Annotated in this window: 52 protein-coding genes and 4 pseudogenes (1 of these 56 cut by a window edge); 8 read left to right on the top strand and 48 right to left on the bottom strand. The window is 44.4% G+C overall.

Annotation, left to right across the window (positions count from 1 at the left end; genetic code table 11):
• The gene (locus tag OIT45_RS07050; RefSeq protein ID WP_199404609.1) at nucleotides 1-186 is read right to left on the bottom strand and encodes a hypothetical protein; all 186 of its coding nucleotides are present in this window, start codon (nucleotides 184-186) and stop codon (nucleotides 1-3) included.
• A gap of 77 nt (nucleotides 187-263) precedes the next feature.
• Here OIT45_RS07050 and OIT45_RS07045 point away from each other — a divergent pair, with 77 nt between their 5' ends.
• The gene (locus OIT45_RS07045) at nucleotides 264-524 is read left to right on the top strand and encodes a transposase (RefSeq protein ID WP_199404344.1); all 261 of its coding nucleotides are present in this window, start codon (nucleotides 264-266) and stop codon (nucleotides 522-524) included.
• A gap of 2 nt (nucleotides 525-526) precedes the next feature.
• Nucleotides 527-1,354 carry an IS3 family transposase gene (locus OIT45_RS07040; RefSeq protein WP_264330042.1) on the top strand — a complete coding sequence of 276 codons (828 nt, stop codon included), beginning with the start codon at nucleotides 527-529 and terminating at the stop codon, nucleotides 1,352-1,354.
• 147 nt (nucleotides 1,355-1,501) lie between these two features.
• On the opposite strand, the gene OIT45_RS07035 is transcribed toward OIT45_RS07040, so the two are convergent.
• From OIT45_RS07035 to OIT45_RS07010, 6 genes are all read right to left on the bottom strand, one after another.
• Nucleotides 1,502-2,362 (bottom strand): helix-turn-helix domain-containing protein, encoded by an 861-nt coding sequence (locus tag OIT45_RS07035; protein ID WP_264330041.1) that lies wholly within the window; start codon nucleotides 2,360-2,362, stop codon nucleotides 1,502-1,504.
• Nucleotides 2,363-2,562: 200 nt separating this feature from the next.
• The gene (gene rpiA, locus OIT45_RS07030) at nucleotides 2,563-3,261 is read right to left on the bottom strand and encodes a ribose-5-phosphate isomerase RpiA (RefSeq protein ID WP_242458319.1); all 699 of its coding nucleotides are present in this window, start codon (nucleotides 3,259-3,261) and stop codon (nucleotides 2,563-2,565) included.
• Nucleotides 3,262-3,274: 13 nt separating this feature from the next.
• The gene (gene rbsK, locus OIT45_RS07025) at nucleotides 3,275-4,210 is read right to left on the bottom strand and encodes a ribokinase (RefSeq protein WP_199404983.1); all 936 of its coding nucleotides are present in this window, start codon (nucleotides 4,208-4,210) and stop codon (nucleotides 3,275-3,277) included.
• A gap of 207 nt (nucleotides 4,211-4,417) precedes the next feature.
• Nucleotides 4,418-5,419 (bottom strand): ribose utilization transcriptional repressor RbsR, encoded by a 1,002-nt coding sequence (gene rbsR / locus OIT45_RS07020; RefSeq protein ID WP_135520606.1) that lies wholly within the window; start codon nucleotides 5,417-5,419, stop codon nucleotides 4,418-4,420.
• A 344-nt stretch (nucleotides 5,420-5,763) separates the two neighbouring features.
• Entirely contained in the window at nucleotides 5,764-7,113 is a 1,350-nt protein-coding gene (locus tag OIT45_RS07015; protein ID WP_199404986.1) for an MFS transporter, read from the bottom strand.
• Between the two features lie 226 nt (nucleotides 7,114-7,339).
• Nucleotides 7,340-7,495 carry a hypothetical protein gene (locus OIT45_RS07010; protein WP_161691246.1) on the bottom strand — a complete coding sequence of 52 codons (156 nt, stop codon included), beginning with the start codon at nucleotides 7,493-7,495 and terminating at the stop codon, nucleotides 7,340-7,342.
• A 181-nt stretch (nucleotides 7,496-7,676) separates the two neighbouring features.
• Between OIT45_RS07010 and OIT45_RS07005 the strand changes: the two genes are divergently transcribed.
• A complete protein-coding gene (locus tag OIT45_RS07005) occupies nucleotides 7,677-7,937 on the top strand; it encodes a transposase (protein WP_199404344.1) in 261 nt (86 codons plus the stop codon).
• Between the two features lie 2 nt (nucleotides 7,938-7,939).
• A complete protein-coding gene (locus OIT45_RS07000; RefSeq protein WP_264329899.1) occupies nucleotides 7,940-8,767 on the top strand; it encodes an IS3 family transposase in 828 nt (275 codons plus the stop codon).
• Nucleotides 8,768-9,102: 335 nt separating this feature from the next.
• Here the strand turns inward: OIT45_RS07000 and OIT45_RS06995 are convergent, their stop codons facing one another.
• From OIT45_RS06995 to OIT45_RS06930, 14 genes and pseudogenes are all read right to left on the bottom strand, one after another.
• Nucleotides 9,103-10,041: an MFS transporter gene (locus OIT45_RS06995; protein ID WP_264339952.1), complete on the bottom strand. Its 939-nt coding sequence runs from the start codon at nucleotides 10,039-10,041 to the stop codon at nucleotides 9,103-9,105.
• Nucleotides 10,020-10,457, bottom strand: a complete 438-nt coding sequence (locus OIT45_RS06990; protein WP_264339951.1) for an MFS transporter — start codon at nucleotides 10,455-10,457, stop codon at nucleotides 10,020-10,022. The genes OIT45_RS06995 and OIT45_RS06990 overlap by 22 nt, the downstream gene beginning before the upstream one ends.
• Entirely contained in the window at nucleotides 10,454-11,407 is a 954-nt protein-coding gene (locus OIT45_RS06985; protein WP_199404636.1) for a Dyp-type peroxidase, read from the bottom strand. Before OIT45_RS06985 ends, OIT45_RS06990 begins: the two co-directional genes overlap by 4 nt.
• Before the next feature lie 309 nt (nucleotides 11,408-11,716).
• A complete protein-coding gene (locus tag OIT45_RS06980; RefSeq protein WP_071708035.1) occupies nucleotides 11,717-12,373 on the bottom strand; it encodes an amino acid ABC transporter permease in 657 nt (218 codons plus the stop codon).
• Between the two features lie 2 nt (nucleotides 12,374-12,375).
• A pseudogene (locus OIT45_RS06975) lies at nucleotides 12,376-12,987 on the bottom strand (amino acid ABC transporter permease); the annotation flags it as partial.
• A 28-nt stretch (nucleotides 12,988-13,015) separates the two neighbouring features.
• A complete protein-coding gene (locus OIT45_RS06970; RefSeq protein ID WP_003607839.1) occupies nucleotides 13,016-13,864 on the bottom strand; it encodes a transporter substrate-binding domain-containing protein in 849 nt (282 codons plus the stop codon).
• 13 nt (nucleotides 13,865-13,877) lie between these two features.
• On the bottom strand, nucleotides 13,878-14,612 hold the full coding sequence (locus tag OIT45_RS06965) for an amino acid ABC transporter ATP-binding protein (protein ID WP_135798444.1): 735 nt from the start codon (nucleotides 14,610-14,612) through the stop codon (nucleotides 13,878-13,880).
• A 161-nt stretch (nucleotides 14,613-14,773) separates the two neighbouring features.
• Nucleotides 14,774-15,577 (bottom strand): DUF6681 family protein, encoded by an 804-nt coding sequence (locus OIT45_RS06960; RefSeq protein ID WP_135798445.1) that lies wholly within the window; start codon nucleotides 15,575-15,577, stop codon nucleotides 14,774-14,776.
• Entirely contained in the window at nucleotides 15,577-16,005 is a 429-nt protein-coding gene (locus tag OIT45_RS06955; protein WP_199404635.1) for a hypothetical protein, read from the bottom strand. Before OIT45_RS06955 ends, OIT45_RS06960 begins: the two co-directional genes overlap by 1 nt.
• A 24-nt stretch (nucleotides 16,006-16,029) precedes the next feature.
• The gene (locus OIT45_RS06950) at nucleotides 16,030-16,590 is read right to left on the bottom strand and encodes an AAA family ATPase (RefSeq protein ID WP_135798447.1); all 561 of its coding nucleotides are present in this window, start codon (nucleotides 16,588-16,590) and stop codon (nucleotides 16,030-16,032) included.
• Nucleotides 16,591-16,677: 87 nt separating this feature from the next.
• Nucleotides 16,678-17,104 (bottom strand): annotated as a pseudogene (locus OIT45_RS06945) (biotin transporter BioY).
• Between the two features lie 101 nt (nucleotides 17,105-17,205).
• Entirely contained in the window at nucleotides 17,206-17,985 is a 780-nt protein-coding gene (locus OIT45_RS06940) for a biotin--[acetyl-CoA-carboxylase] ligase (RefSeq protein WP_199404634.1), read from the bottom strand.
• Nucleotides 17,986-18,087: 102 nt separating this feature from the next.
• The gene (locus tag OIT45_RS06935) at nucleotides 18,088-18,633 is read right to left on the bottom strand and encodes a flavodoxin domain-containing protein (protein WP_199404633.1); all 546 of its coding nucleotides are present in this window, start codon (nucleotides 18,631-18,633) and stop codon (nucleotides 18,088-18,090) included.
• Nucleotides 18,634-18,717: 84 nt separating this feature from the next.
• Complete coding sequence (locus tag OIT45_RS06930; RefSeq protein ID WP_135798451.1) at nucleotides 18,718-19,719, bottom strand: DUF1002 domain-containing protein; 1,002 nt, start codon at nucleotides 19,717-19,719, stop codon at nucleotides 18,718-18,720.
• Between the two features lie 215 nt (nucleotides 19,720-19,934).
• Here OIT45_RS06930 and OIT45_RS06925 point away from each other — a divergent pair, with 215 nt between their 5' ends.
• Entirely contained in the window at nucleotides 19,935-20,867 is a 933-nt protein-coding gene (locus OIT45_RS06925; RefSeq protein WP_199404632.1) for a hypothetical protein, read from the top strand.
• A gap of 50 nt (nucleotides 20,868-20,917) precedes the next feature.
• Here the strand turns inward: OIT45_RS06925 and pepV are convergent, their stop codons facing one another.
• Nucleotides 20,918-22,339, bottom strand: coding sequence for a dipeptidase PepV (gene pepV, locus OIT45_RS06920; RefSeq protein WP_135798453.1), 1,422 nt, complete (start codon nucleotides 22,337-22,339; stop codon nucleotides 20,918-20,920).
• A 241-nt stretch (nucleotides 22,340-22,580) separates the two neighbouring features.
• Between pepV and OIT45_RS06915 the strand changes: the two genes are divergently transcribed.
• Nucleotides 22,581-24,026 (top strand): MFS transporter, encoded by a 1,446-nt coding sequence (locus OIT45_RS06915; protein WP_264339950.1) that lies wholly within the window; start codon nucleotides 22,581-22,583, stop codon nucleotides 24,024-24,026.
• A gap of 77 nt (nucleotides 24,027-24,103) precedes the next feature.
• Here OIT45_RS06915 and OIT45_RS06910 read toward each other — a convergent pair whose 3' ends face one another.
• Complete coding sequence (locus OIT45_RS06910) at nucleotides 24,104-24,949, bottom strand: NAD(P)H-hydrate dehydratase (protein WP_135520635.1); 846 nt, start codon at nucleotides 24,947-24,949, stop codon at nucleotides 24,104-24,106.
• A gap of 146 nt (nucleotides 24,950-25,095) precedes the next feature.
• Between OIT45_RS06910 and OIT45_RS06905 the strand changes: the two genes are divergently transcribed.
• Nucleotides 25,096-26,154 carry an oxidoreductase gene (locus tag OIT45_RS06905; protein ID WP_199404630.1) on the top strand — a complete coding sequence of 353 codons (1,059 nt, stop codon included), beginning with the start codon at nucleotides 25,096-25,098 and terminating at the stop codon, nucleotides 26,152-26,154.
• A 1,165-nt stretch (nucleotides 26,155-27,319) separates the two neighbouring features.
• Here the strand turns inward: OIT45_RS06905 and OIT45_RS06900 are convergent.
• The 6 genes and pseudogenes from OIT45_RS06900 to alr all read right to left on the bottom strand — a co-directional run bounded on the left by OIT45_RS06900 (nucleotide 27,320) and on the right by alr (nucleotide 35,290).
• Nucleotides 27,320-28,249 carry an exopolyphosphatase gene (locus OIT45_RS06900; protein ID WP_135798456.1) on the bottom strand — a complete coding sequence of 310 codons (930 nt, stop codon included), beginning with the start codon at nucleotides 28,247-28,249 and terminating at the stop codon, nucleotides 27,320-27,322.
• A 20-nt stretch (nucleotides 28,250-28,269) separates the two neighbouring features.
• Nucleotides 28,270-29,290: pseudogene (gene trpS, locus OIT45_RS06895) on the bottom strand (tryptophan--tRNA ligase).
• 104 nt (nucleotides 29,291-29,394) lie between these two features.
• The gene (gene helD / locus OIT45_RS06890; RefSeq protein ID WP_199404629.1) at nucleotides 29,395-31,695 is read right to left on the bottom strand and encodes an RNA polymerase recycling motor HelD; all 2,301 of its coding nucleotides are present in this window, start codon (nucleotides 31,693-31,695) and stop codon (nucleotides 29,395-29,397) included.
• Between the two features lie 334 nt (nucleotides 31,696-32,029).
• The gene (locus OIT45_RS06885) at nucleotides 32,030-33,358 is read right to left on the bottom strand and encodes a dihydrolipoyl dehydrogenase family protein (RefSeq protein WP_199404628.1); all 1,329 of its coding nucleotides are present in this window, start codon (nucleotides 33,356-33,358) and stop codon (nucleotides 32,030-32,032) included.
• A gap of 74 nt (nucleotides 33,359-33,432) precedes the next feature.
• A complete protein-coding gene (locus tag OIT45_RS06880; RefSeq protein ID WP_135798458.1) occupies nucleotides 33,433-33,795 on the bottom strand; it encodes a type II toxin-antitoxin system PemK/MazF family toxin in 363 nt (120 codons plus the stop codon).
• Nucleotides 33,796-33,805: 10 nt separating this feature from the next.
• The gene (alr, locus tag OIT45_RS06875; RefSeq protein WP_199404627.1) at nucleotides 33,806-35,290 is read right to left on the bottom strand and encodes an alanine racemase; all 1,485 of its coding nucleotides are present in this window, start codon (nucleotides 35,288-35,290) and stop codon (nucleotides 33,806-33,808) included.
• A 222-nt stretch (nucleotides 35,291-35,512) separates the two neighbouring features.
• On the opposite strand from alr, the gene OIT45_RS06870 reads away from it, so the two are divergent.
• The gene (locus tag OIT45_RS06870; protein WP_264329956.1) at nucleotides 35,513-36,505 is read left to right on the top strand and encodes an IS30 family transposase; all 993 of its coding nucleotides are present in this window, start codon (nucleotides 35,513-35,515) and stop codon (nucleotides 36,503-36,505) included.
• 64 nt (nucleotides 36,506-36,569) lie between these two features.
• Here the strand turns inward: OIT45_RS06870 and OIT45_RS06865 are convergent.
• The 19 genes and pseudogenes from OIT45_RS06865 to yidA form a co-directional block, all read right to left on the bottom strand.
• Nucleotides 36,570-38,149 (bottom strand): annotated as a pseudogene (locus OIT45_RS06865) (DEAD/DEAH box helicase).
• Between the two features lie 179 nt (nucleotides 38,150-38,328).
• A complete protein-coding gene (locus OIT45_RS06860) occupies nucleotides 38,329-39,105 on the bottom strand; it encodes a class A sortase (RefSeq protein ID WP_264339948.1) in 777 nt (258 codons plus the stop codon).
• 4 nt (nucleotides 39,106-39,109) lie between these two features.
• Nucleotides 39,110-40,363, bottom strand: coding sequence for a DUF916 and DUF3324 domain-containing protein (locus OIT45_RS06855; protein ID WP_199404804.1), 1,254 nt, complete (start codon nucleotides 40,361-40,363; stop codon nucleotides 39,110-39,112).
• Between the two features lie 95 nt (nucleotides 40,364-40,458).
• Nucleotides 40,459-41,283, bottom strand: coding sequence for a WxL domain-containing protein (locus tag OIT45_RS06850; protein WP_199404803.1), 825 nt, complete (start codon nucleotides 41,281-41,283; stop codon nucleotides 40,459-40,461).
• Nucleotides 41,284-41,295: 12 nt separating this feature from the next.
• Complete coding sequence (locus OIT45_RS06845) at nucleotides 41,296-42,069, bottom strand: WxL domain-containing protein (RefSeq protein ID WP_199404802.1); 774 nt, start codon at nucleotides 42,067-42,069, stop codon at nucleotides 41,296-41,298.
• A 20-nt stretch (nucleotides 42,070-42,089) separates the two neighbouring features.
• A complete protein-coding gene (locus OIT45_RS06840) occupies nucleotides 42,090-42,842 on the bottom strand; it encodes a WxL domain-containing protein (protein WP_199404801.1) in 753 nt (250 codons plus the stop codon).
• A 51-nt stretch (nucleotides 42,843-42,893) separates the two neighbouring features.
• Entirely contained in the window at nucleotides 42,894-43,277 is a 384-nt protein-coding gene (locus OIT45_RS06835; RefSeq protein ID WP_135798466.1) for a hypothetical protein, read from the bottom strand.
• Between the two features lie 261 nt (nucleotides 43,278-43,538).
• Nucleotides 43,539-44,801, bottom strand: coding sequence for a UDP-N-acetylglucosamine 1-carboxyvinyltransferase (locus tag OIT45_RS06830; RefSeq protein WP_135798467.1), 1,263 nt, complete (start codon nucleotides 44,799-44,801; stop codon nucleotides 43,539-43,541).
• Between the two features lie 334 nt (nucleotides 44,802-45,135).
• A complete protein-coding gene (locus OIT45_RS06825; RefSeq protein ID WP_199404800.1) occupies nucleotides 45,136-47,136 on the bottom strand; it encodes a WxL domain-containing protein in 2,001 nt (666 codons plus the stop codon).
• A gap of 229 nt (nucleotides 47,137-47,365) precedes the next feature.
• Nucleotides 47,366-48,976: a CTP synthase gene (locus tag OIT45_RS06820; protein WP_135798469.1), complete on the bottom strand. Its 1,611-nt coding sequence runs from the start codon at nucleotides 48,974-48,976 to the stop codon at nucleotides 47,366-47,368.
• Nucleotides 48,977-49,151: 175 nt separating this feature from the next.
• Nucleotides 49,152-49,946, bottom strand: coding sequence for a nicotinamide riboside transporter PnuC (pnuC, locus tag OIT45_RS06815; protein ID WP_199404806.1), 795 nt, complete (start codon nucleotides 49,944-49,946; stop codon nucleotides 49,152-49,154).
• A 129-nt stretch (nucleotides 49,947-50,075) separates the two neighbouring features.
• A complete protein-coding gene (locus tag OIT45_RS06810) occupies nucleotides 50,076-51,566 on the bottom strand; it encodes a hypothetical protein (RefSeq protein ID WP_199404799.1) in 1,491 nt (496 codons plus the stop codon).
• Entirely contained in the window at nucleotides 51,547-52,455 is a 909-nt protein-coding gene (locus OIT45_RS06805) for a hypothetical protein (protein WP_199404798.1), read from the bottom strand. Before OIT45_RS06805 ends, OIT45_RS06810 begins: the two co-directional genes overlap by 20 nt.
• 138 nt (nucleotides 52,456-52,593) lie before the next feature.
• The gene (locus tag OIT45_RS06800; protein WP_264329956.1) at nucleotides 52,594-53,586 is read right to left on the bottom strand and encodes an IS30 family transposase; all 993 of its coding nucleotides are present in this window, start codon (nucleotides 53,584-53,586) and stop codon (nucleotides 52,594-52,596) included.
• A gap of 166 nt (nucleotides 53,587-53,752) precedes the next feature.
• Nucleotides 53,753-54,541: a hypothetical protein gene (locus OIT45_RS06795; protein ID WP_199404741.1), complete on the bottom strand. Its 789-nt coding sequence runs from the start codon at nucleotides 54,539-54,541 to the stop codon at nucleotides 53,753-53,755.
• A gap of 90 nt (nucleotides 54,542-54,631) precedes the next feature.
• Nucleotides 54,632-55,204, bottom strand: a complete 573-nt coding sequence (locus tag OIT45_RS06790; protein WP_199404742.1) for a hypothetical protein — start codon at nucleotides 55,202-55,204, stop codon at nucleotides 54,632-54,634.
• The gene (locus OIT45_RS06785) at nucleotides 55,191-56,600 is read right to left on the bottom strand and encodes a KxYKxGKxW signal peptide domain-containing protein (RefSeq protein WP_199404743.1); all 1,410 of its coding nucleotides are present in this window, start codon (nucleotides 56,598-56,600) and stop codon (nucleotides 55,191-55,193) included. Before OIT45_RS06785 ends, OIT45_RS06790 begins: the two co-directional genes overlap by 14 nt.
• A 218-nt stretch (nucleotides 56,601-56,818) precedes the next feature.
• Nucleotides 56,819-57,412 carry a DNA-directed RNA polymerase subunit delta gene (rpoE, locus tag OIT45_RS06780; RefSeq protein WP_264339946.1) on the bottom strand — a complete coding sequence of 198 codons (594 nt, stop codon included), beginning with the start codon at nucleotides 57,410-57,412 and terminating at the stop codon, nucleotides 56,819-56,821.
• Between the two features lie 84 nt (nucleotides 57,413-57,496).
• Nucleotides 57,497-57,671: the final stretch of a sugar-phosphatase gene (gene yidA / locus OIT45_RS06775; RefSeq protein ID WP_199404744.1), read on the bottom strand. 659 nt of this gene lie beyond the right edge of the window; only the last 175 of its 834 coding nucleotides appear in the window; the start codon falls outside the window, past its right edge; it ends in the stop codon at nucleotides 57,497-57,499.

Genomic DNA, 57,671 nt, shown 5'->3' with positions numbered 1-57,671 from the left:
TTATCCCCCGACTTCAATCCAATATAGCGTTAGCATAAACGATTGGAAAGAGTCGTCCATGAAAGCATTGAAGTAATCCCAGTTCTCCTTTGCTTGGAATAATTTGATTGACTCTTTGACGGCAGCATACTTGGCTTGCGCTAAATCAACTTTTTCGGCCATGATGAGTTGAATAATTTCAACCATTTGACGTGCTCTTATGATGAGATTCCGGACTAGTTTTTCTAGTTTGGTAAAATATCATCATAGGAGTATTTTTATTTATGGTTACACGTTATGAAGAGGACTTTAAAAAGTCCATCGTGGAGATGGTTAAAGCGGGCCGTCGGCCCGATGAATTATCCAAGGAATACGGTCCTTCAGCCGATTCAATTCGGAATTGGGTCAAAAAATATGCGCCTGTAGAAGTGAATGGCGAATCAATATCAGCTGATGAATTGAAGAAGTTGCGTAAGGAAAACGCAATTTTGAAAGAAGAGCTCGAAATTTTAAAACGTGCGGCGGTGTTGCTGGCAAAACATTAGTTTTGCGCGGTAGAAGTGTTGTTTTACCAATTATCCACAAAAATTTGGTACAGGGACACCGCATCACACGCGTTCTGAGTGCTTTGAAAATTCCAATGTCCACTTACTCTGACTGGATCCATTGGGAGCCGAGCGCACAAGAAATACAACACAACAAATTGAGAATTGCCGTCGAATCAATTTACACAGCCAATAAAGGCATTTATGGTTATCGACGAATTGCTAAAACCATGCGCGACTTATTCAAACTAGCAATCAGCGACCGCTTTGTATGGCAATTGATGAGTGAAGCTGGCTTGAAATCGCGTATGCAAAAGCGATATAACAAGCCTACAACAGTCAATGACAAAGATCAGATGCCGAATCTGATTATCAATCTGGATGACCTAAGCGGCGTAATTACAACTGACATTACGTATATCCAGTTGACCGATAAGACATGGGTTTACATGGCTAGTGCATATGATCCGGAAGACCGTAAGGTGCTGTCGTATCGAATTGCAGATACAATGACAGCTCAACTAGCAACCTCAGTAATCGTTAAGGCGCTAAGACGAGGTGGAAAACCACTGTATGTGCATAGCGATATGGGAAGCCAGTATACCAGCGAATTGTTTGAAAATACACTGGAGTCCATAGGTATTAGGCACTCTTACTCCCGTAAAGGGCACCCTTACGATAATGCCCGCATCGAAAGTTTTCACTCGTTACTCAAGCGGGAGCTGATCTACCAACATGATTTCGAGAGTATAGCTGATGTGCAAGCCGCTGTTGGATGGTACGTCAACTGGTATAACAACAATCGTATATCACTCCGTGATGCCGCCTAGACCAATTTCTAGATGACATAAACACGATTATACAAAGTTGCCTATACACCGGCGTTTACAAGCACTGACTTTGTGAAGTCCAAAAATCACTCTGATCAGTGCTTATTTGCTATACCCTCAGACTTGTGAAATTCAACAAAATCCAAACTAGACCACCGTAATTACAGAGTCTCCGGCAGACACAGGGAGAAAACACTTGGCCCCATTAAAAATGACCCGAAATCTGTACGAAATCAGGCCATTGTGAAAAATTTTCGAGGTACGATCTCTAACGGGATCGAAAAAGAGGTCCGTAGTATTGACATCAGAGCCACGCAAAAATAGGGTCATCCAATCATCCGCCTCAAAAGGTAGACTGAAGAAAGAATGCAATAAATCATGAACTTCTTGACTCTGTCCACGTTGGATACTAATTAACAATAGCTGGTACACCAAAAAGCTGATTACGTGTAGCACATCATGACGCGCTGCATCGTGTCGCTTCTTTAACTTTTGCGTCAAGAAGTGAATACTGGTCATTGCTTTGGGATAATAGGCCAAAATTTCATCATATGTAAAATAATTTAGATATAGCAAAAATGCTTTGAGTTCGGCCATTGTATAGTACTCTGATCGCCTTAAGACGTCGTTGAGTACTGGTTTAATGCGTTTTGCTTCTTCGCTGCTTAGCAGAACAGGTCGGAAATCATTTTTGTCTTGCAAATTAATCAAGCCTGATACGTCGCGCGTCCGTTGATATTCAGCAATCGCATTTATCACCGGGCTTGCCGTTGCATCTTCAGTTGATTTTGGTTCGATAAACAAACATAGCTCATCTAATCCAACATTAAGTGTGCGTAGCATCGCGTGCAACTTGTGCACAGTAATATCACCTTGCCCGTTCACAAACGTATAGTAGCGACTGCTAGAGATTCCGGCGTGCTTCAAAATATCACACACTGGAATGTGCTTCATATCAATCAGCCCACGAACAGCTGATGATATGGTTGTATCTACCTCTGTTTTCATACTTTCTTTTTCTCTCTTCATCTCAAAAAATCATAGCAAAAGCTAAAAATTCATTTCCCTTTGTACAATTACCAGAGTCATCTTTTTCATATCCCATTAAAGGCATACTAACATTTTGTACGTTACAACCTTTATTTTTTTTCGAATTAAATACGCCGTGGCTCTGGCATCATCTATTTTTAAAAAATTTAAAAATAACCCTAGTTCTTTGCTGCTTCTCGCTTCAATACTTGAATCTCATCCCCACCGACAATCACTTCGTCACAGACATTCAAGAACAAGCCGTGTTCAACAACACCAACTTGATTTGATAGCCACGTAGCGAGTTCTTCTGGGAATGGAATCGTCTCCAAATGCAAATCAATAATGTTATTACCGTTATCCGTCGTTAGTGGACGCCCATCTTCATCCAAACGCAAAATGGGATTCAAGTTGTGTTTCTTAAACAAACGGCATAGTTGTTGTTCACCGTATGACACCACCTCAACCGGCAATGGGAAGTGACCCAGCTCAGCGTGTTGCTTGCTGCCATCAACAATCCAAATGTTACGCTTTGAATTTTTGGCAACAACTTTCTCATATAGCAATGCGGCACCACCACCCTTGATACCATTCAATTGTGGATCGACGGCATCGGCACCATCAACAGTCAAATCAATATAATCAACAGCATCTACATCAGCCAATGAAATACCCAAGCAACGTGCTTGGTGCGCAGTACGATTTGAAGTCGTCACGCCGACAATATCAAGCCCTTCATTGGCAACGCGTTCACCAAGACGGTCAACGAAATAGCGAACCGTTGAACCAGTTCCCAACCCGACAACCATACCGTTTTCAACTAAACTTGCGGCGTATTCACCAGCAGCCTTTTTTTGTTGTTGAATCTTGTCTAACATGTCGTTCTCCCCCTTAGTCTTCATTGTGCAATGATCGAACAACTTCTGAGTGAGTTGGAATTGAACGAATGGCACCAGAACGTGAAACTGCAAGTGAAGATGCCTTACATGCATATTCAACTGCGTCTGCAACATTCGTCGCATCCAACTTCAATTGTGAAACAACCGCACCGATAAACGTGTCACCAGCAGCAGTCGTATCCACCGCCTTCACCTTAAAGATTGGACGAGTGTGAGGGTCCTTACCGTCAAGGTTGTAGTAAACACCATCTTCACCAAGCGTGATGATAGTTCCTTGCACTGACAATTCAGAAATCGCATCGCTAACTGCCAATAGGTCCTCATACTTTGTTGACGGCTCGCGTTCCAATAGAGCGGCTGCTTCAGTCTCATTAGGAACGATGATATCCGTGCATGCTAGGATTGCTGGATCAATGTCTTTGGCATTCATAACTGGTGCTGGATTCAAAACCGTCTTAACACCATACTTCTTAGCAAGGTAGAATCCCTTAGCAACAGCTTCTTGTGGGACCTCAAACTGTGCAACAACATAATCAGCATCCGCAATCAATGATTCAGACATCACCACATCATCAGCTGACAATTCAGCGTTAGCACCACCGTACACAAGAATCGTGTTGTGCCCGTCTTCTTCAAGCAAAATCGTAGCTGAACCAGTTGCTGTATCCTTCTCACGCAAACCAGAAACGTTAATCCCTTCTTCTTCTAGTAGGGCCTTGAATTGTTGACCAGCTGCGTCCTTACCGATCGCACCGATGAAGCTAACTTCTGCACCTTGGCGGGCGGCTGCAACTGCTTGGTTAGCACCCTTTCCTCCGAGGTTCATGCTGCGCTCATCAATTCGCAAGGTCTCTCCTTGGAGAGGCAAACGCTTAATATTTTGGATAATATCCAAGTTCAAACTACCAATTACGACAACCTTGTTCATTTCTTTCACCTTTTCCCTTATAAGTCATTTTTGAAATACGCATCTTGTAAATCGTTTTTGTAAATCGTTTTACAAAGAATAATATACACCCTTTTTGTGGAATGTAAACCTTTTCAACTCGGAATTTGGTGAATGAATCACAAACAAATCGCTTTCGTGCGCAAAAAAGCCCTAGAAGCGTGGACTCCTAGGGCTTTTGCTTAATTGTTATTTAGTTGGTGCTGGTGCCGTTGATTCACGTTGAATTAGACGAACATCCAAAATTTCTTCTTGCATTGGCAATGCCGGATCCTTAAGACGTGCCAGCACCATGTCCAATGCTAATTGCCCCATGCGCCAAACGGCCTGTGTGACAGTCGTTAGTGATGGGACCGTAAATTCTGCATAATCAGTATTGTCATAACCGATAACACTGATGTCTTCCGGAACGCGCACGCCACCATTCTTTAGACCGCGCAACAAACCAATTCCCATTTCATCATTCAAAGTAAAGGCCGCCGTGGCCCCTGATGCAGCGACTTTATTCGCAATCGCTAACCCACCATGCTTTGACAGTTTCGTCGCGATCTCAATAATTTCAACATCATCTTGTTCATCAATAATCGCTGTAAACCCAGAAATACGTTCCAACATATTTGTTGTCATCACGTCAGGGTGCAACAAAGCAATCTTTTTGTGGCCAAGTTCAACTAAGTGGCGCGCGACCACCTGACCACCGGTAAACTCATCTGTCTTAACGTGGTCCGAAATGTTGCTATCGTTAATTTGATCTAGCACAACGTACGGAATACCTTGTTTTTGCAAATAACGATCCACTTCTAAAGCATTTGGTAGCATTCGCGCAATCACCAACCCGTTTACCCCACGTTCCAACATCTTCAGCAACCCTTGTTCAATTTCATCGTCATCAACTGAAATGAAGACCAAGTCCGCGAGATTGTGGGCATGGTTTTGCATACTTTGCATTAAGTCTGAAAAGAATGGATTACGCAAACTTGGCACCATCACCCCAATCAATGGGTTACCGCCACCACGAAGGCTCTTGGCACTCTGATTTGGCACGTAGCCCAATTGACGAACTGCATCCATGACACGTTCGATTGTTTCCTCAGGAAAATGATCGTTTTTCTTATTAATAACTTGTGACACCGTCGTTGGTGAAACACCTGCCAACGCTGCTACGTCTTTAATTGATGCTTTTTTTGCCATGTCTATCCCCCTCGCGATATTACCCATGTACTCTCTAATACATATCTTTACAAACATTATACCTATTTCAACTAGTAAATGCATTTACTAAATTGAAAAAAAGTTGCATCAAAAAAGCTGAACAAACGGGGGATTCCATCTGCTCAGCTTTTTCGAGTTGTTCACATACTGACTTATACAAGTCATAAGGAGTTGTAGCGCCAACATTAGCTAACCTATCTCGTAACCATCGCTAACTAATGTTGCCATATTATGCTTTTGACATCTCTACAAACGCTATACTACCCTGCCTTGGTAATGTCATGTGAAATCATCCCGTCAAATGGATAATAAACCACCAATCATTATTGATTAATTTTCATTTCCATTGCCAAAATCTTATGCTCTTTAATCACCAAGTACACCAAAAGAACTAGTGCGAGTCCTGAAGCAACATAAATCGTTGTGGCTGATGCACCCCAACCGTACTTATTAACTAAATTACCAATCAAGGCCGTCGCGGCTGTTTCACCAAATACATATTGGAAGAAGCCCATAAATCCTGTTGATAGACCGAGTGCATAGTTAGGTACAGCTTCATTTACCATCAAACCAACCAGTGCTAATGGTGCATAAATCAAGCTTCCCATGATAAACAAAACTGCTACAATAACAGCCTTGTTATTGCTTGTAAAGTACGTTACCAAGCAAGCAATCATCGCAACAACACAAACTAGGCACACAAGTGAACGGCGGCCTTTTAGGAAATCAGAAATGGAACCAAAAATAATAACACCCGGCACAGCTGAAAGTTCAAAAATACCGACAAGCCACTTTGCCCAATCAATACTAAATCCCTTAGTAGGGAGATAACTTGGAATCCAACTCATAACACCGTAGCGAACAATATAGATTGACATCGATGTCAGCGTAACCGCCCATACAATCTTATTAGTTAAAATATCATGCAACAAAATTTGCCAAAACGACTTATCTGATAGTTCTTGACTTGTTGACTGACCATTTTCATCCAATTCAACGTGACCAGAGTATTCTGCCATGCTAGGCAATCCTTCAGTTTCTGGTCGTTCTGAGTTAATCAATAGCATCAACGTTGCAATAACCGCTGAAACAACAGATGCTGTCAAGAATACCGCTGGTAATGACCCGGAGAACAAAAAGGTCGCAATTTGAATACATGCGACACATGCAAATGCACCCGCATTGTGGGCTGATGCCCAAATTGCAAACATCGTACCACGGTGCTTTTTTGAGAACCACAAACTAATTTCACGTTGACAAGCTGGCGCACCGATTGCTTGCGTGACAGAAATCAACAACATGAGTCCCAAAATAATGTAAAAATTGTGCGTAAATGCTAGAAACGCATTAAATATGCCAGATAGATACAAACCGAAGGCCAAAAAACGTTTGGTATTTGACTTATCCGCTAAACCACCCATAAATAATTTAGAAATACCGTACCCGATTCCAAACGTCGACAAAATCAGTCCAATTTGACTCAAATTAAAGCCATAAGCTTTCATAACCGGTTGTTGTTCCGTAGTAAAGATCAATCGAATAATGTAGTACGCCATATACGTCACACAAGTTGCAAGTACAACTCCCACTTGCTTACGAACATATGTTGACTTAACTTTTTCCGCTGGTACTTTAGTACTTGCATCTGGTGATGCTTTTAAAAAAGAAAACATCATTTATTCCCCCAAAAAGATAATGATTAAAGGTCCCAATTCCCGTAAACCTATATACGTAACATACTACAAATGTTAACGCTTTCATTTTCATCATCTGTAAAAAAGAACAGTAACATTCTGACAAGCGAATTTTCAAACTATCCAAAATCGTTTTCAACCTAACTTCTTTTTAAAAAGCAGTAATTAAAAAGGTCGAATGCTTAAAAGCATTCGACCTTCTGTTTTACTTGGTTAACAAACCGCGCAATTCTAGCTCACGGTATAGTGAACGCGTCTTGCTGTTTTGCAAGCGGATCATTCCCTTATCACGTGCGATAAGGCGAATACCGTTTTCACGTAGTTGTTGCTTTGCCCAAGCCTTAGTACCTACAAGTGCCACAACCTCTCACCTCTTTTCCGATAACCTCATGGATTATGTTGGATGCATTTTTAATGGCTGTCATTAAGTGTGCACCTAACTGCATCACGACATGGCAGAATTCCTTTAAATGCTCTTATGATGAGATTCCGGACTAGTTTTTCTAGTTTGGTAAAATATCATCATAGGAGTATTTTTATTTATGGTTACACGTTATGAAGAGGACTTTAAAAAGTCCATCGTGGAGATGGTTAAAGCGGGCCGTCGGCCCGATGAATTATCCAAGGAATACGGTCCTTCAGCCGATTCAATTCGGAATTGGGTCAAAAAATATGCGCCTGTAGAAGTGAATGGCGAATCAATATCAGCTGATGAATTGAAGAAGTTGCGTAAGGAAAACGCAATTTTGAAAGAAGAGCTCGAAATTTTAAAACGTGCGGCGGTGTTGCTGGCAAAACATTAGTTTTGCGCGGTAGAAGTGTTGTTTTACCAATTATCCACAAAAATTTGGTACAGGGGCACCGCATCACACGCGTTCTGAGTGCTTTGAAAATTCCAATGTCCACTTACTCTGACTGGATCCATTGGGAGCCGAGCGCACAAGAAATACAACACAACAAATTGAGAATTGCCGTCGAATCAATTTACACAGCCAATAAAGGCATTTATGGTTATCGACGAATTGCTAAAACCATGCGCGACTTATTCAAACTAGCAATCAGCGACCGCTTTGTATGGCAATTGATGAGTGAAGCTGGCTTGAAATCGCGTATGCAAAAGCGATATAACAAGCCTACAACAGTCAATGACAAAGATCAGATGCCAAATCTCATTATCAATCTGGATGACCTAAGTGGCGTAATTACAACTGACATTACGTATATCCAGTTGACCGATAAGACATGGGTTTACATGGCTAGTGCATATGATCCGGAAGACCGTAAGGTGCTGTCGTATCGAATCGCAGATACGATGACAGCTCAACTAGCAACCTCAGTAATCGTTAAGGCGCTAAGACGAGGTGAAAAACCACTGTATGTGCATAGCGATATGGGAAGCCAGTATACCAGCGAATTGTTTGAAAATACACTGGAGTCCATAGGTATTAGGCACTCTTACTCCCGTAAAGGGCACCCTTACGATAATGCCCGCATCGAAAGTTTTCACTCGTTACTCAAGAGGGAGCTGATCTACCAACAGGATTTCGAGAGTATCGCTGATGTGCAAGCCGCTGTTGGATGGTACGTCAACTGGTATAACAACAATCGTATATCACTCCGTGATGCCGCCTAGACCAATTTCTAGATGACATAAACGCGATTATACAAATTTGCCTATACACCGGCGTTTACAAGCACTGACTTTGTGAAGTCCAAAAATCACTCTGACAAGTGCTTATTTGCTATACCCTCAGACTTGTGAAATTCAACAAAATCCAAACTAGACCACCGTAACTCCATAGCCTCCGGCAGGCACAGGGGCAAAACCCCTGGACCCCATTAAAAAATGACCCAAAATCTGTACGAAATCAGGTCATTTTGAAAAATTTTCCCTAGCGGGCTCTAAAAAGAGGTCCGGAGTCTTGACATCAGAGCCAAAATGGCGATTTAGTTATGCGGTACTTGCGACTATTTCGCTCCTTGGTATCTAGCAGTAATCCGCCAAACGGTCACAATCATCACCGTCATACCGATCCCAAAGACGATGTAGGCATCATGCAGCCCGCCAAATCCCGAAACGATGGTCGTGGCCACTAAGACACCGATAACCCCAGCAAATTGGCGAGCGGTGCTAATCATCGCTGAGCCGTGAGTAATGAGATAATCAGGCAATTGGTTATTCGCATAAGTCGTCGCCGGCAACATCATAAAGGCATTCCCAACTTCCCCAAACGCAGCGAAAATAACTGCCAATACGACGTTATGCATGCCAAACGTCAATGCCAATCCAGCATAACCAATAAAAATGCTAGCAGCCCCGATGCGCATGACGACCTTTAATCCCTTTTGATCAAGCAACTTTCCTGAACGACGGTTCATGACGGCCATCAACGCAGCTGGCGGTACCATCAACAAACCAGAAACCAATTTGCTAGTGTGAAGCACATTCTGATAATACAGTGGCATCAACACCGTCATGACAATCAAGGCGATATATGAAGCCCCCGTCAACAGCAATCCTAGTGTAAACCCTGGTTGCTTGAAAACTTTGAAATCTAGCATTGGTTGCGCCAAATTTCCTTGTCGATGTACAAAATACACACTCAACACTAGTCCAATCATCATCATCGCAATCATGCTGCTTGGTTTCGTAGTGTGCCCTAATGACTGAACACCAAAGAGTACCATCGCAAATCCAAACAAACCAATTAATGACGGTATATCCAAGTGCACCTCTTTCTTCACAATGACATTTTGTCCGACAAATATATTTATCAAAAATAGCAGTCCGATAATGAGTTCGAAGAAAACAAAGACACCCTGCCAATTGAACCATTGACTAATAATACCGGACACAATGGAGCCAGTTGCCAGGGCGGCGCCCATTACCAAGCCAACCATTCCCATGCTAGCACCACGATTTCTTCTGGTGTAATCAGCATGATGACACTTTGATAACTTGGGAACAAAAAACCGACCGCCGCGCCCTCAAGCACACGGCCCAAAATGACCCAACCAAAACTAGTCGCATTAATTGCAATAAATGTTCCCAGCAAAAACATGGCTTGAATACCAGCTAAGAACCATTTGAATGGCACCCGATTCAGCAGCCAAGGACTCAACGGCATCGTCACTGTCATAACCAACATAAATCCCGTTGTCAGCCACTGCACCATTGAAATTGGTACGCTAAAATGACTAGCCATCACTGGATAAATTGTGGTCATGGCTGATTGGCTAATTGAGAAAGAAAAACTGGTCAGCAATAGCATCCAAACAAACAACGTTCGTTCACGCTTACCTAATTGTTTTGTCTCGCTCATTCCGTCCACTCACCATCCGCAATATCACCCAATAGTTCACGTGATGGTACAAAGAATAGTTGTCCTGACATGAGCTGTGAGAACGTCAACAAATAATCAGACATCTCAACCATTTGCGTCAACATCGCTTTGGTAACTGACCAGTAACGTGAATAGCCGATAAAGTACGTTCCGGTCTTGTTCAAGGCAGGTTCTGAGAACGGCACATTCATACGAACGATTTGACGTTCTTCACCATCAATTTCGACCTTAGCACTCACATTGTGCGCATTGTGGAACTTTTCTTCGTCTTCCAATTCAAGGTCGTCATACTTGTGACGACCAATCGCCTTCTCTTGTACTTCAGTTTTCAGTTGTCCCCAGAAGTCCATATCGTGAAGCCACTTTTGTGCAAATGCATATGACCCATTCACGAATTCAGGATCCTCATCACCAACGACTGCAACTTCAGCAGAATCCGCTGCACTCGGCACTTCGGTTCCATCAATAAAACCAATAATGGCGCGACCCTCGAAGTTACGGAAGCCCTTGGTTTCATCGATAACCGTCGTGACATCATGTAGAACGGTCATGTATTGACGTACAACCTCATACACGATTGACATGTCATTCGCACGCACGTGGATGAAAATATCTCCTGCTGTACCTGGCATGCTGTATTCAGGTCCCTTAAGTCCCTTGAACTCTTCTAGTTCAGCTGGAACTGGCTTGTTTGGGAACAAGGTTTGCCAAGCAGTATAACTAAAACCGATAGCAACCTTCAAATTCCCGTCTGCTGCACGTACATTCATTGAACGGTTAATCGCTTGTGAACGATCAGCAAATTCCATGATGGCATCTTGTAGTTCTGCCAACGGCTTTGAGCGGTCCAATCCCAACACCACAAATTCAACGCTTTGACCAACGTCCTTCCAAACGTCTTGTGCCTTTGTATAATCCATTTCAGCCATGATAAGCCCTCCCAAAAGTATAATCGGGCGGTGTCTCAGTTCTATCAAATTAGCAAGTTGCTAAATAAGTGTCATAAAATAATCGGCCAACCATGAGTTGAAAGCTTATGACAATTATTTAACCGAGGCATCCGCCACACATACTATTATTGTCACACTTACAAGCGCTTAACACATAATTCCTTTATAAGGGAATGATTGCGTGAATGGTGATGATTATTTCGGTCGTCGCTTGTGCGCTAGCACAACACTAAGCACTAACTTACATACAAAAAAGCACTACCCTTCAACAAGGTAGTGCTTTTAAGGTTAAGCCGCCATACGACGATCTAGAATACGACCAATCTTTGAGATGACGTAGTTCAAAGCGAAGTACAGAACAGCTAGCGCAAAGAACATTGCAACAATCGCATTTGGTTCTTGCGCATAAATAATTTGTGCACGATATGTCACTTCAGGCAACATGATAATCGTTGCCAATGACGTGTCCTTAATCAATGACACGAATTGTGACACAATCGGTGGAATCATCTTCTTGTAGGCTTGTGGCAAAATGATATACCACAACGCTTGCTTGAAGCTCAATCCGTTTGAAAGCGCTCCTTCAAGTTGTCCCTTTGGTACGGCTACGATACCTGAACGAATAACTTCGGCCAACATTGCTGACTCGAAAATCGTCAAGGCAAAAATCGTAGACGTCATAACACCCAAGTGAATACCAACCTTTGGCAAAGCAAAGTACGTAAAGAAGATAATCAACAAAAGTGGCAAATTACGAATCAAATCAATAATAAAGCCAACAATCTTTGATAGATAAGGAATCTTCACGTAACGGATAACACCTAGGACTGAACCGATGATAAAACTCAAAATAACGGATACAACCGCTACTTCAATTGTTACCCATAGTCCCATCAGCAAGAAGCGGATGTTGATCCATGAGAAAGCTGACAAAAATTCACTCATGATTATCCCTCCTTACTCAACTTGGCTTCCAAGTAACGCATGTAGTAACTCATTGGCATCGTCAAAATAAGGTAGAAAATACCAACAATAATGAACGGACCAAATGTGTCGAACGTTTCTTGTGAAATCATGTTTGCTTGATACATCAAATCCATACCGGCAACGAAGGCCAATACTGATGAGTTCTTGATCAAGTTAATAAATTGGTTTCCAAGTGGTGGGATAACCAACTTAAAGGCCTGTGGCAAAACCACATAACGCATCCCTTGCCACCATGACAAACCGTTAGACATGGCACCTTCAAGTTGTCCCTTTGGCACAGCGTTGATACCAGCACGTACAGTTTCAGCGATAAACGCTGACGTATATAGCGTTAGTCCCAACGTTCCGGCTGCAAAACCGCTAATTTTAACGATATTTGCAATAACAACGTAGAAGAACATCGTGATAACCAACAATGGGATGTTTCGTACGACTTCAATATAGATACGACCGATGATATTTGCGACCTTGTTTGGAACCACTTCAAGCAAAGCAAAAATTGTTCCCAACACCAATGATCCAATCAATGCGAGCACTGAAGACACAATCGTCCAGCCGAATCCACTTAAGAAGTCGCTAGCGTGTGATTGAAATAAGAAATCATTCCTTAGCCAACTCCTTCCAGTTCATACCTTCAACGCCAGAGAACCACTTCTTGGCTAGCTTAGCGTATGTACCATCTTCCTTAATTTCGTCGATTGCCTTGTTGACCTTCTTAACCAACTTAGGGTTGTTCTTGTCCATAGCAACACCGTATGGCTCCTTCGTGAAAGGACCACCGACAACTTCCAATGACTTTGAACCAGCGGCCATTCCATATAGGATACCGTTGTCAGTCGTCAAAGCATCCCCTTGACCAGCCTTCAAAGCCGTCAAAGCAGTGGCATAGTCTGACAATGCGACCACCTTCGCCTTTGGTGCAAACTTCTTAACCGTTACAGCAGAAGTTGATCCAGCAACCGCCAAGATACGAGCGCCAGGCTTGTTCAAATCGTAGATGTTCTTGATACCACTATCTGACTTAACCAAAATTGATTGACCAGCGTTAAAGTATGGCTTTGAAAAATCAACCACCTTCGCACGGTCTGGCGTAATTGACATCGTCGCAATGATGGCATCAATATTACCGTTCAACAACATTGGAATACGGGTACCTGAAGTGATTTGCGTCAACTCAGTCTTGGCCTTTGGGTTCACACGCTTCGTGATTTCCTTAGCCATGTCCACGTCGAAGCCTTCAAGCTTTCCCGTCTTAATGTTCATCAACCCCATTAACTTAGTGTCACCCTTAACACCCCAAACCATCTTATCGGTCTTCTTAATGCGGTTGTAAGTTTCATTCTTTTTATCGCTAGCTTGAACTGTCGTTGTCACAACACTTCCAGCTAGTAGTGCGATGGCTGCGGTAGCAAGTACCGTACGCCATGTGCGCGTAAACTTGCGACTCATATTCCGCACCTCCCTAGTGGATGATTTGTGACAAGAATTGACGAGCGCGTGGTTCCTTAGGGTTCTCAAAGAACTCTTCAGTTGGAGAGTCTTCCAAGATTTCACCGTCAGCCATGAAAATAACACGGTCGGCCACTTGCTTAGCGAAGCCCATTTCGTGCGTCACAACCAACATCGTCATACTTGAATCAGCAGCGATTTCGCGCATAATCTTCAAAACATCGTTAACCATTTCGGGGTCCAATGCTGACGTTGGCTCGTCAAACAACAAGGCCTTTGGCTTCATTGCCAATGAACGGGCAATCGCGATACGTTGTTGTTGTCCACCTGACAACGTTGAAGGCATCTTCTCAGCCTTATCAGCCAAACCAACCTTCTCCAACAATTCCATTGCAATTTGCTTATTTTCGGCTTCATCGCGCTTCAATACCAAGCGTGGTGCCAACATAATGTTTTCTAGCACTGTCTTGTTAGCGTACAAATTAAAGTGTTGGAACACCATCCCCACGTTCTTACGCGTACGGTTCATGTCCGTCTTTGGGTTGGCCAAATCTTGACCGTTAACAATCAATTGTCCTTCTTGAACTGGTTCCAAACCATTCACGGTACGAATCAACGTTGACTTACCTGATCCTGAAGGACCAAGCAAAACAACAGTCTCACCAGCTTCAACTTTAAGGTTAATATCCTTCAAAGCATGGAAATCTCCATAGTACTTCTCGACGTCCTTAAATTCGATCATCGACATTTGGGTTGCCTCCTATTTGATAATTCTCTCAATTTAAATTATCTCTCTATAAATAAAAACCCGCCGCGATTACTCGGGACGGGTCGCTACTGTAATAATAGTCTGTAAGTTATGAAAGTGTCAAATTCTTTGTCAGCTTTGTTGACAACGTGTTCGTTTCTTCACAATTCCTTTGCCTTATAGGCTAATTCAATGCCCAAATGGTAGTCATCATGGCGTGTTTGTAGGTTTGCTCGGCCACGTACTTTTCCTTCACCACCGAGAATAACAGCTGATGCAACAAACAACTCATATGATTCCATTGCCAATGCTACTGGTTGCAAGCCAACCGTTTCGATGCGCGCCAATCGTTGCGCCAACATCTCGTTCAACCCACCGTAAATTGCCAAGCCACCACGTTCCTTTTCCAATCGGAAATAAGGTAGCGGTGTACCAGGATGGTTCGCATAAATGACATCGTGGTCAGCTGCCAGATAGGCCATTTGTTCATCTTCTGACAAGCCACCATAGTCTTGGGTCATTAGCCCGTTTGATTGGAGTTGCTCAGCAACCTTGGTCAACTCAGCTTGCATATCCGGATCCGTTACTGCACTAGCTGGCAAAACGTGTTGGCGACCATACAAACCATTCGCTGGTACAAACGGCGTTGCCTGGCGCTGCGTCTTATCCGCATCTGCCGGCTTACCCCCCAACAGCTTTTCAACTTGTGGTGACAAATCCCATTTGAAAGTCTTCTTTGTAAAATAGTAGACAACGTTCAAAAAGGCAAAATATGCAATCACGATAAAGGCCAACAATAGACCCAAGCCACGTAAATAAGCGGCATTCTTCAGGTGCATAATCGCCAGGTACAAAACGTAGAAATTACCCACTGACGCTAAAATTGTATACACTTGGCCTTTCCACTTCGTGTTCACATTAAAGAAACCAAGGTAATGATTCAATAAATCCAAGATGGTCAACATTAGTTTGTGCCTCCATTATCCGCCGGTGTTTGTACCGTTGTGGCTGAACTTGAAGAAACAGCACTTGAACTAACCGCTGATGACGATGACGCCACACTACTACTTTCGCTACGTGACGAACTAACTGCGCTCGATGAGACTTCACTTGATGAAGATTCGCTCACAGCCGCTGACTCTTCAGCCGCTTCAGAAGTTGAAACCTTCGCGCGACTCTCTGATGTGTCACTTGATGACTTTTCAGATGACGTACTGCTCTTTTTCTCTTGTGTCTCGCTAGATGCCGGCGTTGACACAACTGAAGACACTTGTTTGGGTGCCCCGTTAGACGTATTCGTTGAGACATTAACAATCGCGTTTGCCGCGCTTAATGCCAAAATAATTGAAACTAAAGCGACCGGTGTAATAAACGGTGGTGTGCGATATGCCATGAGTTCCTCCTTATATCGTCAAAACTATCCTTGAACAACTTCTTTTACGATGTCATCAATTGCCTGCTTGGTTGTCTGCCAATCATCATTAACAACAACCTTAGCAACGTTGGTTAATTCAGCTGGCAATTGTGTATCACGTTGATATTCATCACTAGCTAGGCGCGCCTTAACGGCAGCAACATCGTCCCCACGCTTTTCCAAACGCGTCAACAATTCTGATGACTCACTAACGGTTAAATAAATAACCACTGCTTCATCCGGCAATTCACGTGCATACGTGATTGCGCCAGCCGTATCAAGCACAATCGTGATAAACGGGTTCTTGGCCCATGCGCGTTCTAATCCTTCGTGAGATGATCCATATCGGTAGTGTGAGTATTCAACACTTTCTAGATAGTGGTTATCACCAAAACTGGCGTCATTTTCAAAGTAGTAATCTACTTGATCAACTTCGCCATCGCGCGGTGGGCGCGTTGTATGCGTAATCACCTTCGGCATCTCGTAGAACTCATTCAAATAATTGGCAACGGTGGTTTTTCCTGTGCCAGTGTTACCAGTTAATACAAATACTTTGCGCTTCATAATCCCAAAAATTCTCTCTGTTTTCTTAATAGACTTCATTATAAAACCCCGAGCTTAAGTTGGCTTAAGCTCAGGGCAAAATTATACTTATTCTTTACCACCAATTGGCAAACGCATCACGCGTCCAATGATTACCATCAAGATAACCACAATCACAACCTTCACGATTGTTGGAACAACAAATGCAATCAAGCCAGTTGCGACTGCCGTTTCTAATGACATCTTGGCCACAAAAGCCAACCACACCGTCCCAAAACCAAGTTGTAGAAAGGCCGCAATCAAATTCCAAAGAAGCATCGCTGGCCATGATCGGCTCAAGCTAGCGCCAAGGCCGATAACCAATGGGAACAGCAACATACCAATCAAGTAACCACCAGTTGGCCCGATGACGATGCCGACACCTGATGTCCAGCCGGCGAACCGGCATCCCAATCATCCCCAAAAGCAAGTAAACCACAACTGCTGAAAACGATACGCGAGTTGCTGCGATTGACGCAATCAACGGAATAATCATCGTTTGGACCGTCAAAGGTACGATACCAGTTGGAATTGATAAGGGTGCCAAAATAGCAATAATTGCAGCAAATACTGCTGCCAAAACGAGCTGGCGTGTTCTCATGAAATCACCCATCCTGTCATTGTTAGTTTCGTGATTTCCCCTGAGTAAAAGGTTTGGCGCTGACCATTAACGTCCACCACTAGACCACCATCTGCACTCACATCTTTAGCTACACCGGCAATCACCTGATTTCCCACCGCCATTTCAACCGGCTGTCCAATCACTAATGACCTTTGCCGGTATGTCGTCATGACTTGCAACGCATCTAATGAAAAATAGCGAACAAAATAATTTAATAACGTCGCTGCAAGTCGGTCTCGGTTCACCAGTTGATCGGTTAAAGCGCCAGCCTTCTGCGCAATGTCAGCTGGATAGTCAGCCGGATTGATATTTAGACCAATCCCAATGACCAAAAAGCCATCCTGACCAATTGTGCTTGGCACAGCTTCTACTAGAATGCCAGCCACCTTTCGCTGATTATAGTACAGGTCATTCACCCACTTAATGCCAACTTCCACGCCAATTTCTTGTGAAAGAGCTTCGGCTGCCGCAACCGCAATACCCGTTGTCACTTTACCAGGTGCCAACTTCTTCATATCAGCCCATGGCCAAATCAAAGTTAGGTATAGTCCGGTTGCTTGTGGTGAATAATATTGACGCCCGTGACGACCATAACCGGCCGTTTGTTCATCTGCTACCAGTGCCATTGGACCAATTACGTCTCCCGCTGTAATCAATCGCTTGGCTGCTGTGTTGGTTGAATCAATCGTTGTGAAAGTCTCCACCGACACGGGTTCTGGTGTCTGTAAATATGAAAGTATAGTGGTCTTGTCCACGTCTTCGTCCCCCCAAATTCTCCCCAGGATGTATCACCTCTTAATCATACCGTGGTGCACACTAAAACACCAGACGTCCCAAGTGGTTCGTCTGGCGTTAAGTTACTGTAATGAAATAGCTCGTTCGTGGCGACGGACTTCTGCCACAATTGGTGAGACAAGCGTTCGAAAGCGCTTTGGCAAATCAATCATGTGATTATCCACTTCTTCTAGTCCTTGAATATGCTTTTGATTGATTTCATGGTCGAATTTCTTAATAAACCAAACCATCATCTTGTGCCACCATTTTAACTTTTCAGGGTTAACAGCACCCTGTAACTGGTAGAAATGCACCCGTTGTTGCGCTGGATAATCAAAGTTTTGCATGCAAATGCTTCTAAAATAGTTCCGATCAATTGGGTGTAAACCAACCGAGAAAAAGATGATTTCGCACGCATTCAGATTAGGCAACTCACTATTAACCAGATTCGCAATTTTAATGCGTCCGTTAAAAATAGGCCCGCCAAAAATAATCGTGTCATACGTCGCCAAATCCAACGCACCGATTTCATCCAAACGATACTTGCTAATGCGCAACTCGTCTGCAATCCAGGCAGCATAAGTTGCGGTATGTCCATATTCAGTATCGTAAATTACAACCGCACTCATAGCTACCCCCTCCTGCATCTAATTTCCATTAGGATACAGGATGAAACTATGATTTCTATGCGCTACGTTTGACTAGTCTTAGAATTAATTGTTGAACAATCCCTTAAAGAAGTTAACCAATGGGTTCCAGATGTTCGTCACAAACCAGTTCGCCGCTTCTTTCACATCTTCAGAGTTTGCGAAATCCTTGGCCTTAGCCATGATATCACCCGCTGAATTTTCAAGTTTATTTGACAAGTCCTTAGCGTTATCAACAAAGGCCTTTGAGTCTGAAATTGGGGCGTTTGCCACGCCAACCAAAGCTTGACCCATTTGTTGTACCGCCGCTTCAGAAGTCTTACCAGCAATACCTTGCTTGTCCAAGTTGACGTTCAATTGGTTAATTGCAATGTTTACCGTAATGTTTGTACCGTCTTGCTTCTTCTCAGCCAATTCACCAGCCGTTGTTGTGACCGCTGACGTTAGCTTACCAGGATAGCTACTGTCATTAGCATTTTCATTAACCGCCGTTTGTGTTGCGCTCAACATATCATTGGCAGCGGTTGTGTTACTTTCATCCAAGTTAATACCATCAGTGGCCAACGCCTTGTACACACCAGCCAACGCAGCCTCACCAGAAACCTTTGAGTTAGCCGTCACCGTGATGATGACGTCATTCACACCGGCCATCGTTGCAGCCATTGCATATTGTTGTGAAGTTACTTGGGTAATATTGTTTTGTCCGTTATAGTCCTTGATATTAACCAATGTGCCAGTGCCAGGTTCGGCTGGTGCAATCGATACTGAACTAATCATGGCGCTATCTGCCACCCCTGAAATGTTCAAGTAGGTTGCCGCATCAGCTCCCGTTGTCGTTAGCTTCGTGTAGTTGTCCGTAACGCCTAGTGTTGATGCCAATGTAGATTGATCAGAGGCACCGGCACCGTAAACGACATATGACTTTGACAATGCACGATTTTGAACGTTCGTTGTACCAGCTGCCGAAACAACCGTCGTTGGCGTCACAAAAACAGTTGTTGTGACTGCTGTGGCACCAATCAATGATGTTGCCAATAAAATCGTCGTGATGACCTTACTCGTTTTCATGGTTAAATCTCCTCGAATATTATGTTACATAATTGTAACACAACCAACCTAAAACAAAACTTATCCTCGTCAATAAAGCCGTTTTGAATTGTGAACTTTTTTTGAACTTTTTATAGACAGACTGTGCGCTACGCACATTTTATACTAGGAAAGCGTTAGTATTATAAAGTAAGAAGAGCATGAATTATGAGATACGAGATAAGGGAGAATTGGTTATGAAACGTGGAAAGTCCGCCGTGCTACTAGTGGCGAGCGTTGGCACGATTTTTACCACTAGCACTGTTTTTGGTGATACAACAAGTACCGCTGTTTCGAGCGAACAAGCGTTGGTAGCCACTGAATCAAGTGATACCGCTGCAACAGCAGATACTGACGTGACACCGGTTGAACAAGTTACAATTGACAGTCCATCATCTGAACAAGCACCTGCTTCATCAGATGATTCCATTGTTACACACCCAATTGAAGTTGATGAGTCGACAACGGTAAACACAACGCGCCCCGCGCCGGTTGAACAACCAGCGGAAACAAATCAACCAACAACGACCACTGATCAATTTATCACTGACATTGATATGTCAAATGTGAGTGATAACACCTCATCATCGACACCAGGTTCAGCCGGTATTGTTGAAAATGTTGGGGATGCCACGACACCAGCTGAAGACGCCGCTAACAAAGTTGAAACTTCCGCTAGCGACACAAGCGTTTCCGCAGTTGCTGACTCAGTGCGCGTCGTAGCCCCTACCGCAACCGCGGAACATACGGCAACGCCCATTGCTGCTGCGCCTAAAGCAACCACGACAGCATCAACGGCAACAAGTGATTCAGTTATCAAAACAAGCATTCAAGTAGTGCCAGCAAGTAGCTCAACCCCTGTGCCTAACGAATCAGTTGCTACGCCATCAACCAACAGCGGCAACACTGTTACAACCCAGCCAAGTGGTGCGGTTAGCGTCATGAACAAAGTCGCCGTTAAAGCTGGTAATTTGGCTGATACATTATTACCAGAAGCAGCTTATACCGTTGCTTGGTCGCCAATTGCTTACGCTCTAGTGATTGTCAGTTTTGTTGCCTGGACGATTGCTTACTATACGATTCGTCGTCGTCAAAAGATGCGCGAATCACAAATTTTATTCAAGAACTAACATAAAAAGCACTCGCAAAAAATTTTGCGAGTGCTTTTGTTTTGCATTTATTAGTCTTCGACGTTAGCCAATTCGTACATTGATTGTGCAAAGATTGCCATTGCACGCGTCAAATCTGAAACTGGGTAGAATTCGTCTGCTTGGTGCATCGTGTCAGGTACACCTTCGAACATGGCACCAAAGGCAACACCACGCTTCAACAAACGACCGAACGTACCACCACCGATAACTTGCTCGCCGGCTGGCAAACCAGTTTGATCACGGTAAACTTGCAACAATGTCTTAACTAGTGGATCATCACCAGGAACATAGTGAGGCACTTGGGCGTGACCTTCTTGCTTAGCCGTTGCTTCAAAGCCCGCTGGCAATGAGGCAGCCACGTGTCCTTCGATTTCTTCAGCCGTCGTGTTTTGTGGGTAACGGAAGTTCGTGTTTACGAAACCATCTTCACCATCAGTAAAGCGTTGGATACCAACGTTCATTGACAAGTCGTGCATCAAATCATCGTGCGTCTTGGCACCAATCTTCTCAGCAACCGTGTCATCGTGCAATTGTGTTCCCAAGAACGTCAAGAATCCCTTAGCGTTGCCACCAAAGTCTTGGTCTTGCAAGAAGTTAGCCAAGTAAGTACCAGCGTTTTCACCAGTTTCAGGCATGGCACCGTGAACTTGCTTTCCATAGAAAGTAAATGTCACTTGGTTACCATCAACCTTAGCTTCACCCTTAACACGCTTTTCAGCAGCCAAGTAAGCATCCATGGCTGAAACCAAAGCAGCAGTATCTGCAGCTTCAACAACAGCAACAGCAGTTCCAGGCACCATGTTTGGACGTGAACCGGCTGAGAATGAAACCAACTTCAATGAACCACCTTGCGTACCAGCAAAGCGCGTTACGATTGAAACGTTACCCTTCTCACCGTTGATGATTGGGAATTCAGCGTCGGGAGAGAATCCCATCGTTGGCATACCGTAGTCCTCAAAGAACTCGTCCATACCAGTCCAGTCAGACTCTTCATCGATACCCATAACCAAAACCAACTTGCGCTTCAAGTCCAAGTTCAAGTCCTTGATCATCTTCATTGCGTAGTAAGCAGTGAATGAAGGTCCCTTGTCATCTGATGCACCACGGGCATACAAACGACCATCTTCAATTACTGGAGACCATGGATCCTTTGTCCAACCGTCACCAGCTGGCATAACGTCCAAGTGACCGATGATTGCAACGGTCTCTTCAGCGTCTTCAGGACCCAATTCTGCGTAGGCAACCAAGTTCTTGTAGTTACCCGTGCGGAATCCGTCACGCTTAGCAAATTCTTCGAACTTCAACAAAGCTTCCTTAGGACCAGGTCCCAAAGGTGCATCTTCCGTTGCAGCCTCGTCATCACGAACTGACTTAATTGCCAACATCTCCTTCAAGTCTGTCAACAATTCGTCTTCATACTTCAATGCTTCTGCACGCCATTGCGTTGTCATATCTCATTGACCTCCACTGTCATATTGGTTGTAATTATACGCCATTTTATAAAGAAATGCAGACTTTAATCAATATTATGCATGATGGCTAACCTTGTGTCAGTCATATTTTCTTCATGTTCAATGCGAATTGTGAACGCTTACAGAACGCTTTGTAAATTTCCGCTTTTTCGTATTTTCTAGTGATATTATGAACAAGCATTAAGCAATTACATTTTTAATACACAGGAGTTAGCTTTTCATGGATGCAAAAGTTCAAAAGGACGAATTTGCTAAGCTGACACTGATGGATCGAATCTCATATGGTTTGGGTGACTTCGCTCAAAACTTGGTTTTCGGTACTGTTGGTGGATTCTTGCTATTCTTCCTTACTACGGTTAACGGTATTTCAGCTGCGGCTGGTGCCACGATTTTCTTGGTTGTTCGTTGGATCAACGTTGTGTGGGATCCTTGGGTAGGTGCTACGGTCGACAAGTCTCATCCTAAGGGTGGAAAGTACTTGCCTTACCTACGTAACTTCGGTATTCCGCTAGTTATCTTGGCTGCCTGCTTGTTCTTGCCAGTTGGACAATGGTTCCCTGCATTTAAGGTACCATATGCCTTCTTGTCATACATGGCAACGGCCATGGTTTACTCATTCGTTAACATCCCATATGGTGCCTTGAACGCATCATTGACGCGTGATAACGATGAAATCGCAAAGTTGACGACGGTTCGTATGACGTTGGCTAACATCGCGAACTTGTTGGTTTACACTTGCTTCCCTATCTTCGTTCAATTGGCTACGTCAGTTGGTCGTGAGTCAAAGGATATCGGAATGTTTGGAATCCACATGAACTTGGGTGACTACTCATCAGCTCAATCAGCTGGTGCTTGGTTCAAGGTTTATGCCGTATACATGGTTATCGGATTCTTGGCTTTGATGGTTACTTACTCAAAGACGAAGGAACGCGTTTTGCCTGCTGAAGATGAGCCTGAAGTAAAGTACTCAGACTTGTTTGCTGAGTTGAAGCGTAACAAGCCTTTGCGAATCTTGGGATTGTTCTTCTTGGTTGGCTTTACGTTCATGTTCTTCGGAAACACTGTATGGCCATTCTTCTTGCAATACAACATCGGTCACTCAGAGTGGAATGGTTCAATTTCATTGATCGGTTCAATCCCTGGTATCTTCTTGGTCTTCTTGTGGCCTAAGATTTGTGCCAAGGTTGGTAAGAAGCAATTCTTCGCTTTGTTCTTGGCTATCTTCATGGTTGGTTCTGTTCTTTTGTGGGCATGGACTAAGAACCCTGACAACATCGCAATGGGTTACGCTGGTCGTTTCTTCCAACAATGGGGATTGACTTCAGCTACTGGATTCATGTGGTCATTGGTTCCTGAAGTTGTTACTTATGGTGAGTACACTTCAGGTAAGCGTGTTGCTGGTATCATCAATGCCATCATGGGATTGTTCTTCAAGATTGGTTTGGCCTTGGGTGGTATCATCCCTGGTTACATCAACGCTGCTACTGGATTTGACGGTACTAAGAAGATCCAATCAGCTGGTGCATTGATGGGATTGCAATGGTCAATGATTTGGTTGCCAATCATCATGGCTGTTCTTGCCATCTTGGTAATCATGAAGTACCCATTGACTGACGAAGAAGTTAACAAGATGAACCACGAAGTTGAGGCTCGTCACAAGAACTAATCTTCTTGGTTAACACTTAAGTTAGTTAATAAAAACGACGTGAATGTCAAAATTCACGTCGTTTTTTTGTGTCATTATTACAAGTTCGATTGAATGCGTGCCATGTAGTTTGGCAAGAAATCCGCAATAAACGATGGCTTCACCACATAACTGTGCCCTGCCATCTCCTCGGCGATTGCTGAATGTGCATAAACCGCCGCTTGTACAGCCTTAGTTGGGTTGGCTTTGAACTGCGCTGTGAAACCAGCAATTGTACCCGCTAGTACATCACCCATACCACCAGTTGCCTGGTAAGCACCGCCAATTTGCAATTGCTTTTGATCATCCTTGGTGTAGATAATCGTATGGTGTTGCTTAAGAACAAGCACATCAATGTTCAAAATTTGGCGTTGCACCTCATTTAATTGGTGTTCTGCTTGATAGTTCAGTTGCACACCACTCAGGCGCGCCCACTCCATTTGATGTGGCGTCACAATCGTGAACGTATCACGTGGGAACGTCATATTCTGTTCAGCCATGATGGTCAATGCTGAACCATCAACAATCAAGATTTGATTCTCAGTGACGGCTTGCAGGACTTGTTGCACCAATTGCACCGCAAACCCATCCGTCCCCATACCAGGTCCGAGTAGAATCACATCGTTGTTGGCAATCGCTGTCATCAAATCTGCGTTATTACGCCAGTCCACAAACATAGCTTCTGGTGTACGCGTGTGTAGCGGTGCCAAATTAATCAAATCCGTTGCAACTGTCGTTAGCCCAGCTCCGGCACCAACAACCGCACCGGCTGCCATTAAGATAGCACCGCCGTATTGGATATTACCCCCGATTAGCAAAACGCGACCAAAAGTCCCTTTGTGGCTGTCGTCAGGTCGACGCACAATGACCTCGTGCAATATTTCTGATTTCAATTCACTAATCATGCCGTTTCTCCAATTTTTGTAAGTGTTAATTCATTATAACGCGCAAAAACGCAAATTTGAAATTGTCTCGTTTCGTTCATAAAATCTCAGTTGTATTCTGACTATTATTCAGGAAAAATTGACGGTATACAGGGAGGAACGCAAATATGTTAAACATTGCCTACGTCGGATTTGGTAAAAGTACGAACCGCTACCATATTCCTTACTTAATGGAACGCCAAGACCGTTTCAAAATTAGTCGCGTCGTGACCCCAACCTTGGGTAAGCGCCCTGACGAACAAGCTACTTTGGAAGCAACCGGCACACAATTCTCAACAGATATTGCCGACATTTTAAATGACGATGCGCTCGACTTAGTGGTGGTAGTTACCCCCGCCCCTAGTCATTATGAAGTCGCTAAGCAATTGCTACTTGCTGGTAAAAACGTGCTTGTCGACAAGCCAATGGTCGAAACATTAGCCCAAGCCGAAGAACTTGTTACGCTTGCGCGTGAACGTCAACTCTTCTTTATGCCATTTCAGAACCGTCGTTTTGACAGTGACTTTCTGACAATCCAACACGTGCTTGATGCCGGTTATGTTGGCCGTCCGGTCGAACTGGAGTTGCACATGGATCGTTACCGTCCTAACGATGGGGTTAAGCTCGGATCACCTATTGACGGTTCATGGTATGGTCACGGTGTTCACTTGGCTGACCAAATTGTCGCCCTATTCGGTTCGCCTGATTGTGCAACATATGATTTACGTGCCACACGTGAACCCGGCGCAACCATTGATGATCAATTTGAAGTGAACATGTTTTATGGTGATACTTTCAAAGCCACGGTGCAAGCAACTGAACTAGCTACGGTTGCCTACCCCAAGTGGGTGTTGCATGGTACCAAGGGCACTTATATCAAACACAACATCGATCAGCAAGAATACGATTTGAAGACTGGTATTATGCCGGGGATGCCTGGGTTTGGGGATGATGCACCACAAGATTATGGTGTTGTCACTTACTACAATCAAAATGGCGACCGCATTGAAAAGGTCATTCCAACTATTCATGGTGACTATGGTCGCGTTTACGACGCTGTCTATGACACGCTGGTCAACGATGCCCCAAAGCTAGTCACGGATGAACAAATGCTGACAGTTATCGAGCTTTTAGCTGCCGGTTATACTGACGCAAAGCCCCACGTAGCAACGTTTAATCGCTACTAAAAATTCATCATACCTTTTTCAAGGGTTTATCCTTGTAAGCGGTTACATGTGGTGTTAATATAATGTTGTACCAAAGGAAAGGAAGGTAAAGGATTTGAAAGAAGCTCTTAATTCGACCTCTATCACGACTCTACCTACCAAATTCCATGCGGGCGTGTCACAGTAATGACGCAAGATAATTAACGTATTGTTTTACAAAGAGATAAACACCTAAGTCATGTATTGACATCTCTTGCGATCATTAGCATCGGTCACTTCGACAAAGTACGATAACCTTTTTAAGGCGTAAGCATGTACGGCGTTTCGAAGGCTGCTCCTGACACGGTCTGCTTTTCAAACAGATAGACATGGATGCGGTAGAGATAGAGACGGTGAGTTTGGTTGCGACCATACCCTAGCGACAGACGTTTAAAACTGCAGATTAAACCTCTAGGGTGGTCCATTCACAATTGAATACAGGGTGGCGGAGTAGCGTCTTCCTTGTTACGTGTCGCAAAGCGTAACGAAAGTTTACCGCGGGTCAACGTACCGGCGGTTTTTGTTTTGTCTATTGTCAGTTAGTTTGTGGAGTGTGTCGTCGCTATCGCGCCGAGTGCTTGGCCCCTTCTGAGGCACGCTAACACGTCCAGACCATGACCTGCAGGGAGCGGAGTCCACGCCGTTGGCGCGTACACCTTTACCTCCCGTGGCTCTAAGCGGGAAACCCGCTAAGAACCCACACCTGCGGGTCAAGGTCTGCACGTGTCTATACGCGTGGCGGGGCCAAGCACAGCAGCCAAGCAATACTCTATTGGCTTGATTTACATCCACCACAATACATCAGGTTGAACTGTTCACCCATTTATTTTCCGGTAGATGATTATCCTAGAAAAAATAGAACATCTTGGCTGCTGGCATGAGGACTGGGGACTATCGGAGCGTTCAAACTGGGGCAACATGCCGCATGGCCAGCGCTATTCAGATAAGCCCACACAGGACTAAAGGATTAGGGGGAATTATTTGCCCCGCTGAATGGCGTCTGCGCCATTCGGTTGCCCCAGTTTGAACTTTGCCGGAGATAGTCCCCAGCCCTCATGCCTCGACGCAACGCGTCGACACACACCACTAACCAAATAACACCAAATAAAAAACGACTAACCCGCAATCGAGTTAGTCGTTTATTTCTTTATAGTGTCATGCGGTACTCTTGCAAAAGTCCTTCGCGGACACCTGATGCTGAGAAGATTACCTTGTCAGCGCCAGTACGTGAAATCAACTCTACCAATGGCAACAAACCACTGATAATGATGTCCGCACGGTTGGCTTCTGCCCCCAACACTTCCGCACGTTCAGCGTGCGTCATATTGGCCATTTCATCAAACGTCTTCAAAACTGATTCCGTCGTCATCTCATAGCCATGGAAGTTTGAATCCGCTGGCAAGCCGTGACGCAATCGGTCAAGACGGGCCAATGAACGGTTCGCACCACCCAACAAAATGATTGGCAACGTCGTCGTGTCTTCCAACCATGGCAAGTGGTCATATTGGTCAGAAACGTACTGTGAGGCGCGCTCAATCAAACTTGGTTCAATCTTGCCTTCCCCATTCAAGTGGAACTTCTCTGACAAGTTAACCGCCCCGAATGGCAAGCTAATAAAGTTCGCGGCCATACGTTCTTCAATACCAACTAGCTCAACACTGGCACCGCCAGTATCAAGCAACCAGGCATCTGAAATATCCAAGGCTGAAACAGCCCCAAGATAGTCGTAATAAGCTTCTTGGTCACCCGTTAGCACACGGATTTCAACGTCGACGGCACGGTACACACGGTCCAAAAAGTCCGCTTGATTCGTTGCCTCACGTACAGCTGCGGTTGCAATACCAACAACTGAGACGCCTTCATATGCCATATAGTCATCACGGAACTCAATCAAAGCATCAACAACACGGGTCATTGCTGCTTCGGTTAGTTCACCTGCATTTTGATCCATCCCCTCAGCCAAACGCGTATCTAACTTACGACGCTTAAGCTCAACGAACGTGCCATCTGCTTGTAGTTCTTCAACAACCATTCGGGTTGAGTTTGACCCCAAGTCAATGACTGCCAAATAGCTCATAATTTATACCCCTCTAAGGATTAACCCCAGTATTGGATGCCCATTGCGTTACGGACTTCGTTCATCGTTTCTTGTGCCTTAGCGCGTGCCTTGTCAGAACCGTCGCGTAGCATTTGCAACACAGCGTCCTTATCTTCAGCATACTTAGCACGACGCTCGCGCATAGGTGCCAATTCAGCGTTCAACACTTCGAACAAGTACTTCTTGATCTTCATGTCACCCAAACCACCAGCTTGGTATTGTGCCTTCAACTCAGCAACCTTTTCAGTATCCTTATCAAAGATATCCAAGTACGTGAAGACCATGTTACCTTCAACGTGACCAGGATCTTCCACACGGATGTGCTCTGGGTCAGTGTACATTGACTTAACCTTCGTCCACAACGTATCTTCGTCGTCACTTAGGTAAATGGCGTTATTCAATGACTTTGACATCTTGGCATTACCGTCCAAACCAGGAATACGGCCTTGACCCTTTGGTGGGAACACACCTTGTGGCTCTACCAAAATACCTTCACCGTAGTAATTGTTAAACGTACGTACCAATTCACGTGTTTGCTCCAACATTGGCTCTTGATCATCACCAACTGGCACAACTTGTCCCTTGAACAAAGCGATATCAGCAGCTTGTGAAACTGGGTAGATGAAGAATCCAGCAGGAATACTCTCGCCGAATCCCTTTTGTTGAATCTCAGTCTTCACCGTTGGGTTGCGTTGCAAACGTGCAATTGAAACCAAGTTCAAGAAGTACTCTGTCAATTCTGACAATTCAGGCACAGCTGATTGTACGAAAATCGTTGACTTGCTTGGGTCAATACCAACAGCTAGGTAGTCCAACGCAACTTCCAACAATGAGTTGTGAAATCTTCTCAGGATCGCGCGCGTTATCAGTGAACGCTTGCTTGTCCGCAATCATAATAAATGGTTCGTAGTCGCCTGAATTTTGCATTGCGACACGGTTTTTCAAAGAACCAACGTAGTGACCAATGTGCAACTTTCCAGTTGGACGATCACCAGTTAGCAAAACTTGCTTTTCTGCCATGTTTTCCATCTCTTTCTATCAACGGTTCCCCGTCAAAACTAATTCGTCATTGTTCATTGTAAGAGTTTTTACACCCGATAACAAGCGCACAAACCACCTGTTTTCTAATCACCCAAAACACTAATATCCAATGTCTCTTGCACGTCACGAATCAAGCCAGAAACTGGCCCGACACTAATCAAAGTCAACGCGTGCATGGCGCGTGATGCCAAGGTGTACAACAAGCCAGTTGCTTCACTATCAGGATAATTCGTTTGTGATACATCGTATCCAATGACCGCATCAAATTCCAATCCCTTGGCCAAATAAATCGGCATCACAACAAAGTTTGATGTTCGTGTGCGATCACTGGCTTGGAGCAATTGGAACTTTTCAGGATACTTGCGCAACATGCGTGCAACGGCCTCAGCTTGATCCTGTGTTTTGGTCAAAATCGCCACTGTTCGGTGTTCGGCCTTCAGTTCATCAACTGCCTGCCAAATCACTTGTCCTTCCTCATCAGCCGTCGTGACAATCAACTTTGGCTTGCCACCTGGTCGGGTGAACGCCATGATGTTATCACCATCTGGTAACAACGCCTTGGCAAAATCCATGATTTCTTGTGTTGAGCGATAGGCTTTATTCAAGGTAATCAAATTAGGGTGCGTCGCCTTGAAGGCTTGGCTGTACTTGGCCAGTAAAGCAGCTGGTGTCTCAACGTCACGGAACAAGGCCTGTTCAGCATCCCCAAGCACCGTAAACTTGGCAGCTGGGAACGCATGCTTCAAGTACAGCAATTGGGCCATACTATAGTCTTGCATCTCATCAACGAAGACATAGAACATTGACTTATTCGTCCCACCGCCCGTAATCAAATCACGCAAGAATAGCATTGGGGCAGCATCTTCCAAATCAATACGGTGGTACTCCAACTCACGCAAGAAGCGGTCACGCTTGGCTAGCCACCATTCGGTATCCAATTCAGAGCGTTCTGCCATGTAGGCCAAAAAGTCGCCATATTGGTTATAAATATCAAAGAAATGCATGTTATACAATGCATCATCGACAACTTGGAATTCACGTTGCAACAATCGCTTTGCCGCAATGTTGATGGCGTCACCCATTTCCTCTTCTTCAGCAACCTGCTCAGCCAGCTCATCTCCCAGCAAATCACGATACTGTTGGTCGTCCAAGTTATTCAACTCTTCCAACACCCAGTCTTCGTTAACCAACTGATCAATGCGCCGTTCCAACCGCTCCATGAAGCGCTTTTGCGTCATTTGGATTCGTTCACGCACCGAGTAATTATCTGAAAATTCAGCAAACACACGCGTCATTGCTTCTTTGCCAAAGAACACTTCATCTTCAAAGTAGATATTATCAAAGCGTAGCGTCTCTGGCGTCAGTTGCTCAACAAAGGCCGTCAAATCATCAACAACTCGGGCGCTTTCAAGTTTTTCACGGACTCTCAGACTAGCCGCTGTCGTTTCACTCTGACCGATTTCATAACGTTCAAAAAGAGTTTGCACTTGCAATCCTTGTAGACGCGCGCTAAAGAATTCAGCCAGCGTCACTTGGCGCATGTTACGCTCACCCAATGATGGCAAAACATCGGCAATATAACTTGAGAACAAGCGGTTTGGTGAGAACAATACAATCTGGTCTGAATTCAATTCTTCACGTGCATGGAAGAGCAAGAACGCGATGCGTTGCAGAATTGCCGAGGTCTTACCAGATCCGGCGACACCTTGCACGACCAGCAAATCACTCGTCGTATCGCGAATAATTTGATTTTGTTCTTGTTGAATCGTCGCGACGATATTACGCATGGTCAGGTCGTTTTCTTGTCCCAAAGCATATTGCAACATTTCATCACCAACCGTTTCATTGGTATCAAACATGTTGACGATTTGCGCATCTTCAATCGTAAATTGACGTTTCTTTAGCAGTTCCGCTTCTTGTTCACCCATCGGCGTCGGATATGTCACGGCACCAAGTGTTCCGTTGTAGTAAATCCCACTAATCGGCGCACGCCAATCATAAACGAGGAAATCACCAATCTTATCCTGCACTGATGCCAAGCCGATATACAAGGTATCTTGATCGCCATCCTCATCAATATCAACGCGACCGAAATATGGACTAGGCCGTAGCATTGTCAGCGTATCGACCGTCTTTCGCATAATATTTTCTGTTTCAGTTACACGGGCCACGATGTTACGTTGCTGTTGAATTTCGGCATTGGTTTCCATCGCATCATCGACTTCGAAGGTGTTAATTGACGTATTGGCAATATAGTTTCCTTCAACGGCACGTGTTTCTGAGTGAGCTTGCGCATAGGCTTCCTTAGCACGTTCGAGTTGCCCGTCGATTTCGACAACCACTTTATCGAGCCGCTTTTGTTCAGCGGGTTGGTCTGCATGCATTTTTCGGCCCTCACTTTCGTATATCAATTCAACTATTATAACGCTTTTTCACCAGAAAACCGGCGCAAATGGAAAAAGCACCGGGTCTCTCCACCCGATGCTTTACAACCATTTCTCTTTCACCCTCCCAGCCACTTTACCTGCCAAGAGAGAGCCCAGCGTTGGTACGCTGTGGCGTTAAAAAGTTTCTCTACTAACTATTTAACATAATTTATTGTAAGTACTAAAAGTGAACGAATTCCCGCCTAATTGTGAAGAAATTGTGAATATCGCTTTTTAGTAAGCAAAAACGAGCAACCAGTTCAACACTGATTGCTCGTTAATTTGATTGCTATTAAGCGAAGAAGCCCATATCCGATGCGATTGATGGGTATGAGTACAAGTTGTGCTTAATTGCCCACTTGTCTTGCTTTTTGTTGATGGCTACCGTGAAGTAGTTCAACAACTCATCAGCTTCAGCACTCAATACCGTTGCACCGATGATAACACCCTTTTCGTTCAAGACAACCTTAGCCTTAGCAATTGGCTCCTTGTGGCGCCAGTATGCTAGCCAAGGCGTCATGTCGATTGAGTTAACCTTCATGCCCTTTGACTCAGCTTCAACAGCTGACATACCAACTTGACCCAACTTTGGTGAACCATACACCATCGTTGGAATAGCTGGGTATAAAATTTCTTCTGGCTCAGTACCCGTCAACAAACCAGCTACATAACGAGCCTCATAGGCTCCAGTTGGCGTCAACTTTGGCACTGGTGACTCTGCAACGTCACCAACCGCAAAGATGTTTGGGTTAGTAGTGCGCAAGTCAGCCATTACCTTAATACCGTTACCGGCAACTTCAACACCAGCAGCCTCAAGATTTAAATCTTCAGTGTTACCAGCGCGACCAGCAGCGATGAATGGCATATCACTTGTGACACGACGGCCATCCGCAGCAACGATATCAAAGCGACCATCCGCCGTTTCTTCAACGGCAGCTGTATCAAAGTTCCAGTGGAACGTGATACCCTTACTCTCCATTTGCGCAATCAAATCTTGCGTCAAATCTTGATCAAACTCACGCAAAATCACATCGTGCTTAGCCACAACGTGAACCTTTGCGCCAGCTGCTGCTGCAATACCAGCAAATTCAATGGCAATAAATCCAGCACCAATGAAGGCAACTTCTTCTGGCATCTTAGGCAAGTTCAAGAAGTCTTCGTTATCGTGCAAGAATTCGTCACCAGGCACTTCCAAACGAGCTGGACGGGCACCAGTGGCAATAATCCACTTATCAGCCGTAAAAGTTTCCGTACCAGTTGAAACCGTGTGCTCATCCACAAAGTAGGCGTGACCATACTTGTGAGTAATGCCGGCATCATCAAGTCCCGCAATCTTACGTGCAGGAACAGGATCCGTGTAGGCCATCTTGTGTTCCATCAAAGCAGGCCAATCAATCTCATTGTGACCAATCAAACCTGTGTGTTGCATCCATTCAGCTTGTTCCTTAGCTTCTACTGCAGCCAAAAGAACCTTCTTAGGATCGCAACCATAATTAGGGCAGGTACCGCCCCAGAGATACTCTTCAACAATAACAACTGATTGCCCAGCTGCTTGCAATGGAAAGGCTGCTGACAAGCCAGCAGGTCCTGAACCAATAACACCAACATTAAAGTGTTCCACGAGTATGCCCTCCTTCTTTTTATAATGTCATTATTTTAACAGTTTACAGCAGTCCTCATGCAAAATAAGGGTGCTTAAACGAGTCCCAAACTAATCACCAAAGCTTGATCAACCTTTGCGATTAGATGACCGGGTACCAAGCCAATTTTATCTTGCAACCGACGCTTGTCGATTGTGCGAATTTGCTCCAATAAAATAACTGAATCACGTGCAATACCGGTATTTTCTAACTCAGATGGCAATCCCACGTGGGTTGGCATCTTGGGCTTTGAAATCTGTGCCGTAATTGGCGCAACGATTACAGTCGGTGCATGTTGATTACCAACATCATTTTGAATGATTACAACTGGTCGTTGCCCACCCTGCTCTGAACCAACTACCGGTGATAAATCGGCAAAGAAGATATCTCCTCTTTTAATATCATGTCGATTTGCCATACTACTCTCTCTACTTCACTAACTTTCGTGGCAAACGTGGTGACAATCCCGTGGCAATTTCGTACGGAATCGTCCCCATCTTATTTGCAAGATCAACTAACGTAATCGCCTTATCGCCAACTGACCCAATCAATGTTACCACAGTTCCCACTGGCAACTCTTCTGGTAGCTTGACCATCAATTGGTCCATTGCAATGCGTCCAATCAACTCAACTTCACGTCCATCCGGCAACAAAGCAGTCATGCCTTGCAATGCGCGTGGATAACCATCAGCATAACCAACCGGCAACGTTCCGATCCATTCTGGTTCAGTGGCCGTATACGTTGCCCCGTAAGAAATTGATGAACCTGCTTCAACTTGCTTAACATGGACCAATTCAGCCTTCAATGACAACACCGGTTGAATCTCGCGCATAGCTAATTCACCTTGCGAAGGATCAAACCCATACATACCAGCACCAACACGAACTAAGTCAGTGCTTGGTTGCTCATGCCACAATGATGTCCCTGAATTTGCTAAGTGGCGCCAAATATCGGCTGGCAAATCCAAACCATCGGTCAATTCGTGCCAACGTTGCAATTGTTGCTCAAAGTAAGCTGTGTTGCCACCATCAGCAGTTGCAAAGTGCATGCCAATTGCCTTAAATGCAACGTTTTCAGCAGCATTCAACTTCGCTACAACGCGTTCAAGCTCGGCACGTTCGCGAATACCAATGCGCCCCATACCAGTATCGACACCAACCGATGCAATCAACGTTTTATCTGCCGGCAAAATGTTAAGAGCTTCGTCCAACCACGCTTCACTTGCAACTACGGGCATCAATTCAAAGGTTGCCAAATCAGGCACGTATTCAACTGGCGTCACACCAAGAATGAAAATTGGCTTCTTGATGCCAAAGTGGCGCAACCAAATCCCTTCATCAATTGTTGCCACCGCAAACCCATCAACGCCAGCCTTTTCAGCCGCCTTAACAATTTGTGGTAACCCGTGGCCATAAGCATTTGCCTTAACAACGGCAAAGAAACGTTCGGCGCCGGTCAGCTCACGAATATACGCTACGTTGTGAGCCAGCGCTGACTCGGAAATTTCGAGCCAGGCCGAACGTCGCTCACTGACCGGTTGGTGTAAAGAAGCCAACGACTCCAAAATAACTGAACTATGTACGGTATCACCTGTGTGAGAAATTGAAATATGTGCCACCGCCTCGTTTTGCTTGGGGTGCTTAACCATGACTGGTTGTCCAGCTTCATTCGGAACAATCTCCATATCATGCCAGCGAACTTCGCCACCAATCCCTGTTCCAACGGCCTTGCTGTAGGCTTCCTTAATCGAAAAACGGCCCGCCAAGAACTCCATTTGGTGCTTGCCCTTACGCTTATCAAAAACCTCGCGCTCTGCTGGCGTCAAAATGACGTCAATAAACTTTGGTCGGCGTTCCGCCAATCGTGTCACATCACTAATCATTTGGGCATCAATGCCTTGTCCGATTATCATGCTAACTTCCTCCTAGATTATTGTTTCATTATACGCTGTTTATCGTCATTTTACTGTAACATCATTTAATCAAACTAAAAATAAGCAAACTGCCAATCGGTCGGTTTTCAGAGTACTTGAATTTACAATTCAAGTGCAACACTAAGCTAAATAAAAACTGACTCATAATGAACCAGCGTAAAATGTAGTTTGTCTAGAACATACAGAACGCGAGGAAACATTATGAGTCATTATCATCAGCTTACCGCATTTGATCGCGGACGTATAGAAGTTTTACTCAGAGAAGGGTTGTCAATGCGTAGCATTGCAAAAGAAATTGGTAGAAGCGCTTCGACAATCTCTCGTGAGATTGCCCGCTGTGTTGGCTCAACTTATGAAGCTGAGGATGCCGATCAAAAGCACATGCTTGCTCGAACGAAGTCGCATAAACACCGAAAGTTAGATAACACTGAACTGCGAGAACTAGTTATATATGGAATCAATCAAAAACATTGGTCGCCTGAACAGATAGCTGGTCGACTAAAGATATCAAAAGGTCATACGATTATTAGCGCAAATACAATCTACCGAGCGATTTATAGAGATAACTTGGGCCAGCCGGTGAAAAGTCACAAAGCTCGGGGCATTGCTCGTGCGCTTCGGCATAGAGGAAAAACTCGACATACTAAAGGTCATGTCGAGCGTCGAGGTAAGATTAGAATTCCAAATACGATTGACGAGCGACCTGCAGAAGCAGGTTGTCGCTCTCGAATTGGAGATTGGGAACTGGACACTGTTATTGGCCGTAAAGGCGGTCAAGTATTGGTCACAATGGTTGATAGGAAGACCAGAATATTACTTTCAAAACGAGCGGCATCAAAGAAAACCGTCGATGTTATGAGAATCATAGGTTCAATGCTAGATTCCCTTCCAACTAGTCAGATACAGACTTTAACTCCAGACCGCGGAAATGAATTCAGTGCGCAAGATGAGATAACAAAGAAATTCGATGTCCAGTTTTACTTTCCTGATCCCCACGCTCCATGGCAACGTGGGACCAACGAAAATACAAATGGGCTAATCCGTGAGTACGTCCCTAAAGGGACTGCAATCGAAGATTATTCAGACGAATACATTGAACAAATGGTTGAGCAAATTAATAGCCGACCTCGAAAGCTTTTCGGCTGGAGATCGGCTAAAGAATATTATTTATCTCAAGTGTTCCGGTTGAATTGACAATTCACCTATGCAAAAAAACCTCCGTCCAATTAAATTGAACAGAGGTTTCATTTGTTATTAATTAGTCGTTGTTCTTGATGACAAAGTCACGTGATTGACGACGTGGTGCACCTGAGCGACCGCGTTGTGAACGGTCACCTGATCCAGTGCGTGAGCCGCGGTCGAATGAACGACGCTCGCGTTGTCCGCGATCGCCATCACGTCCGTCACGTCCGCCTTCACGACGGCCACGGTAACCACCGCCGCGGCGCTCACCGCCATCGCGACGACCACGGTAACCGCCACCGTTACGTGAACCACCACCGAAGCCTGAACGCTTGCGAGGCAATGGACGCTCACGTGACAACGTGAACTCAGTGTCCATCTCAGCAACGTTAGCAACTGCACCCAACAAGGCCGTTGCCAAAGTCTTGGCATCGTACTTTTCAACCAACTTGTCGATGACTTCTGAGTCAACCGCACCTGAAGTTGCCGCAATGACATCTTCAACTGAATCAGCAGCAACTGACATACGGCCAGCCAATGCTTCTTCACGGGTAGGTGGCTTCAATGGTTGCATACGCTTCTTCGTCAACTTCTCGATATCCTTCAAGTAGTCCATCTCAGCGTTTGAGATAAACGTTACAGAAGTTCCGTGAGCACCGGCACGACCAGTACGACCGATACGGTGAACGTATGATTCTAATCTTGTGGAATATCAAAGTTGTAAACGTAGTCAACACCTGAAACGTCCAAACCACGAGCGGCAACGTCGGTAGCAACCAAAATCTTGATTTCACCATTCTTGAATTGCTTCAAAACTTGTGAACGCTTTTGTTGCGTCAAGTCACCGTGGATACCAGCGGCATTAAAGCCACGCAATTCCAAACCACGCGTCAACTCATCAACACGGCGCTTCGTACGACCAAACATGATGGCCAACTTTGGTTGTTGTACGTCCAAAATACGCGTCAATGTGTCAAACTTTTCAAAGTCACGAACACGAACGTAGTATTGATCAACCAAATCCGTTGTCAATTCCTTAGCAGCAATTTGGATGTGCTCTGGTTCCGTCATGAATTGCACACCGATACGCTTGATAGCAGGTGGCATCGTTGCTGAGAACAACAACGTTTGACGTTGATCAGGAACAGCCTTCAAGATAGATTCGATATCTTCAAGGAATCCCATGTTCAACATTTCGTCGGCTTCGTCCAAGACCAAAGTCTTAACGTTAGACAAGTTGATTGTGCCACGGTTAATGTGGTCAATCAAACGTCCAGGCGTACCAACGACGATGTGAGCACCGTGGCTCAAACCGTTGATTTGGCGGCGAATATCTGCACCACCAAAGACAGCTTGTACCTTAACGCGCTTATCGCGTCCCAACTTGAATAGCTCATCTTGTGTTTGGATAGCCAATTCACGTGTTGGTGAGACAACAAGAGCTTGTACTTGGTTGCTGTCTGTGTCAATCATTTCCAAGATTGGCAAACCGAATGCGGCCGTCTTACCGGTACCCGTTTGGGCTTGTCCGATAACGTCCTTACCAGCCAAAGTCAAAGGAATCGTTTGTTCCTGGATTGGCGTGGCCTCTACGTAGCCATGCTTCTCGATGGCCGTCAATAGGTCTTGTGTAAGACCCAACTCTGAAAACTTCAAAATATTTCCTCCAGTTGCGATTGCGGAGTCAATCGCGCTCTATATATCGCGAACTACGAACAAAATTCAAACTAGACACAATCCGGCGTCCGTACTGCGTTTGATTTTGGCAACAGTCCTTTTTGTAACTTATCCATCTTATCTTGTTAACAACTAATTAGCAAGTGTATTAGCCATACTCACTTCAAGACGATTACCAAAATTACAAGTAGCAAGTACACCAACCAGATGATAAAGATTGGCCAGAAGTCATATCCCACCACTGATTTCTGGGTATTATTTACCATCTTCATGTGGGACCGCTGCATATTGGCTTGACTTCGAGGATTAGCAATTAGACCATCAAACTTCGCTTGTACCAAAATTCGGTTTGGGGTTTGCGTTGGCGCTGAACACGTAACTAAGCTCAACTCTGAATCTACCGTATCTTTCACTTTATTAATTTGCGTCTCTAAAATTGTCGATGTTTTGTAAACCGTATATTGATAGTACTTACCAAGGTATTGTAAATAAACTTTCTGACCAACCTTGGCGTCCTTCAGCACACCAAAGTGTACCTTTGTGTGCCCCATGTTGTGTCCAATCAACACCAGGTTGTGCTTTCGTACCGTTCTATTTGGAAAAAGTGTTACGGCGCCATAAAACAGATTTTCGTTCGTTAATCCAGCATAAATATCATCATCAAGTCCAACCGATGGCATTACAACACGTCCGACGGCTGTTCTAGCCTGTGTCTGCATCCCCAGTACAGTCTGTAATGTTGGCGCGTGAATTGTCTCCGCTGGTTGAATAGCTTCAGGCAATTTAGACGCATACTTTACAGTTGTTGTTGACTTTACATAGCAGGTGTAAAAATCCTGAAGAAACGGAACAGAAAACAACACCGCAGCCAAGGTAAGTATCCCAATAATGACCGCTTTTATTTTTTTACTATGTTGATAATTTTGCTTTTTCATTTTATTAACGCTCTACAATCCGGACTTGCTTTCCTTTCTTAACAAGACGCTTGTATTCCTTCATCGTGGTTGTACGAATAATGGGCAATTCTTGTCCATTATGGTCGTGCACAATTTCTTCAATATCAACTTCTGCCTCATCCTTACGACGCTTAAAGACAAACAGCCACAAGAATAATGCTAATAACAGCAACAGCAAAGCAAGCACAATGAACAGCAATCCCCAGTTAAATGGTTGAATTGTCACATCCTTCTGATTGAAATGCTTGGCAGCATCAGCCTTAATTTCAAACGTCTTGGTAAAATGCCACATATACGTGTAAGTGTCGGCGCCCTTCGTATTAAAGTCTGCCGTTGTAAACTTTCCCTTGGGATTTTTTTCAGAATAGGCCATCAAATCAAGCTTATACTTTCCCGGCTTCATAGCCTCCCCAGCCCCCAAGCCAATTGGGTAATCGAAGTTAGTGTTAGGTGCCATTTGCATATTATCTTTTTTAGACTGATAAATAACCTGTGATGAGCCGACTTTTGAAATCTTAGCTACTACAGCCATTTGGTTGACGTACACATTTAATGGATTTTGCAGGTTCGCCGTCACAACATTTCGATAGTTAATCTGTGTTGGTTTAACCTCGTGCATCTTCAAACCAGATTGCTGAATTTGATCATCACTGTATGCAGCATCCTTGGATTGGCGCATCAACAATCCCAACTGAAATGAATAGATGTTCTTAATTGCCATCCCCTTAGACTTAACATCCATATTTTGTTGATTTTGCGTCTCATCCGAGAACGTTAATCCACCGGCAATGATACCAGCATAAGCTTGGTTGGGCATTGAAACGTGAACCGGCACCTCTTTTGTTTCTCCCGCTGCTAAATCAACTTTTTCCGGTACATTCACCAAATCTTGCATATTGAACTGGCGGGTCACATCAGCCTTTATTTTATTTAGTCCATACTCGACAACACCATTATTGTTGGTACTAGCTGGCGCTACCTTGGTTGTCACCGTCACCGGTCGCTTCGTGTTGTTTTGATAGCGCAACGTTAAGTCTTCTGACTCACCTGCGCCAAGCTTCAAATTAAAGAACCCATCTGTCTTATCGACCTGATTGTCTGGCAAAACCGGTGTCACTGAAAAGGTTAATTGATTGGCTGATGCTGGTTGACCGCTTACCAAGACCCCAATTCCCACCGTCGCAAGAAGGCTCGCTACGGTAATCAGACTGCGCTTAATCTTCTTTGTTAAATTCATTTCTCTTTCTTAGGCGTATATTCTGTCTTAATAAAAAGTGGACGGAGAAGTTTTCCTTCACCATCCACTTCTCATTTATCATGCGAAAATATTTTCTATTTGACGATAGTTGGCATGTCACTTAGAATCCATTCAAATTCCGTTGCGTACTTATCAGCCATCTTATCTGTCTTACCTGGCACCATTAGCGTGACAGCCTTATCGGTATCACCACGCTTTGACCCATCGGCGTTGACTTCAGTTGAAACGATATCCGTTTCGTTACCAAAGCGCATCAAATGGGTTCCACCAGTCTCATTAGTATCACCGGCATTCTTAACCGCTGCCCCAGACATGATGTTAATGGCATTGCCAGACAACGGATCCAACGTAAATGACTTTAGCGCCGTAATGTCCGTTGCGTTTGTTGATGCTGTGGTCATGCCTAGGTGATTTGCATTACCAAACGTCACTTCGGCACCATCCAAAACAGCGTTACTGTTTTGGCCCTTGAATTGACCGTTTTGCTTAACTGACAACGTCCAACCCGCGAATGAACCACGATTATCTGTCATTTGCACATAATCAGGACCGGTTGTCTTCTTGCCATCGAACGTCGTGTATTGTTGCGCGCTTCCTTGGTAGTTTTCAGTCTTTGATGTGATTTTTTGAATACCAAAATCAATTGATGAAGCAAAATCAATCGACAAAGGGCCAGCCTGTGGCGCTTGTGGGTCAGTACCATCTGGATTAGTTGGCTTGACCGGCTTGTCTGGATCAGGATTCGTCGGATCAACCGGATTGGTCGTATCCTTTGACGGTTGGAAAGTAACAGTTCCCGTTGACTTATAATCAGACGTTTGCGCCGCTAGAATTGGCGTTTGAGTGACGGCTAACGTAGCCAGAGCTACACCTGCAAAAAGAGTTACTTGCTTCTTCATAATGATTGTTCCTTACTTTTGTTGTAATGGGACATTAATTAGTGTCCACGTTAATGTCGTAGTATATGTTGCGGCATCACGGGGCGTCGTTCCAGGAATTGATAGACGTACCTTTGGGTCAATGAGCATGTTGCCATTTTCTTTGTCCGGCTTCAAGTCGCCATCGTACCCCCAAGGCATCATCCACGTCCCTGTTCCTTCACCTTTTTCAGCTTCCATAATCACAGTCTTGCTACCATCAGGCGACAAGCTTGTATTATACGTATCTGGTGCCACAGCATTCGTTAAACCGACTGCGTATGAGTCGTCTAATGAAATTACTGCACCATCAAGGACGGATGGGTGTTGTGCATCATTTGTTTTAAATTGGCCATTTTGCGAAAGTTGCAGTGTCCAACCCGCACGATTGCCACGGTAATCAGACACTTGCACATAATCAGGTACATGGGTGTCCTCACCCTTTGTTTGTATCTCTTGTGCTTCCGCATCATAACTAACATTCTTGTTTGTAATTGTATGTGTCCCAAAATTAAAACTTGATGCAAAATCGATTGACAGCGGACCTGGCATACCAGGTTCTGGCTTACCATCTGGTCGCGTTGGATCAACCGGTGTCACCTCATCCTCGGGTTCATCAGGGTTATGCGGTGGTACCACCTCAGTGCTGGGGATGAATCCAACAGTGCCGCTAGTTTGATACTCATCTGCATCTGCGGTCACCGCACTTGCAAGACTAAGTAATGAAACCGCTACGACACTTGTCATCGTAATCAGTTTATTTGTCATGCTTTACCTCTGTCTTTTTACTACTTGATAGGTGTATTCGTTGGAACTTGTTCCAAACTCCAATTCAAATTAGTTGAATATGTTGCCGCGTGCTTAACGGCTTTACCTGGTACAAACAAACTTACTGCTTTATCGTCAGCTAATTTGTCGCTACCAAAGCGCGTTAACCATGTTCCTTGACCACTGTTCGCAGCAGCCGTCATAACCAACTTCTTCTGGCCTTTTTCCAATACAATGTCGTTTGCGGCAACGATTGGTGCAGTTGCGCCAGTCCCTGCAATTCCCTTAACGTTTGCATCATGCAACGTAATCACCGCACCATCAAGTGAATTCTTGTTATCCGTCAAATCACCTTGTTGCGTTACAGATAGCACCCAACCTTTATCGTCACCGGTATTATCAGTAACTTGCACATAATTCGGACCTGTCGTGGTCTTTCCTTGACCGTCCGTGAATTTTTGTGCATCTGCATAATACGTTTCATCGGTCGTCGTAATTTTGTTCTGACCAAAATTAAATGATGACGCAAAATCAAGTGATAAAGGTCCCGCATTAGGATTATCAGGTTTGTTGGGATTATTAGGATCCACTGGCTTAACCGCATTGGTCGGATCTGGATTGTTTGGATCCAACGGTCCAGATGGTTGATCGTTTGGAATAAACGTCACCTGTGCCGTTGAATCAAGTGTTGAGACGGGCGCTGCGTATACACTCGCAGTTAATCCCAGCGTTGCCATTGCCGATGCGGCAAATAATGTAACAGTTTTAGACATATTTTTTCTCCTCGCTTCGAATGTGTCTAAAAGGGTCAATACGTGGATAAATTAACCGTGTTGGCTAAATTTCTTACCGTTAACGAAATAAAGGCCGGTGGCAATGAATGTTAACAACACTGGAAAACTAAATCGTTCTAGTATCGTTTGGCTACCCGTGTTCGGCAACACCGGCTTACCATCCTTTTCATTGGCCTGCTTATAATACGGGTTTGTATTATCGTTTGGTTGGTAGACTGTGTTTTGTGATGTATCAGCCGAACCATTCACTTGATCATCTGGGTAAGTGTAGTGGCCACTAAATCGGGCCACACCATCCGTTTGATAAGTTTCAGTCGAAACTGCGTTGGCAGGCGTATCTTCTGTATAGCCCACCGTTGCGACGCTTAGACCAAACAGCGTACTAGCAACAATCAAAAGTGCTTTAACTTTCATATAATTTATCCTCCCCTCACAATAAGTTTGGTTTACAGATAGTCTTTACCTATTTGTACACCTTTAGTGTAAATTGTTTGACAGGCAATATTGGCAATCGCTTTGAATAAGGCGCACTTACAAAACATTCGTGGTGGTTTTTTAATTTTTAAAAATTAAGTGCCTAAGCAAAAAAGCACCAGTCCCAAATGATTGAGACTGGTGCTTTGCTGTATATATTAAAACACACACAACGCCAAGTCGCATTGTGTGTGTTTATCATTAATCTTCAGCTATTTGAATATCAGCATTCAACATCGTTAGCTTATGGATAATGTGATCATATCCACGCAAAACGTGCTCAGCATTCGTTACTTCAGTGATGCCATCAGCCATCAAGCCAGCCGTCACCAAAGCAGCCCCTGCGCGAATCTCAGCCGCAGCAACACTTGCGCCGTGGAAGTTATTGCTGTTAGCAACTGTAATAACCCCGTACTCAGGATTTTCAATTGCTACCCCAAGCTTTTGAAGTTCGGGGATGTGACGTGTACGTTCTGGATAAATCGTCTCTGAAATAATGCTCTCACCGTCAGCCAACGTCAAAAGTGGCGTAATTGGTTGTTGCAAGTCAGTGGCGAAACCAGGGAATGGTGCTGTCTTAATGTGAATAGGCTTAAGGTTATCAACCTTTGGCACAAAGATGCTATCTTCGCGAACATCCAATTCAACGCCCATTTCAATCATCTTAGCCGTGAATGACTCCAAGTGCTCAGGGATAATGTTCTTAACCAAAACACCGTCACCTTGTGCTGCAGCCAACGCCAAATAAGTTCCTGCTTCAATACGGTCAGGAATAATCGTGTGGGTATTCTTTGATTCCAACTTAGGCACACCCGTAATACGGATAACGTCTGTTCCTGCACCACGGATTTGCGCACCCATGTTGTTCAAGAACGTTGCCAAGTCGATAATTTCTGGCTCACGCGCGGCATTCTCCAAAATGGTTGTACCTTCTGCGTGTACGGCTGCCAAAATGATGTTCATCGTGGCACCAACTGAAACCATATCCAAGAAGATGCGAGCACCCTTCAAACCGTTTTCAGCTGTAATATAAACCGTATCGTTTTCTTCACGAACCGTCGCACCCAAAGCCTCAAAGCCCTTGATGTGTTGGTCAATCGGACGAGGTCCAATGTTATCACCACCAGGGAACGTCACCGTTGCACGGCCAAAGCGTCCCAACAGTGAACCCATAAAGTAGTATGAGGCACGCAAAGACTTAATTGCCGTAGATGGCAGTTCCGCCTCGACGATATCAGTTGGATCAATCATCAACTCGCCACCTACAAACGTAGACTTGACGTTCATTGACTCCAAGATAACTTGCAAATTGTATACATCTAGAATATCTGGCACACTGTCAAACTTCACTGGTGTCTCAGCCAAAATTGCCGCTGGAATCAAGGCAACAGTAGAGTTCTTTGCGCCTCCGACTGTCACTTCACCACTGAGTCGGCGTCCACCATGGATAACCAACTTCTTCATTCTTTCACCCTTATAAAAGTCTTATTTCTTTTATGCCTATCAGGCCCGTTCATGTTTTCGTTTATTCGTAACGCGCATACCGATTGATTATCATCAAGCGGGAAGTTCTATTAACTTCTAAACAACGTACTGTACAAGTCTACATTACATTTATATGAATAACAAGAAAAGTTGGCACCTAATATCAACCTATAACTTTTACTTTAAATTTACCGAATTATCGTACTCGTTATATTCCATACAGTTCTTATTACTTATTTATAATTCACAAATAATAAGAAAATATGCTTATACAAAAACCGGCCATCATAACGTTGTTGGCCGGTTTTCTACTTTATTTAATCGTCCCTGGCACGTTCATCAACATCCAATTCATATTGGCTTGATAAGCCTCCGCCTTAGCGGTCGTTCCGGGTACAACTAACGAAACACCACTATTCGTTTTGCGACCATCATAATCCGTTCCGAAATCATTCTGTCCACCAAAACGAGTTAGCCACGTACCCCAGACACCAACATTGTCGGCCGACATAATTTGGATGGTGTCACCGAAAAATGCCGATTGATCTGCCATCGCTGTCACGCCCTTCTGGTTCGCATCAGTCGATGCTAATGCAGCCCCTTTAAATTCTAAATAAGCTTGCGCCAGTGTCGTATTTGAGCTTTGACTTTTCAACTCGCCTAGCTTCACCTGAAGCGCCCACTTTCCTGGTTGTTCACGTAAATCTGTAACCTGTGCATACAGGGGCGTAATCAACCCGGCATGGTTCGCATCACTAAACGTTTGCGCGGTTGCATGGTAGGTTTGATTTAAAGCACTAATCTTTTGCTTTCCAAAATCAAAAGTTGCCGCATAATCAAGTGTTAATTGACCACTGGCGTCCGTTGGAACATCAGACCCATCCCCAGGATTAACCGGTGTGACCGGATCATCCAATTTTGGGTCAAATGGATTTAATGGGCGGTTATAAATTGGGTAGTACGTGACAACCACCGCTTTTTTATCACCGAACTTCCCAGTAACGGTTTTAATATCTGGCGTAAAGCCGGCTTGTTGTGGCGAATCAATTGCATATGTTTCACCATCATAGCCAGACTTGGTTACTTGCTTAAAGTATTGACCCCGACTAGCTGCATACTGATACTTAACCGTCACGTCACTGGTCTTCTCATATGTTAAATCGCATTCCGTGTTAACATCGTTGCCAATCGTAAAGTTAAGATAGTTCGCATGATTCTTTCCAGCTAACTCATAGCCCGGCACTTTAGGCGCCAAGTAAACATAGTCTGGATCGTAATTAGGATCTTTCGCAGCATCCGCTTGCGCTGTTTCATCTCTCAAAACAGTCACGTGTGCACCAACCAATGCCGGCTTAACTGCCGGTGTGAAGACAGGCGCCTTAAAATCAGATGTATCAATCGTTCCAGCTGCCGGCACCCCCTTAAACGTCACATTAGAAGTCCCTAATTGCAATTCGAATGATCGCATATCAACGGTCATGGTTGACGTATCTTGCCCAGTCGCTGCAATCACACCAAACCCCATGTTGCGATATACGGTAATTGTTTTTGACCATGTTTTGGCCCTACCCCATACATCTTTAAACGCGGCTGAATTAAGGGTACCTGTCACCTGATCACCAGACACTTGCTTAGGTGTCCAGTTGATTTCAACATCATCACCATTTCGATTTAACCCAATTTCTTGCGCTTTATCTACACTGCCATCATAAGGCCGTAACATCCCTTGGTTATCTGTTGATCGAAAAGAGGCATATTGAGATCTGTTATTTACCGTTCCCCATGATACTTTTGCATCATTTTGCTCAGAGTTATAGTGAAAATCGATGCCCCAAAAATGGGCATCACTAAATCCAGTCCCCTTAGCTGGGTCCTTTCCGATTCCCATCAAACCACCGCGCGAACCATTCCCCATTTTCTCAGGCGCGACCGGTGCCATCATGACACCAAACGCATCTCCCGTTCGCTTACGAGCCGAATTTCCGCCCGTACTGGTACGCAACACACCTTTGAACTTAAATGGTTGTGAAACGTCAATTGAGTACTTAAATGAAGCCGATCCAAATTGTTGTTCCAATCCCTGGGTTAAATCAGCTTGTCCATTCTTGAATGGTGTACTGTCACCACCCGTGATAAAAGCCTTCTCCATTTGTCCCGGAGTGGTTAGATTAATTTTCGAATTACCAATCTCAGTTTGTGTGGCAAGTTCTGGAATCGTGGCTGCAAATACTGTTGTTGGCAAAACTGGCAGCGCTAACCCTAGCGTAGCGGTCAGCATGACAGTCTTAGAAAGCCTTTTGATGAATAGTCCCATTGGTTTTCCTCGCTTTTTTGCTTACGGTGTCTTATTCACGCCGCGAGTAAAAGTTTGTCACTCACATATATATAGTTCACCCTTTTTACATAGTAACGAACCATGGAACCGGAACCGCCAAAGCTACATAAAACAATATACTCACCAACATGATTATCAGTCAGTTTTTCAAGAAAAAGAAAAAGGCTAACCTTGCACATGCAAGATTAGCCTTTTTAAAGTTCTATAATTAAGCTTCCTTCTTATCCAACGCAGCCTTCACAAAGGCACCGTACAAAGGTTCTGGACGGTATGGACGTGACAAGAATTCTGGGTGGTATTGGGCAGCCACAAAGAAATCATTCTCTGGCAACTCAATAATTTCCATCAAACGATCGTCAGGCGAAGTACCTGCGAAGACCATACCGGCATCCTCAAATTCCTTACGGTAGTCGATGTTGAATTCGTAACGGTGACGGTGACGCTCTTGAATCTCATCTTGACCCTCGTAAATGTCCTTCGTCAACGTACCATCCTTCAAGTCAGCTGGGTACAAACCAAGACGCAAAGTACCACCACGATCCGTTACTTCCTTTTGGTCGTTCATCAAGGCGATAACTGGTGCTGACGTCTCTGGGTTCAATTCGATTGAGTTAGCATCGTCGTATCCAAGGACGTGACGAGCAAACTCAACTGAGGCCAATTGCATTCCTAAGCATACGCCCAAGAATGGCACATTGTTCTCACGGGCGAATTGGATAGCTGAAATCTTACCTTCAGTTCCACGCGCTCCAAATCCACCAGGCACGATAACACCGTCGGCATCGGCCAACAATTCAGAAACATTTTCGTCGTTAACCTTTTCTGAGTTAATGGCGTTAATTTCAACATCAGCATCAACTGCGTAACCACCGGCACGCAAAGCTTCGTTAACTGAAATGTATGCGTCTTGCAAATCAGCATACTTACCAACCAACGTAATCTTCAACTTCTTCTTCAAGTTGCGGATCTTTTCGATCATGGCTGTCCATTCAGTCATGTCGGCTGGTTCAGCCGTCAATCCCAAACGCTTCAAGATAACATCGTCCATACCTTGCTTTTGCATGTTCAATGCAATTTCGTACAAGATATCAACGTCCAATGACTCGATAACAGCTTCAGGTGCAACGTCTGTGAACAAAGCCAACTTTTCACGCATTTCTGGCGTGATTGGTTGCTCAGTACGGACAACCAACATGTCAGGCTGGATACCCAATGAACGCAACTCAGCTACTGAGTGTTGCGTTGGCTTCGTCTTCATCTCTCCTGCGGCACGCAAGTATGGAATCAATGACGTGTGGATGTAGGCAACGTTTTCAGCACCTACCTCACGCTTCATTTGACGCAAAGCTTCAATAAATGGCAATGATTCGATATCACCAACCGTACCACCAACTTCAGTAATCACGATGTCGGCGTCCGTTGTCTCAGCGGCGCGCATCATCTTTTCCTTCAAAGCGTTCGTGATGTGAGGGATAACTTGAACAGTTGCACCATCATAGTCACCACGACGTTCCTTAGCCAAAACTTCAGAGTACACACGTCCTGACGTAACGTTTGAGTACTTGTTCAAGTTAATGTCGATGAAACGCTCATAGTGTCCCAAGTCCAAATCAGTTTCCAAACCGTCATCAGTAACGAAAGTCTCACCGTGTTGGTATGGTGACATCGTTCCTGGGTCGACGTTAATGTATGGATCAAACTTTTGTACGGCAATCTTGAAGCCGCGGTTCTTCAACAAGCGACCCAATGATGCTGCGACGATACCCTTACCCAATGATGAAACAACACCACCGGTAACAAAGACGTACTTAGCTGTCATAAAAACAATCCTCCGAGTTCTGTTTGCAGGAGCAATAAAAAATAAAAAAGCTCCCAATGCTATTATAGCCTTGGGAGCGTTAATCAACTTTGATTACGTCTTGTAAACTAATACAAGAGCCCGGAACTTAATAATACACCAATTCCAGAAATTGTCAACTTTTAGTTACAAATTATTAGTCGTGATCGGCAATGCGCATGCTCTTCTTGAACCAAGGTGAAGCAAAGAAGGCAATCAAGTCGTTTCCCATGTACAACATGTACGTGAAGAACAAGACCAATGAGGCATCCCCTTGAGCGGCTGTAACACCCCACAAAATAACTTGGGCAATACCTTGCAAGAACCACATGTAGTAGGCCTCTGAAAAGCGCAATGTCGTCAAAACCGCACCCGTAATACCAATGGCTGCCGCCCCAGCGTCAATCATTGGACGTGGTGAGTGCGTCACATAGACATCAAAGAAGTAAAGCGCAATGTAAGAAACAATAAATACCAAAACAAAGAACGTACGCGTCTTTGCAAAGGTCATCTTCTCACCGCGTTCTTTCACTTCGCTCAGCTTACGCACACGTGTCGCAACGTTTTCTGACCACGATGGCATCAAAATAACTGGCAAATCCAACAAAATAATATAAACGAATTGCAAAACTGCATCGGCAGGATTACCAGCATCTAGGGCCAACCCGATATAAACAAGGGCTGAAATCAATCCCAAAATACCATTGATTGGTCGAGCATTGGTAATAGCTAGCGTTGTTGTAAAGCCCAACAATGCAGCTGCCAACGTCCAGATAGCCATCCCCGTAATCGGGTTAGCAATCGTTTGACTAATCAAAAAGCCAAAACCGAACATCAACAACAAGTAAGATGGCAATGCCCACCCTCGCATTTGTTCAACGTACCAAGATGGCTTGAAAATCTTTGCAACGTGCGCCCAAGAAAATGATGGCGTCTTTTGTGGTTCATTCATCATGAAAACCTCTTTCTTCAGTTTACTTTGTTACGCGAGGACTCTCTCGCGGTTACTAATAAAAAGCAACTGTACTAGTGTACGCTAGTTTAAGAAGGTTTGCAAAAACGTTTCACCTATTTAGGACAACTAATATATTTGTGTTTCAAATATCGCCATCATCTTCTTTGTCGCCGTGTGCAGGAAGATGTCGTACTCAGCAAATGACGGTGAAGACGGCCACACAAACAGTGTCGTTTCATCTGACATCGTTAATCGATCGGCAATCACGATGTCTGGCGTCTCTGCTTCATCCGTCACAAAGACCACGTTTAACATTTCAGTTGTCATAATCATGCGTTGAATATGTTGCGCCAGAAGATTGTCTTGGTAGTCCAGGCGCACTCGAATCGTTGGCAACATTTTTTCACGTGGCAAGGCTTGCAAAAATGCATTATAGAAATCAATCTCCATCCGGCGCAAAATTGTGTCTGTCTGCTCATCAAAAGCCAAACCAACATGACGGAGCACTTTTTGCGTAAACAATTTATATGTCGGGTACAAGGTGTGCCCCGTTGCCATGCCGTCCTCAGCTTGATAATTAATGCGACGTAAAAACATTAAGACAACCACCGGCTGGATCAACAGCAATGGCCAACTGCTATTTTGGCTTTCCGGCAGTTCTTCCTTAAAAAATTCACGATAGGTTGTCTGCACACTTTGAAAGACAACATTGTACATCTCTCTGAGCGCTGGCGTTGCGTGATTCATCATATTGCCATGCAAAATCGCATCTGTCATCAAAACACCCATTGCAAAATTAGCTTCTGCATCTAAGCATTCTGGCATCAAACGACGATAGCGTAATACAATTGCGCGCAACGTGCGATAAGGCATCTTCAACTCATCATCATGTTCGATTGTCGATTCAAATATATTACTAATTGCTTCATTTCGATCGATTGTTTGACTTGATTGTAGTCGTGTAATCGAGACGCCTAAGAAAACAAACAATCGCATTCGTTGCACGTTATTCAGACTCACAACATGGTTCCCCTCAAAAAAGGCCACCGTCTGACGAGTCAAAGATAATATTTGTTCAGGAAAATAGCGTGTTAAATCGGCTTCAGTTTCAACAATATCCGCCAATACACGATACATCATAATTCGGATAGTTGATTCGCTACCAACCAATTGCATATTGCTGCTCACCGATACGCCACTGCCTGCCAATCGATCATTCAACAGCGTTCGATCAGCTACGAGATGATTACCTGCAATGTCAAGTTGGTCCGCGAAAGTGGCTGCCGAAATTGGGCTATCTGACATACCACGAATCAGCATCGCTAAGGCGTGCGATTCAATCGTATAAAAATACTCCAAACGCATGATATTAACTTGATAGCCAGGTGTCCATGAAATCATGCCACCCTTGTCTTCAAACTTCAAAGCCGCCGTATTCACGATGCCGAACCTGGTTTCATCCGCAACGATTTCGGTGAGCAAAGTCTTTGCCATGTATTTAGAGACGTTAAAATGACGCTCAACTTCAATCAGAGGCACACTTGTTTTGTTTTGTTGATATAAAAAGCGGACAACCTGCAACTTCTGATGTTCACGCTTACCCAATAGCCATTCCATGATTATCCTCCAATTCCACCCATAAAAACTGTAACGTAAACGATTCAAAAGACTCGCCCATCACACGTTCAAAGTAAGGCCAGTTTTCTTTAGGTTGGAAGATTTGAATCATCTCACGTACCGTATCATATTTTTGCTTTGCCAGTGACTGTTTCCCTGCAATAACTAGTCGAATGACATTGATGACTTCACGCAAAACTGCCGTTGTCCAATCATCCGATTTGACCTGCATGCTGTAAAAAATGGCCACCAATTCATCCATACGTGCACGTTGCCCATGCTCAGCATGCATAACAATCAACTCAAAAAGCAACATCCCAATAACTTGAACCGCTTCATGGCGAATGGCGCCACCATGTTCTTCGCTTAGCTGAATTTGCAAGCGAAGGCCGCGTCGCAACTTCTTATATTGTTCACGTAAATCGTCATACGTAAAATAATTCAAATACAGCAATACGACCTTTATCTCGGCCAATGTGTAATTCTCAGTTCGACGTAGTAAGTCCATCAATACTGGCTTCAACCGTATAATCATTTCTTCAGGCAGCGTCGCAACGCCCCATTCATCGCTATTTTTCGCTAACGCAATAATTTCTGTCACCGATCGCGTCTGACGATAGCTTTCAATCGCAGCCATCATTTGATCAAGTGTCAGGTCCTGTTCTATTTCCTCATGTGGCATATACATACCAATCTCAGCTAATCCCACATTCAATGTTTTTAAAATGGCATGCAACTTATGCACCGTAATGTCACCTTGCCCATTGATAAATGTATAATAGCGGCCACTAGAAATGGCCGTATGTTGCAAAATATCCCGGACAGAAATGTGCTTTAACTCTATAACCTTACGTACCGCGTTCAAAATTGGCGTATCAATCCCAGCCATACCAAAATTCCTCTCTTAATCCCGGAAATCTCACTTACATTCGGGAAGTTTATCACACCTTTTTTCTCTCTATATGATTATTTTATATAAGGTGTGAAAAACTATCATTAGGCTGGGTTTTTTATTTTTGGTGAATTGTCAATTCAACCGGAACACTTGAGATAAATAATATTCTTTAGCCGATCTCCAGCCGAAAAGCTTTCGAGGTCGGCTATTAATTTGCTCAACCATTTGTTCAATGTATTCGTCTGAATAATCTTCGATTGCAGTCCCTTTAGGGACGTACTCACGGATTAGCCCATTTGTATTTTCGTTGGTCCCACGTTGCCATGGAGCGTGGGGATCAGGAAAGTAAAACTGGACATCGAATTTCTTTGTTATCTCATCTTGCGCACTGAATTCATTTCCGCGGTCTGGAGTTAAAGTCTGTATCTGACTAGTTGGAAGGGAATCTAGCATTGAACCTATGATTCTCATAACATCGACGGTTTTCTTTGATGCCGCTCGTTTTGAAAGTAATATTCTGGTCTTCCTATCAACCATTGTGACCAATACTTGACCGCCTTTACGGCCAATAACAGTGTCCAGTTCCCAATCTCCAATTCGAGAGCGACAACCTGCTTCTGCAGGTCGCTCGTCAATCGTATTTGGAATTCTAATCTTACCTCGACGCTCGACATGACCTTTAGTATGTCGAGTTTTTCCTCTATGCCGAAGCGCACGAGCAATGCCCCGAGCTTTGTGACTTTTCACCGGCTGGCCCAAGTTATCTCTATAAATCGCTCGGTAGATTGTATTTGCGCTAATAATCGTATGACCTTTTGATATCTTTAGTCGACCAGCTATCTGTTCAGGCGACCAATGTTTTTGATTGATTCCATATATAACTAGTTCTCGCAGTTCAGTGTTATCTAACTTTCGGTGTTTATGCGACTTCGTTCGAGCAAGCATGTGCTTTTGATCGGCATCCTCAGCTTCATAAGTTGAGCCAACACAGCGGGCAATCTCACGAGAGATTGTCGAAGCGCTTCTACCAATTTCTTTTGCAATGCTACGCATTGACAACCCTTCTCTGAGTAAAACTTCTATACGTCCGCGATCAAATGCGGTAAGCTGATGATAATGACTCATAATGTTTCCTCGCGTTCTGTATGTTCTAGACAAACTACATTTTACGCTGGTTCATTATGAGTCAGTTTTTATTTAGCTTAGTGTTGCACTTGAATTGTAAATTCAAGTTTACAAAAATACCTGTTAATTAATTTGCTATTTTAAAAATAATCCAAACGGCGATTATTTAATTAATATCTTTCAGGCGATACGTCCACCTTAACTCTCGCAATACATATGCCATCACTTTAAGTGACTCAGCAATGTTACCCGCAATGTGATAGCCCTTAACCAACGGGCCCGTTAAGTCTGCCCGTTGGTTCAACTGTCGAATAACACCTAAATAGACATACCACAATTGCCCCATCGTGACTTTTATTGGCGACGGCGTGATTTCATAAACCTGCTCAGTTTCATAAGATGTAATCGACATTCCCAACACATTTGGCGTTCGAATCATAAACGCAACATCATTTAACATCGGCACCTGACCGACCCGTGAAATAATCCACGTCCCCCGGTTTGGCAGATGCACCAGCTTGCCAAATCGTGTCGTTTCAGTCACTTCACCAATACGAACGGGACCAACAAACGTCGCCTCTTCATTCAAAAACATGCCCGTCAATCCTATCGGCGTCACATCATTTGTGTGTGCCGATGGCCAATAAGGCTTTATCATGCACTCTACTTTTTCAAATGGTACGCATAGCACCCGGTTATAATAATCAATTAATTCGATGTATGTCATGTTCCACGGGTACTTCCCCCCAAGTTTGACTGCTTGAAAAGCGTTGTCGTCATTAAAGCTTAAATCTTCTTTTTTGTGGGGCAGAATTTTTTTGATTTCATCCTGCCGAACAGGCGTATAAACTAACGTGTCATCAAGCAGCACATAGACAGTTTCTTCATCTACCTTATCAATAACGCCCGTTCTACCATCTTGTAGCATAATGCGATCCAATGCGTAAAATTCCATCTACTCACTCTCCTGCCAAAAAAGACGTCAATTCTTGTTAGAAATTGACGTCTTTTAATTATCTAAAATTCGATTCTAAAAATCCGAAAATTAACCGCGACGGCGTGAAGCGACAGCTGCAACACCTAGGGCACCTAGTACACCAAAGGCAGTCAATGCAGCGTTTGACTTAGCAGTTGCAGCAGTATCTGGCAAGTCAACGTGCTTTGCTGATGATGCAACGGTTGCGGCTGAAGCAATCGTCTTAGCAGCTGCTGAGTTAGCAGATGCGGCAGGGGCAGTCATTGATGCATCTGATGATGCAACGGCAGTCTTTACAAGTTCACCGTTGTTTGTTGCGGCATCCTTGGTATCAACTGAGGTAGTCTCACCGTTATCTTTAGTGTCAACAGTGACATCCTTACCATTGTCCTTGTTATCAACGTTAGCGTTTCCGTTAGCATCGTGGTCGTGGTTATCAGCTGACGTAACTGGTTCGTTTGGCACCATATCCGTCTTTGATTGTGGTGCTGCGATTGGTTGCGTGTCCGCTGTTTGGTATTGCATTGGATCGTTTGGCACTACTGCAGTCACAGTCTTGCTTCCGTCGGCGTTAGTAACTGTTCCGGCTGGATCGTTTTCAACACTTCCAGTCCATGACTCGCTACCATCAGCGTTCTTCACAACGTTGGCCGGCTCGTTTGCTACTGAACCAGTTAGTTACTGTCTTGCTTCCATCAGCGTTAGTAATAGTTCCAGCTGGATCGTTTTCAACACTTCCAGTCCATGACTCACTACCATCGGCGTTCTTCACAACATTAGCCGGCTCGTTTGCTACTGAACCAGTAATATTACCATTTTCATCAACGTTCATTCCAGCTGGTGCGTTTGGCACCATCTCTGACTTTGATTCAGGTGCTGCAATTGGTTGTGTGTCTGCTGTTTGGTAGTACACAGGATCGTTTGGAACAACCATTGCCACGTTCTTTGGCGCATCCGCTGGTTGTGTATCTGGGCGTTGAATCTCAGGCGCTGGTGTATTTGGCACCATGTCTGACTTTGATTGTGGCGCTGCGATTGGTTGCGTGTCTGCTGTTTGGTAGTACACTGGATCATTTGGCACTACCATCGCCATGTTCTTTGGCGCATCCGCTGGTTGTGTATCTGGGCGTTGAATCTCAGGCGCTGGTGTATTTGGCACCATGTCTGACTTTGATTGTGGCGCTGCGATTGGTTGCGTGTCTGCCTTTTGGTAGTGGTGACGGTGGTGGCGTCCATTGTAAAAGTTGTGACGCGTCTCCGTGATTTCTACCCAAAAGTCTGACACTGCACGATTGTGGTGCTTGTTGTGGTGCTTGTGGTGCTTGTTAGCAGCTTGCACTGGTGTGTTTGGCACCATATCTGACTTTGATTGTGGTGCAGCAATAGGTTGCGTGTCTGCCTTTTGGTATTGCACTGGATCATTTGGCACTACTTCCGCATTGCTTTGTGGGGCTGCTGCTGGTTGCGTGTCTGGTCGTTGAATCTCGTAAGCTGGTGTGTTTGGTACCATTGCTGATGAGTTTTGTGGCGCAGCGGCTGGTTGCGTATCTGCAGTTTGATATTGAACCGGATCATTTGGCACTACCATTTCCATGCTCTTTGGAGCTGCGGCTGGTTGCGTGTCTGGTCGTTGAATCTCGTAAGCTGGTGTGTTTGGTACCATTGCTGATGAGTTTTGTGGCGCAGCAGCTGGTTGCGTATCTGCAGTTTGATATTGAACCGGATCATTTGGCACTACCATTTCCATGCTCTTTGGAGCTGCGGCTGGTTGTGTGTCTGGTCGTTGAATCTCAGGTGCTGGTGTGTTTGGCACCATCGCTGATGAGTTTTGTGGCGCAGCGATAGGTTCTGTGCTTGGTGTTTGATAGTGGTGACGGTGGTGGTGTGCACTCAAAGCCATCACACCTTGTGGTTGATCTGCAGATGGCGTTACAGTATCTGCGTTAGCAACAACCGTTGCGCCACCCATAGCAGCAACTGAAATAGCGGCAGCAACTACCCATTGCTTACCTGCTTTGTACATCTTCTTACGTTCCATGACGTATCCCCTCCAAATATATGTGGAAAATATAGTATTTATTACAAAAACTATGTTATACGCCTGAATTTTAATTTGTGATGTACTTCCTTATATAGTTGTTCCGCCTGTCTCAACTAACTTTTTTGAAAAATATAAATAAAATTGTCGGCATTAACTCGCCGTTATTTTGCAAAATAAAAAAGCGCGCATCACTGCTCGCTTTTTTATCGATAATATTATCGCTCGATGTCACCTGAACCGTAGTCGTCATCGACTGGTGCAATGCCACCGATTTCTTCGCCGATACCACCAGCAACTTCGTCATTACCGAAATCATCTGATAAATCGTCATCATCGTCGTCATCTGCATCATCATCGTCTGAATCAGCAGCTGCCGTCTCGTCTTCGTCTTCAACTTCACCGAAGTCGTCGTCTTCAGGATCATCATCGTTGTAGTCGATAACATCGTCATCATCCGCAACGTCTGCCAAAAAGGCGTTGATCTTCTTACGCTTCTTCTTCTTTGGTTGACCTTCTTCTTCTTCAAGATCCAAGTGAACGGCTTCATCAATTGAGTCGATTGGGTACCATGAACGTAGTCCCCACATGTTATCACCCAATGAAATGAATGAACCGTCAATATTCAAATCAGTGTAGAATTGTGCCAAGCGCGCACGAATCTCTTCATCTGACTTACCAGTGAATGATTGTACTTCATTCAACAAGTCGTTAAACGCCATGGTGTCATGACGGTCAGACAAAATCGCACGAGCAACTTCAATCATTGAAAGCTCAGCCTTATTTTGGCCGTCAAATTGTGTTAATGCCAAATCACTGCACGTCCTTTCGCGGTCTTACTCAATGTCTTATCTTACAATATTTCAGCCGTTTCGGCAAATGTTATTCTTCGGAAATTAAGCTAGTTCTGGTACATCACGTCCCAAAACCCACTTTTCAACAGCCACACCAACACCATCCGTGTTTTGTGTCGTTGTTTCGACGTCAGCTACCGCCTTCACTTCTGGGACAGCGTTTCCCATTGCAACGCCCAGTCCGGCCGCCTCAATCATCGTGATATCGTTTTGTTGA

This window comes from Weissella sp. LMG 11983, assembly GCF_025908495.1.
Classification (GTDB): Bacteria; Bacillota; Bacilli; order Lactobacillales; family Lactobacillaceae; genus Weissella; species Weissella fermenti.
The sequence above is the reverse complement of the archived record's forward strand: the minus strand, read 5'-3'. Positions and strand labels throughout refer to the sequence as shown.

Bases quoted from the DNA above. Each gene is read 5' to 3' on its own strand.
- OIT45_RS07050 (WP_199404609.1), bottom strand. From the start codon at position 186: ATGGTTGAAATTATTCAACTCATCATGGCCGAAAAAGTTGATTTAGCG.
- OIT45_RS07045 (WP_199404344.1), top strand. From the start codon at position 264: ATGGTTACACGTTATGAAGAGGACTTTAAAAAGTCCATCGTGGAGATG.
- OIT45_RS07035 (WP_264330041.1), bottom strand. From the start codon at position 2,362: ATGAAAACAGAGGTAGATACAACCATATCATCAGCTGTTCGTGGGCTG.
- rpiA (WP_242458319.1), bottom strand. From the start codon at position 3,261: ATGTTAGACAAGATTCAACAACAAAAAAAGGCTGCTGGTGAATACGCC.
- rbsK (WP_199404983.1), bottom strand. From the start codon at position 4,210: ATGAACAAGGTTGTCGTAATTGGTAGTTTGAACTTGGATATTATCCAA.
- rbsR (WP_135520606.1), bottom strand. From the start codon at position 5,419: ATGGCAAAAAAAGCATCAATTAAAGACGTAGCAGCGTTGGCAGGTGTT.
- OIT45_RS07015 (WP_199404986.1), bottom strand. From the start codon at position 7,113: ATGTTTTCTTTTTTAAAAGCATCACCAGATGCAAGTACTAAAGTACCA.
- OIT45_RS07005 (WP_199404344.1), top strand. From the start codon at position 7,677: ATGGTTACACGTTATGAAGAGGACTTTAAAAAGTCCATCGTGGAGATG.
- OIT45_RS06995 (WP_264339952.1), bottom strand. From the start codon at position 10,041: ATGGGAATGGTTGGCTTGGTAATGGGCGCCGCCCTGGCAACTGGCTCC.
- OIT45_RS06990 (WP_264339951.1), bottom strand. From the start codon at position 10,457: ATGAGCGAGACAAAACAATTAGGTAAGCGTGAACGAACGTTGTTTGTT.
- OIT45_RS06985 (WP_199404636.1), bottom strand. From the start codon at position 11,407: ATGGCTGAAATGGATTATACAAAGGCACAAGACGTTTGGAAGGACGTT.
- OIT45_RS06980 (WP_071708035.1), bottom strand. From the start codon at position 12,373: ATGAGTGAATTTTTGTCAGCTTTCTCATGGATCAACATCCGCTTCTTG.
- OIT45_RS06970 (WP_003607839.1), bottom strand. From the start codon at position 13,864: ATGAGTCGCAAGTTTACGCGCACATGGCGTACGGTACTTGCTACCGCA.
- OIT45_RS06965 (WP_135798444.1), bottom strand. From the start codon at position 14,612: ATGTCGATGATCGAATTTAAGGACGTCGAGAAGTACTATGGAGATTTC.
- OIT45_RS06960 (WP_135798445.1), bottom strand. From the start codon at position 15,577: ATGTTGACCATCTTGGATTTATTGAATCATTACCTTGGTTTCTTTAAT.
- OIT45_RS06955 (WP_199404635.1), bottom strand. From the start codon at position 16,005: ATGGCATATCGCACACCACCGTTTATTACACCGGTCGCTTTAGTTTCA.
- OIT45_RS06950 (WP_135798447.1), bottom strand. From the start codon at position 16,590: ATGAAGCGCAAAGTATTTGTATTAACTGGTAACACTGGCACAGGAAAA.
- OIT45_RS06935 (WP_199404633.1), bottom strand. From the start codon at position 18,633: ATGAGTGCGGTTGTAATTTACGATACTGAATATGGACATACCGCAACT.
- OIT45_RS06930 (WP_135798451.1), bottom strand. From the start codon at position 19,719: ATGAAAACGAGTAAGGTCATCACGACGATTTTATTGGCAACATCATTG.
- OIT45_RS06925 (WP_199404632.1), top strand. From the start codon at position 19,935: ATGAAACGTGGAAAGTCCGCCGTGCTACTAGTGGCGAGCGTTGGCACG.
- pepV (WP_135798453.1), bottom strand. From the start codon at position 22,339: ATGACAACGCAATGGCGTGCAGAAGCATTGAAGTATGAAGACGAATTG.
- OIT45_RS06915 (WP_264339950.1), top strand. From the start codon at position 22,581: ATGGATGCAAAAGTTCAAAAGGACGAATTTGCTAAGCTGACACTGATG.
- OIT45_RS06910 (WP_135520635.1), bottom strand. From the start codon at position 24,949: ATGATTAGTGAATTGAAATCAGAAATATTGCACGAGGTCATTGTGCGT.
- OIT45_RS06905 (WP_199404630.1), top strand. From the start codon at position 25,096: ATGTTAAACATTGCCTACGTCGGATTTGGTAAAAGTACGAACCGCTAC.
- OIT45_RS06900 (WP_135798456.1), bottom strand. From the start codon at position 28,249: ATGAGCTATTTGGCAGTCATTGACTTGGGGTCAAACTCAACCCGAATG.
- helD (WP_199404629.1), bottom strand. From the start codon at position 31,695: ATGCATGCAGACCAACCCGCTGAACAAAAGCGGCTCGATAAAGTGGTT.
- OIT45_RS06880 (WP_135798458.1), bottom strand. From the start codon at position 33,795: ATGGCAAATCGACATGATATTAAAAGAGGAGATATCTTCTTTGCCGAT.
- alr (WP_199404627.1), bottom strand. From the start codon at position 35,290: ATGATAATCGGACAAGGCATTGATGCCCAAATGATTAGTGATGTGACA.
- OIT45_RS06870 (WP_264329956.1), top strand. From the start codon at position 35,513: ATGAGTCATTATCATCAGCTTACCGCATTTGATCGCGGACGTATAGAA.
- OIT45_RS06860 (WP_264339948.1), bottom strand. From the start codon at position 39,105: ATGAAAAAGCAAAATTATCAACATAGTAAAAAAATAAAAGCGGTCATT.
- OIT45_RS06855 (WP_199404804.1), bottom strand. From the start codon at position 40,363: ATGAATTTAACAAAGAAGATTAAGCGCAGTCTGATTACCGTAGCGAGC.
- OIT45_RS06850 (WP_199404803.1), bottom strand. From the start codon at position 41,283: ATGAAGAAGCAAGTAACTCTTTTTGCAGGTGTAGCTCTGGCTACGTTA.
- OIT45_RS06845 (WP_199404802.1), bottom strand. From the start codon at position 42,069: ATGACAAATAAACTGATTACGATGACAAGTGTCGTAGCGGTTTCATTA.
- OIT45_RS06840 (WP_199404801.1), bottom strand. From the start codon at position 42,842: ATGTCTAAAACTGTTACATTATTTGCCGCATCGGCAATGGCAACGCTG.
- OIT45_RS06835 (WP_135798466.1), bottom strand. From the start codon at position 43,277: ATGAAAGTTAAAGCACTTTTGATTGTTGCTAGTACGCTGTTTGGTCTA.
- OIT45_RS06830 (WP_135798467.1), bottom strand. From the start codon at position 44,801: ATGAAGAAGTTGGTTATCCATGGTGGACGCCGACTCAGTGGTGAAGTG.
- OIT45_RS06825 (WP_199404800.1), bottom strand. From the start codon at position 47,136: ATGGGACTATTCATCAAAAGGCTTTCTAAGACTGTCATGCTGACCGCT.
- OIT45_RS06820 (WP_135798469.1), bottom strand. From the start codon at position 48,976: ATGACAGCTAAGTACGTCTTTGTTACCGGTGGTGTTGTTTCATCATTG.
- pnuC (WP_199404806.1), bottom strand. From the start codon at position 49,946: ATGAATGAACCACAAAAGACGCCATCATTTTCTTGGGCGCACGTTGCA.
- OIT45_RS06810 (WP_199404799.1), bottom strand. From the start codon at position 51,566: ATGGAATGGCTATTGGGTAAGCGTGAACATCAGAAGTTGCAGGTTGTC.
- OIT45_RS06805 (WP_199404798.1), bottom strand. From the start codon at position 52,455: ATGGCTGGGATTGATACGCCAATTTTGAACGCGGTACGTAAGGTTATA.
- OIT45_RS06800 (WP_264329956.1), bottom strand. From the start codon at position 53,586: ATGAGTCATTATCATCAGCTTACCGCATTTGATCGCGGACGTATAGAA.
- OIT45_RS06795 (WP_199404741.1), bottom strand. From the start codon at position 54,541: ATGGAATTTTACGCATTGGATCGCATTATGCTACAAGATGGTAGAACG.
- OIT45_RS06785 (WP_199404743.1), bottom strand. From the start codon at position 56,600: ATGGAACGTAAGAAGATGTACAAAGCAGGTAAGCAATGGGTAGTTGCT.